The following is a 55,838-nucleotide window of genomic DNA, read 5'->3' as shown; positions in this document are numbered from 1 at the left end:
AGCCGGGCGTTGCCTACCGCGACCTGGCGTCCTTCGACCGTGCCGGTCACGCCGCGACCCATAGGGGCATCGAAACCCTCGACTGACGGCACGACGATCCCGCGCTTTTCCGCCGCCCGCACGACGGCTTCGGCGAGCGGATGCTGGCTCGGCCGTTCCAACCCCGCAGCGAGGCGTAACACCTCCTCCTCGGCCACGCCTGCTGCCGGGATCACAGCCACGACGTCCGGCCGCCCCTGGGTGAGCGTGCCGGTCTTGTCGACGACGAGCGTGTCAATCCGCTCCATGCGCTCAAGCGCCTCAGCGTTCTTGATTAGCACCCCCGCCTGCGCGCCCCGTCCCACGCCGACCATGATGGACATCGGCGTCGCCAGCCCCAGCGCACACGGGCAGGCGATGATCAGCACCGTCACCGCGGCGACCAGCGCGAAGGCGAGACGCGGCTCCGGTCCCCACACCGCCCAGACTGCGAAGGCGGCCAGCGCGATGCCCACGACTACGGGTACGAACCAGCCGCTGACCTGATCAGCCAGGCGCTGGATCGGCGCGCGGGAACGCTGCGCGCCCGCGACCATGCGCACGATCTGCGCCAGCACCGTGTCCTGGCCAACGCGATCGGCCCGCATGACGAAGCTGCCCTGGCCGTTCAGCGTACCGCCGACGACCTGATCGCCCACCGCCTTGGTGACCGGCACGGCCTCGCCCGTCACCAGGCTCTCGTCGACGTTGGAGGCGCCCTCCAGCACCGCGCCGTCGAGTGGCACCTTGTCGCCGGGACGGACGCGCAGCCGATCGCCGACCACGATGGCGGCCAGCGGCACCTCCTCGTCGGACCCGTCATCGCGCAGCCGACGCGCCTGGGCCGGCGCTAGATCGAGCAGCGCGCGGATGGCGCCGCCCGTCTGCTCCCGTGCGCGCAGTTCCAGCACCTGGCCCAACAACACCAGCACCACGATCACCGCCGCCGCCTCGAAATACACCGCCACCGAGCCATCGGCCGCGCGGAAGGCTGCGGGGAAGATACCGGGGGCGAGGGTCGCCACGACGCTGAACACCCAGGCGACACCGGTGCCGAGGGCGATGAGCGTGAACATGTTGAGGCTGCGGTTCACCAGGCTCTGCCAGCCACGGACGAAGAACGGCCAACCCGCCCAGAGCACCACGGGCGTCGCCAGCGCCAGTTGAATCCAGTTCCCGACGCGCGGCCCGCCGACGAGGTGCATCATCCCCGTCAGGTGACCACCCATTTCCAGCAGGAAAACCGGGACGGTCAGCACAAGGCCGATCCAGAAGCGCCGGGTGAAGTCCACCAGCTCCGGATTTGGTCCCGTCTCGGCCGAGGGGGTTTCAGGTTCGAGTGCCATGCCGCAGATCGGGCAACTGCCAGGGCCAGGCTGCCGGATTTGTGGGTGCATCGGGCAGGTGTAGATGGTGCCCGGCGCCACCGCCTCAGCGCGCAAAGGCGCACGCGCCTGCAGATACTTTCCCGGTTCGGCGATGAACTTGGTGCGGCAACCGGCTGAGCAGAAATGGTAGGCATGTCCCGCATGATCGGCGTGGTGAGCCGTCTTTGCCGGGTCCACCGTCATGCCGCAGACCGGATCCTTCACGGTGCCCGATGCCGCCGCAGTCCCTTCAAGCTCAGGATCGTGCTTGCCCTGGGCTGTGTGGGGGCCGTGATGTTCCATGTCCGTCTAACTCCTCAGCGCGCGAAAGGTCGCGGAGGCGGCCGCGCTGCCAGCATCGCCAGTGGCGGCAACAGCAGCCATTGGAGGAAGGGGGCGAGCCCGGTTCCCCACGGCGGAAGGCGCGGCATGGCGGCCGTGTAGGTCCAGGATTGGCGCAGATCGACATTCAGCCACTCGCTGAACACCGTGTAGCCAAGGCCAATCAGGGTCGCGATCAGCGTCACGCGGCCCCATCCCTGGCTCGGCCAGTGCCAGGATCGTGTCAGCAGGATCGCCGCCGCCAACGCGACGGCAGCGATCATCGCGTCCCCGCCAGTGCAATGAAGGACGGCGAAGGCGATCTCGCCCGGCATTCCCTCCAGCCACAGCGTGTAGAGGGGGAGCTGCGCGACTTCCCAGGCGAGGTTCAAGGCGAGCATGGCCGCGAGGTAGCGGGCCGCGGGAGCAGCCCATCCAGCCCAACCCCGCGGTAGATAGTGGATCACCTGGCGCCGTTGCCACGATCTGAGGCGGCGTCTTGCCCGCCGCCGCCATGGCCATGCCCGTGATGCATGAAAAGGTGCATCAGCGGGCAGGCGAGGAGGATGAGATAGGGAAGCGCGCCGAACGCGTGGCCCCAATGCTCCCGCAGGATGTAGAAGGCCCCGATCAGCGCGAAGCCGATCACAGCTATTCCAGTGCGAGTACGCCACCAGGAAGGCGTTCCCTGCGTGTGGACTCTGTCTATTTGATCCATGTCACGGCATCCTCATGCTGCGCAGATGTTCGGCCATAAGCTCGTCGGCGGTGCGGCGCTGCTCCTCGGACAACGCCGCATAGAGCGGTGTCGCTGCCGAGTTGACCGCGCGCATCGCTTCATGATGGGCGGAGAGCAGGGCGATCCGACGCTCCATCTGTTGTGGCGCCGTCCCGGGGCCGGTGGTGCCGCCCATCGCCTGCTGCGTGACCTGACGAAGCCTGTCGCCCTGGGCGCGGACGGCGTCGGCGAAGGCGGCCCATTGCGGGAGCTGGTCGTCGGTAATGCGCAGCTCGGCCCGGAAGAAGGCGAGCTGCCCCTCAATGCGGCGGAACGGCTGCATCGCGGCCGCGGCCATCCGGCCCTGCATCATCTGCTGCATCATGCGACCCATGTCGCCGCCCATCATGCCGCTCGGGCCGGCCAAGCCGGCTGCCGGCGCCCCAAGCGGCAATACGGGCGGCTGGGCGGCAGGCGGCGCGTCAGGGTGATGGCCCTCGTGTTCCGCACCGGCCGGGAGCGTCGTTTGTGCGAGCGCCGTGCCGGCGAGCCCAACCGCCAGGACTGCCGCTGCGGTGTAGGTGCTGAGCTTCCTCATGGTATTTTCCTTGTTCGTTGTCAGACGGCGCGGGCGCCGGTGAAACGCATGAAGGGCCGCTGCCTGCCGTCAGTGGTCCAGGCGATCACGTCGTAGGTCTCGGGCTCACGCCCTGGCATTTCCATGCCGGGCGAGCCGATTGGCATGGCAGGCACCGCAAGGCCGATCACGCCGGCGGGGCGCTCGGAGAGCGCGCGACGGATCGAAAAGGCCGGCACGTGGCCCTCCAGCGCCAGGCCAGCGACACGGCCGGCATGGCACGAGAGCAGATCGGCCGGCGTCCCCAGCATCCGGCGGAATGGCGCGACGGAGGGAACGACGCGATCTGTAACCCCGAACCCTTCTGCACGCAGATGCTCGACCCAGGCGGCGCAACAGCCGCAGTGGGGGTCACGCCAAACCTCGACATGCTCTTGCCGCTGGGCCACCGCTGGCGCCGCCAGAAGCGCCGTAGTAACGGAAAACATGCAGCGGCGCTTCATGGCGGCGTAGTGGCTCATCGCGCAGGCAGCCGGGCCACGATCGCACGCATTTGCGCGATCTCACGCTCCTGATCCTGAATGATGCTTTCGGCCAGCGCCCGTACTTCCGGGTCGCGTCCAAACTCCAGCGCGACGCGAGCCATGTCGATGGCACCTTGATGGTGCGGGATCATGCCGGCGGCGAAGTCGCGGTCGGCGTTGCCGGTAAAGGTGACCGCCATGTCACGGTGCATCTTGTCGTTCACCGCCATGAACGCCCGCGTTGACGCCGACGCATTAGCGGGCGCGGCGGCGCCATGATTGTGGCCGGCCTGCGGCTGCGCGGCACCATGGCCTGGCCCGTGATGCGGCATTTGGGCCACGGCAAAGCCGGCACCCCCAGCGAGCGCGAGGCCAAGGGCGGCAATAATCAGGGTGGAACGGCGCATGGTGGGACCTTTCAATGGATCAAAGTAGTAAGGGCAGTACGACCGCAATTGTGACGTTGCTTCTCACGCAGATGACAAATGATGTCAGGACGGTGCCGTCATCTCCTGGTCGGCAACCGGCACGGCTTGCCATCCGTCGCGGCGCAGCTTTGCCAGCACGGGCGCCGCGTCTGGGACGTCCAGGCTGGCTTCCCGGCGCTCCAGGTTGATTTCCACGGTGACACCGGGTGCGACCTCGCTCAAACTGGCGCGAACGCCCTTGGCACAGCCGCCGCAGTGCATGTTGGCAATCGTCATGTGAAGCATGATGCCAGTCCTTCTTCGCTGCAGCGCTTGAGGTGGCGCTTGCTATTGTGGGAAGGTCAAGGCCTGCCTACCGCCCGACGCCTTGTTGGCGTGGCAGTGCAATGCGCACCGCCAATCCACCCTGGTCCGCATGGCCCAGTTCGATCGTGCCGCCGCTCGCCTCAGCAAAGCGTTGCGCGATGGACAGCCCCAAGCCGCTTCCGCCGGCACCGCGCGCCATGTCGAGTTGCTGGAACGGCACAAGGGCGCGGGCTCGGTCATCAGGCGCGATCCCTGACCCGCCATCGCTTACATCCACCACCATGCCGTCGCGCTCGATCTGAACGGTCAGGCGCACCGGCGGCCCGCCGTGCCGCACGGCATTGTCCACCAGGTTGGAAAAGGCGCGCTTTGCCGCCAAGCGCCGCAGCGGCAACACGGCGCGGGCTGGTCCGTCATAAGTCACGTCATGCCCGGCATCGGATGCGTCCGAGGCCAGCGTCAGCAGGATGGCAGCGAGGTCCGTCGGCACGACCGGCTCGCCGTCGCGCCCCTCGCGGATGTAGTCTAGGGTCCGCACCACCATTGCTTCCATCTCGGCGATGTCCGCCTCCATCCGCGCACGGTCCTCGCCCTCGGGCAGGAAGCCGGCGCGCAGTCGCAAGCGTGCGAGCGGAGTTCGCAGATCATGGCTGACCGCCGCCAGTGCTTCAGTTCTGTCCTCGACCAGGCGCCGGATGCGGCTCTGCATGGCGTTGAAGGCAAGTGCCGCGTGGCGCACCTCGACCGGCCCCTCCGTCGCCAGGGGGCGCGTTGCTAGATCATGGCCGATGCCATCGGCGGCATCGGCCAGGCGCCGCAGCGGTCGCGTAATCCAGCGCACCACCAGGACCGAGACGGTGCCGATTCCCAGCGCCATCGCGACCATCGAAATGACGGCACCGCGTTCCATCGAATTGGCGGGGGCTGCGAGCCAGCTTGCGGCGAAGACGATCCAGCCCCCACCGTCCGCCAGGGGCACCGCGCCCACGACTCGATGCCCTGGCTCCGCCTTTGGGTCCCAGTACAATCTCGCACCGCTGCCCAGACGCGCCGCGGCCTCCGCCAGGGCTGCGGGCGGTGAACCCTCGGCCAGCGGCGGCACCCGGTCCCAGTGCAGCTCGATGCCTGGACGTGCCAGCGCATGGGCCGCGGCGTCTCGCGCGCCTTCCGGAAGTGCGCCAACGGCCACCACGGCGGCCGAAAGGCGCTCGGCCAAGCGTTCGATACGTGCACCGCTTTCGGCTCCGTGCAACGCCTGCTCGTGCACGACCATGCTGCCGACGTGCAGCAGGGTCAGGCCCCCCAGCATGAGAAGCGTGATCCGCCCCGCGAGTGAGCGCGGCCACGGCACCCGCAATCGAGGCATCAGGCGCGCGTCACATCGGCCACGAAGACGTAGCCCGCCCCGCGCACCGTCTTGATAAGGGAAGGGCTGGTGTCCTGTGGCTCGATCTTGCGGCGCAGCCGCCCCACTTGCACATCCACCGTGCGGTCGAAGGGGTCCACGCCGACGCGCCGCTTGGCCACCTCCAGCAGTTGCTCGCGCGAGAGGACACGCTGCGGGTGTTCGAGGAAGGCCAGGAGCAGATCATATTCGGCGCCCGAGAGGTCCACGATGGCCTCTTCGGGGGAGACGAGCTCCCGCCGTGCCATGTCCAGCACCCAGCCCGCGAAACCGAGCCGGCGCAGGCGCGGCTCCGCTTCCGCTCCCGCCGGAGTGCTGCGTCGCAACAGCGCCCGGATGCGCGCCACCAGCTCGCGCGAGGAAAAGGGCTTGGCCACGTAGTCATCGGCGCCGAGTTCCAGGCCCAGCACGCGGTCCATCTCCTCGCCGCGCGCGGTCAGCATCATGACCGGGACGCGGGAACGTTCTCGCAGGCGCCGAAGGAGATCCAGGCCTGAGACACCGGGCAGCATCACATCCAGCAGGATCAGATCCGGCTGGGCCGCGATGGCATCCAGCACCTCCCACATCTCGCGCCCGTCCCGTGCGACAGAGGCCCGGAAGCCCGCCTCACGCAGCAGGCGCGCGACGAGGTTGCGCATGTCCGAATCGTCTTCGACGACCAGGATGTGCGCCTCGGGGTCCAGCAGCCGGCGTTCGGCGGGTTCCAGCATCTTGGGATGATCCGGCACTACTCGACGGGCGTAAAGCGAGCCTGGCGCTGCGCCTGGCCCGGCAGCGTCATGGTGGCGACGACGCGCATCGCGCTCTCGGCGCGGAAATCACCACGTGCGACCAGGAAGGCGCCCCCCTCGGCTGCTTCCAGCCGAAGCGTCTGGGAGCGGCCCTGCGCGAGGACGATCAGACTGCCGGTGGTGCCGTTCGCGGAAACCGGACGATCCTGGGCATCAAGCACCCAGACGCGGATTTCACCGTCCCGTGCCAGCACCTCGACGTGTCGATCGCCGATTTCGCCGATGACGCCACCATTGCTGCCACGTGCCCCGCCATGCGCAAGGGCCGGGCCCGTGGAGACGGCCAGGAAAGCCAGGAGAAGAAAGCGGCGTGGTGTCATGATGATCCTCATCGTGTCAGAAGGTTTCGAGAGCTGGGCGCTGTATGGCCGCGGCCGATTTCCGCTCCGCGGCATCCGCGCGCAGGCGTTCCAGGGCCGGCCGCCCGAACCGGTGGAACAGGATCGGCGTCACAAAGGCATCCAGCAGCGTGGCCGACACGAGGCCGCCCAGGATGGTGACGGCGACGGGGTGAAGGATCTCCTTGCCCGGCGCATCGGCGCCGATGGCCAGCGGGATCAGCGCGAGGCCGGCGGCCAGCGCCGTCATCAGCACGGGCGTCAGTCGTTCCGCGCTGCCGCGCAGCACCAGGGCAAGACCCCAGCGCTCGCCCTCGTGCAACGCGAGGTTCAGGTAGTGGCTGACCTTGAGGATGCCGTTGCGCGTGGTGATGCCGGTGAGGGTGACGAAGCCCACCATGGTGGCGACGGACAGCGGCTGCCCGGCGATCCAGAGCGCCGCCACCGCGCCGATCAAGGCCAGCGGCACGTTGCCCATGATGATCGCCGCCAGCATGGCCGAACGGTAGCGCGAGTACAGCACCACGAAGATCAGCGAGAGCGAGATGACGGCCAGCACGCCGATGGTCTGCATCGCCTCCTCCTGCGCCTGGAAGGTGCCCTCGAGGCTCGTCGTGTAGCCTGGTGGAAGGGCCATGCGGGCGACCTCTTCGCGGATGCCGGCGACGACGGCGGCCATGTTGGTGCCCGGGGTGGTGTTGGCCAGGACGACCATCCGTCGGCGGGCGCCTTCCCGCAGGATCTGGTTGGGACCGTCGGATTCCTCCACGGTGGCCAGCATGCGCAGCGGCACGCGGCCGCCGGGCGTCTCGACCAGCGCCTCGGCTAGGCGCGCCGTCGTGCGGTCGGCATCCGAGAGGCGCATGACCACGTCGAAACGGCGCGGGCCGTCCATGATCTGGCTAATGACCGCCCCTCCGGTCAACGCTTCCAGGGTCTCGGTCAGGGAGGCGGCGGAGACGCCGTAGAGGGCGGCGCGCTCATGGTCCACCGCGATGCGCAGCTGCGGCACGCGGACCTGCCGTTCGAGCTGAAGATCGGCGAGGCCCGGCACATTGGCGGCGAGCCGCGAGCGCAGCGTCTCGGACAGCGTGCGCAGCGTGTCGAGATCATCGCCGAAGATCTTCAACGCGATCTGCGCCCGCACGCCGGAGAGCATGTGGTCGAGCCGGTGCGAGATGGGCTGGCCCAGATTGATCGCGGCGGGCAGGGCTGAGAGGCGGGTGCGGATATCGGCCAGCACCTCGGCCCGCGGGCGGCCGGTGGTGTGCAGGTCGAGGTCCAGTTCGGAGGTGTGGACTCCCTCGGCGTGCTCGTCGAGCTCGGCCCGGCCCGTCCGGCGACCCACGCCCTTGACCTCGGGCACGGCCATGACCAGGCGCTCGGCCACGGTGCCCAGGGCGTCGGACTGCGCCAGCGAAATGCCGGGCTGATAGGTCAGACCGATGACGATGGTGCCCTCGTTGAAGGCCGGCAGGAAGGCACGCGGCAGGTAGACCGCGGCCGCCCCGGCCACGGCCACGCCCACCGCCGCCACGCCCAGCACCAGGGAGCGATGGCCGAAGGCCCAGCGCAGCGCACGATCATTCCCGGCCTTCAGCTTGCGCACCAGCCAGCCATCGCCGTGCGCCATCCGCTTCATGCGCGGCAGCAGGTAGTAGCACATGACGGGCGTCACCGTGATGGACACCAGCAGCGAGCAGAGGATGGAGACGATGTAGGCGATGCCGAGCGGCGCGAAGAGCCGCCCCTCGATGCCCGAGAGCGCGAAGAGCGGCAGGAACACCAGCACGATGATCAGCGTGGCATAGACGATGCCAGAGCGGACCTCGGAACTGGCGGCCGCGATGACATGCAGCGCGGATTCCGGAACAGCTTTCTCCCGGTTCTCGCGCAGCCGGCGGAAGATGTTCTCCACGTCCACCACGGCATCGTCCACCAGCTCGCCCACGGCGATGGCGATGCCGCCCAGCGTCATCGTGTTGATGGACAGCCCGAAGGCCGCGAAAAGAATGGCGGTGAGCAGGATCGAGAGCGGAATGGCCGTCAGCGAGATGAAGGTCGTGCGGACATTCAACAGGAAGGCGAAGAGCACGATCGCGACGACGACGAAGGCCTCGGCCAGCACGGTCTGGAGGTTGGCGATGCTCTGCTCGATGAAGCCGGCCTGCCGGAATTTGATGCGGTCGGCGACCACGCCGCGCGGCATGCCGCGCTGCAGTTCGGCCAGCGCCGCCTCGACGGCGCGGGTGAGGCGGATGGTATCGGCGCCAGGCTGCTTGCCGATGCCCAGGATCACCGCCGGTGCGCCATCCACCCCGGCATCGCCGCGCTTGAAGCGGGCACCGAACTCGACCGTCGCCACCTGGCGCAGCGCGATGGGCTGGCCTTCGCGGAAGCCCACGGTCGCGTTGCGGAGATCCTCCAGCGAGGTGGTGCGGCCGATGTTGCGGATCAGGAACTCGCGCCCCGCCTGGTCGACATAGCCGCCGCCGGCATTGACGCCGAACTGGCGCAGGGCTGCCACCATCTGCTCATGCGTCAGGTCCAGCGCATGCAGCCGCTGCATGTCGGGCATGACGCGGAACTGCCGCACCTCGCCGCCGATGGGGATCACCTGGCTGATCCCGGGAATGGTCAGCAGTCGCGGCCGCATCACCCAATCGGCGATCTCGCGCAGCTGCATCGGTGTGACGCTGCCATCGGCCGGTGCCGTCAGCGCCACCAGCATGATCTCGCCCATGATCGACGAGACGGGGGCCATGGAAGGCAGCACACGCGGCGGCAGCTGTCCCTGGATCTGGTTCAGCCGCTCGCTCACCTGCTGCCGCGCCCGCCAGATGTCCGCGCCCCAGTCGAACTCCACGAAGACGATGGACAGCCCGACCGAGGACACCGACCGCACCCGGGTGACGCCCGGCAGGCCGTTCACCGCGGTCTCGATGGGGAAGGAGACGAGCTGCTCGACCTCTTCCGGGGCGAAGCCTTCGGCTTCGGTCATCAGCGTGACAGTGGGCTTGTTCAAGTCCGGGAAGACGTCCACGGGCATCCGGGACAGGGTCCACATGCCGTAGGCGGTGACGAGCAGGGCGGCCACCAGCACGAAGAGCCGGTTGCGCAGGGAGAAGCCGACGAGGGCGTTGAAGAACATGGCTCAGCGCACCTGGGCGATGAGGCCGGCGCCCTGGACGACGACGCGCCGTCCCGACTCCAACCCGGCGGTGACCACGACGCGCGTGCCGTCCAGCGGCTGCACGCGGACCTGGCGAGGCACGAAGCGCTCGGCGGTCGCGTGCTCGAACACCACCGGTGGGCCTTCGGCGGAGCGCACCACGGCATCGGCCGGCAGCACGATGCCCTGGACTTGCTGTGCGGTTCGCAGCGTCACCATCACGGAGGCGCCGATCGGCGCATCGGGCGGCGGGTTTTCTACCCGGAAGTTCACCGGCACGGCCTGCTGCCGCACCGTCAGGCCACGGCCCATGAAGGTGAGCTCTACCGTTCGTCCATCTGCCAGCGTGGCGGTGGCACCGGCGACCCGATCCAGGCCCTGCCGCTCGAAGGCCAATGCCTCTACCCAGAGGCGCGAAGGGTCCACAATGTCGAAGACGGAGACCTGGCTGTCCACCAACTGCCCGACCGCGCCGCGCACGACGGAGACGACGCCGGAGACCGGGGCGACCAGCGGCTCGCGCCCGGAGAGTGCCGGCTGAATGGCGGCGCGGCGTTGCCGGGTGCCGGCGAGCTCGGCCTGCGCTTCAGAAATCTCACGCTCGGACACGCTGCCGCGCAGGGCGACCAGGCGGCGCACCCGTGCGTCCAGGATGGTGATCTGTGCGTCCAGCTCCGCCGCATTCTGCACGAGGCCGCCGCGCTCGGCCGCGCTGTAGGTGGGCAGCACGAAGGCCAGGACCTGGCCGCGCTCCACGCGCTGACCGAGGATGGGAAAGCCGCGTTCCGTAGGCTCCAGCCGGCCCGGCTGGGAGGACTGCACACGGCCGGAGGCATTGGGGTCCGGGACGAGGGTGCCGACCATGCGGATCGACGCCGATGCATCGCCGCTCGCCGTCACCTGCGTGCGGATCGTCAGAAGCCGCTGCGATCCCTTGGGCATGAAGATGGCACCGTCCTCCAGTCGGCGCGGCGCCTCGAAGGTCGAGGTCGAACCAGGTGCCGACCCATGGCCAGGATCGGCCCAGGCGGGGGCGGCAAGCAGCGCCAGGCCAAGTCCCAGCGCCGCGACGCGACGCGCCGGCAGTTCGGCGGAGGCCGGCTTGACCGGCGCGGCTGTCGGCGGCTGCTCTTGCGTCACTTCCTCCTCGACCATCGGCGGCAGCGGCCGGCGGACAGAGCCGCGGCCCAGCAACACGCCGACCACCAGCAGTAGGGCACCCAGCGCGAGCTGGGTGGCTGTGTTGCGGAGGAAGGCCAGTGCCGAGGCGGCCGCGCCGGCAGCCACCGCGGCCTCGGGCACATCGAGCCGCGCCGTCAGCAGGTCCATCTCTGCGCCCGCGCTGACGGTGAACACCACGTCACGTGGGCCAGGTTGCGCCAGCAGCGGCGAGCGGACAACGAAGAGGCCGATGCCCTGGCGTTCTGCGGCCACCTCCTGGCCGCCAATGGTGAGCGTCACCGCGCCATCCACCGGCGCGTTGTCGGCCCAACGATCCAGGTAGATCGTCAATACGCCGCCAGGCTGGAGCACGGCGACGATCTCGAACAGGTCGCTGTGCGTCTCAGCCCGCGGCAGGGCAGAGGCGACCCCTGCGGGTTCGTCGTCATGGCCGGGATGGGCAAGGGCAGGGAGCGGGCCGCTCAGCAAAAGCGTCGCGGCCAGGAGGATGGATCGGATCATTGTGGCTCCAGGCCCAGGGTCTGGTTGATGGTGGAGGCGGCGCGGCCTTGCTCGACGCGCGCGCGGCGGCGCTGCGCATCGGCTTGGGCAATCTGTGAACGGACACGAACGACTTCGGCGAAGGGAAGCTGGCCGGCGCGATAGGCGGCCTCGCTGAGGCCGGTCTGCTCGGCCAAAGCGCGGTGGCGCTGCTCGGCGAGGCCCGCGATGGTGGCGGCATCCCCGGCCTGGGCGCGGGCGCGGGTATCGGCGCCGGCCAGGGTGCGCGCGACGGTGGCGAGCGTCGCCTCGGCCAGCGTCGCCTCGGCCCGTGCGGTGGCGATGCGTTCGTTCACCTGGGGCGCGTAGGAAAAGGGAATGCGGACACCGATCAGCAGGCGGTCGATATAGGGCTCTCCCGTGCCGTCACGTTCCCGCCGCCAGCCGCCGAACACAGTCGGGCTGGCGCGGTCGCGCACCTGTGCCAGCCGCTCCTCCGCCCGCGCCAGATCCTGCGAGGTGCGGGCAACGGCGGCAGCAGGCAGGGCGCGCAGCGCGGCCTCGCCGGTCGGTGGGGGTGCCGCGCGTTCCGGCTGGCCCTGAGTCGGGTTCGTGCCGGTTAGAGTGCGAAAGGTGATGGCGGCGTCACGCGCAAGGCCGGCGGCCGTGGTAAGGGTGGCCTCCGCGTCGCGCGCATCCGCAGCGGCCAGCAGCAGGTCGGCACGCGGGACCTGCCCGGCATTCACCTGGCGGGTCAGGTCACGCTCCAAAGCGCGCGCTGCGGTGACGCGAGCCTGGGCGGCCTCGCGCTCGGCATTGGCCGCAGCCCAGTTCCAATAGGCTTCGCGGACCAATCCAGCCAAGGTGATGCGCGCCTCGGCAATGCGGGCATCGAGCTGGGCCGTCTGCGCCTCAACGCTGCCGCGCAGCGCGCGCGATTCCCCTGGCAGCCAGACCGGCACCTCGCCGCCGATCTCGAACTCCTGGAAGCCCGTGCGCTGGGTGAAGGTGGTGGTCCGCCAGGAGGGGCTGATGGACGGCGCACCAGGCAGCAACGCCTGCGCACCCTGCCGGCGCGCCTCGATGACCGCACGCTGGGCCATGAGGCCACGAAGCTCGGCATTCAGCTCAACGGCCGCCCGAAAGCCGGACCGTATGTCTTCGGCCGTCGCGGGCACAGCCCAAGCCAAGGCTGCCGTGATCAGCAGGATTTGACGCATGTGTGGAACTCCATGTCGCTTCTTTTGCCGCATGGAGTGCGACAAGACCGCTCTGGTTCATGACAAACTGTGTCAGGCGTAGCGGAGCAACGTCTCCATGCCGCGCACCTGGTGGTAGAGGTGATGGCAATGGAATGGCCACGGCCCGGGGTTTTCCGCCGCAAAAGCGATGGTCACGCGCTGCATGGGTGGCACAAGCACGGTGTCGCGGAGGGCGCCCGCGAAGCGGCGGCCCTCGATTGCAACAACCTGGAAATGGTGGCCGTGCAGGTGCATGGGGTGCGACATCATCGTCGTATTGCGCATCTCGATCTCCAGGCGCTCGCCGCGACGCACCTGTATCGGCGCGCCATCGCCCATTCCCCACCGGTAGGTCGCCATGTCGCCCGTCAGCGGCATGACGATCGTGCGCGTGGCGCGCGCCGGGGTGGCGGGGCCGCGAAGGCGGGCTTCGAGTTCCAGGCCCACGGCCGGCACGGCATCGCCCATGCCGTCCAGGCGGGAGATGGCGGCCCCGGGCGGACGGAGAATGACCCCCGTGCGTTCCCGAGCGCCTTCGCGGCGGAACAGCACCGGCAACGCGCCGCCACCCTCCGGGATGTCCAACAGGATGTCGGCGCGTTGAGCCACGGCGATGGGGACGGTCGAGACCCGCAGCGGTTCAGTAAGGTCCTCGCCATCCACCGCGACCAGCATGCCCGTGGCGGAGCCGAGATCGAGGTGGAATCCGGTCGCCGACGCACCGTTGATGACCCGGAGCCGCACGCGGCCGCGGCGCTCGACGGCAATCACCTCGGGGTCGTCCAGCGTTCTGTCATTGGCGAGATAGGCGTCAAACTCGATATCGTTGATGTCCATGGCCATGCTGCGGCGGCCAAGGCCGACCAGGCCGCGCAGACGGTCCACGATGCCCATGCCGCCCATCGCGCCGTGAGGTGACGGCGCCGCAGCATGCGGCGCGGCGCCGCCATGCGGGGCCATTTCGGCCGGTCCGCCCACCAGGCGCGCCAGCAGCTCATCGGCCGGGGCGAAGCTGAAATCCTGGAGCAGGATCACGACCTCCTGCTCATCCGGCGCACTGGCCGGCCGCACGATCAGCGGCGCGGCCATCAGGGCTTGTTTCTGAAGGCCGAGATGGCTGTGCATCCAATGGGTTGCCGGACGATCGAGAGGGAAGCGAAACTCCTGGCTGCCGCCGGCGGGAATGGGCTCCATGGAGACGCCGGGCACGCCATCCTGGCGCCAGGGCGGCGTGGGGCCGTGCCAGTGGATGCCGGTCGGCTCGGAGGTCTCGTTGACGAGGCGAACCGCGAAGCCCTCCCCAGCGCGGCGCGACCAGCCCGGACGACCGTTGCGGTCCACCAGGCCAAAGACCTGGGCGGAGCGGCCCTTCACCTCGATCTGGCGGGTGACCGCACGGATGACGTCCGGCTCGGTTTGGGCCATGGCCGGGAGTGACATTGCCGCCATTGGCATGGCGGCGGCGCTGGCGAGGAACTGACGACGGTTCATGGGTAGTATCCAATAAGGAGTGCGGTTGGTGTTGGGCGGGCTTGCACCCGCCCAACCGGTTCAGCGGCTGCCGGCCGGCCGGTGCCCGTGTTCGATCACCGGCCGCCCGTCCTCGTTGTCCACGACGCGACCGGGGGCCGGCGTGCCGACCGTACCACGGCCAGGGCCGCTTCGGACCACAGTGCGCTCGGCGTCACCGGCGGGCATGCTGGCGACACCCCCGGACGTGCCCACATGCGACGAAGCATCCGGGCGATGGATCTCGGGCCTGCCAGCCTCGGCGGAGCCGGTCACGTGGGGCGCGAAGTTGCCGGTCTCGGGCCGCCCTGACGGGTCGTGCGCCAGCGCGGCCGTGGCAAACATGGCGAAGGTGGCAGCGAGAATGAGGGAGGAGCGCATTGATCGATTCCTTGTGTGAGCGGCGGACCATCCCGTGCTCGTGGAACCGTTATGGCGGCTGAATGATGACGTTGCTTCTCCGCGGCGTGACAAAAGATGTCCGATCAGGGCCTTATCCGAATCGGGATCCCGCGGCGGCGCAGCCTGGCGAAGACGGAAATCGTGCGGGCCAGCGAAACCCAGCGCCCCACAACGATTGCCTTCCGGGGCGCGCCACGGTTGGTGAATCTGCAAGCGTGATCAAGAAGTTCAGATGGAGCCTCCTACTCCAGCGGTTCATGACGCGTGCGATGACATGCGGGCGTGCGCACGGTATGTCTTCGCGAATGAATTCGTTGGGCGCATCGGCGCGCGGGCCTGCGACCCGCGCGCCTGTTCGCTTCAGCGGGAGGCTGTTTGCGGCCGCGTGATCTCATTGGCGACCCAGTTCACCAGCGATGGCGCCTGGATGAAGTTCCGGTGATCGACGAGAGCCCTGACGGGCACGTTCGTCGCGCGATCGAACCAGACAGATTCGGTGAACTGGAATGCCGAGCCCTGGACAACGAAGTAACGGTCAACGCGGACCGTGTTGAAGGTGCCGGCGGGTGTGGTCACCGAGCCACCGGCCTCGGCTGTCCAACGTTCCTGCAGGACGATGCTGTCCCCAGTGAGGCCGGTTCCGAAATACGAGAACTCCAGAGGCCTCGCGGTCGCGAGGTTGACCCCGTTGGCGAATGCCCCGGCCAGACGTGGACCCGCCGCACGGTAGAAGCCTTCACTCACCCGCCAGTAGCCCATAAAACGGGGTTGGTTGCCCGACATCATGCAACTGCCGGGTTGGCTGGTATCCTCGCCCCGAAAACGGAGCGCCGCCCCGTTCGATGGTTCGACGACCGTGCCGGCGGCGGGGCAACGAAACTGCCAGTTCGCATCCGAGGCGCCGGACTGGGCCTGGGCCTGTGGTCCGGTGCCCAAGGCCGCGAGGGCGATGGCGGCCACCAGAATGTTTCTGATCATGGAACTCTCCCTTATGTGTGGATTCGCAGCGTTGAGTGGGATCAGGACTGGCTGCGGCAGCCTTGACCGAGCCACGACAGGGTTGGGCCCGTCATGGAAGGCAGTTCCTTCATCGGATGATGACCGGACGGCCGTCTTCGTTGCCGACAACGACGGCCGGGCGGTTACCACCCATGGTGCCGCGACCCGGCCCGCTGCGGCTCACGCTGGTATCATCAGCGCCGCCTTCCAAGCGGCCCAGACCGGCACTGACGGCGCGGGAATTCGGGATTTCGGGACGGTGGATCACCGGCTTGCCGTCTTCGTCCACATCGACCACGCGGGCGGACGCAACACCCTCCACCCCGCCTGGAAGCGAGCGTATGTCGCGCGGCAGGGGCGCAATGGTGCACCCCGAGAGGAAGATGAACGTGAGGAGCAGTCCTCGGGCCATTGTCTGCGATCCATGAGCGGTCCAGCGCTTTGCTGTGGGCCGAATATGGTCGAGATGAATTGTCACATGGCGACAGCAGCATATCAGACTATGACAAATTAAATACACTATCTAAGGCATGAGGATCTGACATTTATTTTTACATAAAGACAAAATGTAAATATAAAAGGATTATTACTCGGACGACGATGGGTTTTTGAGTTTAAAATGGTTGTTCAATTTATCTTGGTTGGTATGGCGTCTGGAAATTGGTATGGCCCGGCTAACTGAGGGGATTGTCGCCATTGGTGCCGAGCCAGGCGATGAACGGTGCGTCCAGCAGGCCAAGCATCGTCATCGCGGCCAGGAGGCGAGATTGTTGCCGACGGTCTGCGTAGCACGACAAATGCGGTCAGCAGATCCCTACGTAAGTCTCGGCAATCGGCGTCCCCAGAGAAGGTTGGAATCCGGTTCCCACCGCTACGCCAGTTTCAACTCCCCTAACCCCTCTCCCCCGTAGCGGCCGTCGCCCTGTGGCGCAGGTTTTCCGCCATTTTTGTGCGATGGCTGGCGGTTGCTGAGTCGCACCGACACCCGAAAATCGCTCTCTCCTGCGCGGTATTCTCCAAAGCTGGCGACTTGGGCGATTTACCAGCCAGGCTGAAAGCCAAGAAAAATCTCAAGTTTTTTCGGTCATGATGTAGCGGAGTTCGCCGTTGCGGGTGGGGGAGCGGAAGGAGCTGCTACCGAATCGCCTATTGCCAGCCGCCACGCCAGCGCCACAATCAGGCCGCCCAAGCCGCTGACAGCGCCTCGGCCTACTGCAGAACCGTCTGGACGGCCGCGTCCTGGAGGTCCGGCGGATACCCTCACCGGCGAGATCCGCTTCCATCGTGGCGATGAAGCACCCTTCACCGCCCGTCGCTCGTAGCTTTTCAGAGGCCTGCTAGAGAAGCGCCTCGCGCCCTATGTTTCCGGTTCTGCCTTGGGCGCGTAGCAGCCGGGCGTGGCCATGACGGGAGTTCCCCCGTCCAGCCAGTCGTGCAGCGCCCTCTCATAGGCCGGGAAGGAAGGCAGCGCCTTCGCCTGCGGCATGTAGCGCAGGTCGTCGGCGCGCACCCTGATCCGCACAGCCAGGTCGCCAAGCTCTTGGTTATAGATGCGCTTCGCGTCGTTCATGGCTTCCCAAAGCGGATGACGAATACTCATGCGGCCATGGCCTCCTCGATGTGCGGGGCCTGGAAGTCGGCCAGATAGGCGCTGACCTTCTCCGCGGCGCGCGCTGCGGTCCACAACCTCATCGGATCCTCCTTCAGCTTCCTGAGCCACGCGGCGAGATAGGTGGCGTGATCCTCGCGCGGCTCCTTTGACAGGCCCAGGTCCGCGCATAGCAGAGCGGATGCCATCTCCGCGATCAGTTACTCGCGGGCATAGCCGGTGCTGGCGAACTCGCTGGTAAGGTTGCGGTTCAACCGGCTCCGCTCGGCGGTCCAGTGCGCCAGCTCGTGCAGCTACGGTCGCGTAGAAGGCCTCCTCGCTGGTGAAGCTGCGCCGGTCGGGCATGTGGATGGTGTCGGTGCTGGGCCGGTAGAACGGCCCACCCACGCCCTCGATGCGCCTGGCTCCGGTGTTGGCGATGAACTGCTCCGCCATTTCTCATACGAGCCATGCCCTCCGCCTGACCGAGCGCCGCGCTGTATGGCGAGTTTCCTGGGGTTTTCAGTACAGACCTGTTGACTGGCCGGACGCGGAGGCAGGACAAGCCGGTCTTCGTGCATAGACTGGTCACGCTGCAGAGCATCGAGGAGAAGATGGAAGTCCTGAAGGAACGAAAGCGCGCGCTCGTAGCGACAGTGCTGGGCGGCGAGGAAGGCGGCGCGCTGAAGCTGACTGACGCGGATGTGGAGGAGCTCTTTGCGCCCATGTGAGTCTGGCTCGTAGGTTGCTGACAAATGGTCAGCGAGCACCGAGCGTAGGACACTGCTCCGTCCATGCGGAGGCTTCGCCATCCAGGAGGCGCTGCAGAAGCGGTGCAGCCTTACCGTCCAAAATGGCCTCTACCAGATCCGGCGCCAGCAGCGTCAGATTGAGCGCCCGCCCAATATAGGCGCGGTCGACTCCCTCCGCCTTCGCCAGTTCCCGGACCGAGGCGTAGCGGCCGCCCTCCAGCATCCGGCGCCACCGAAACGCCCGCGCCAGCGCCTTCACCAGTGCCGGATCGCCCCGTGTGACTGCCACCCCTTCCGCCTCGCCCGCCCGAACCGGCGCCCCATCCGGCCCGATGATCTGCTTGCGCCCACCGCGGCGCCGAATGGTCAGCGGCACCATCACCGTCACACTGCTCATGCTGCCAGCGCTCCCTGCTTCGCCGTCATGTCGCGCGCCAGCCCGGCGATCCCCTCCAGGTTCAGCTTGATCTCCGCCCCGACGTCACTGACCGTCACGCGCTCCACCAGCTGCCGCACGATCCGCTCCTGCTCCGCGGGGAACAACTCCTCCCACAGCGGATCAAGCCGGCCCAGCGCCTCGCGGCATTCGTCCTCGGTCACGTCCGGCGCTTGGGCCTGCGCGGCGCGCCAGGTGCCCACCACCACCTCCGGCTGGCGCAGCAGCGCGCGCACCTGCTCCATCACCACCGCCTCGATCTCCCCAGCCGGGAGGCGCCGGTAGGTCGCGTCATTCGCGCCACCCTGCAGCACGGCCTGGCTGACATAATAGCGGTAGAGCCGCCCCTTCTTCCGGGTGTGTGTGGGCGATAGCGCCCGCCCGTCGGCCCCGAACAGCAGCCCGCGGAGCAGCGACGCTGCCTTACCGCGCGACCGGCCTGCCCGAACGCGTGGGCTCTCTTGCAGGATGGCATGCACCCGGTCCCACAGTTCCTGCGAGACAATGCCGGCATGCTCGCCAGGATAGGATGTGCCTTTATGCACGGCCTCGCCGAGATAGACCCGGTTGACCAGCAGCTTGTAGAGCGCGCTCTTATCAAAGGGTTTGCCCGTTTTGGTGACGAGGCCCTCGGCGCGGAGGATCACCAGCAGCTTCGTGCCGGAGCCGATTTCCGCAAAGCCCTCGAACACGCGGTTGACAGTGGCGGCACCCACTTCGTCCACCAGCAGCTTCCGGTTCTCGACGCGATAGCCGAGCGGCACCGGGCCACCCATCCACATGCCGCGCGCGCGGGACGCCGCGACCTTGTCCCTCACCCGCTCGCCGATTAATTCACGCTCATACTGTGCAAAGCTGAGCAGGATGTTCAGCGTCAGCCGGCCCATGCTGGTGGTGGTATTAAAGCTCTGAGTGACCGACACAAACGTGACGTCGTGCTCGTCGAAGGTCTGCACCAGCCTGGCGAAGTCCATCAGCGAGCGGGAGAGGCGGTCAATCTTATAACAGACGATGACATCAACGAGGCCCGCTTCGATGTCGGCCAGCAGCCGCTTCAATGCGGGACGCTCCAGCGTGCCGCCACTGACCCCGCCATCATCATAGCGATCGTGCACCAGCACCCAGCCCTCGGATCGTTGCGAGGCAATATAGGCCTCACAGGATTCCCGCTGGGCGTCGAGCGAGTTGAATTCCTTTTCCAGGCCCTCGTCGGTAGATTTGCGCGTGTAGACGGCGCAGCGCCGCTTGCGCAGCTTCGCCGGCATGGCGGCGGGATCATCGCGGCGGCTCATGCGCTGGCCTTCCGCAGGCCAAAGAATAACCAGCCATTCCAGCGCGTGCCGGTGATGGCGCGAGCGATAGCAGAGAGCGACTGATAGGGCCTGCCCTGCCAATCGAAGCCGTCGCGCGTCACGGTCACGACGTACTCGACGCCCTGATATTCGCGGATCAGCCGCGTGCCAGTGATGGGGCGCTGATCCTGGCGAATGCGCCGCAGGGTAATGTTGCGGCCGTCGATCTGCTCGCCCAGGGCCGCGAGCCGCTGGAGCGTCTCGGGCTTCAGGCCGCCATAGGCCAATTCCTGGACGCGATATGAAAGCCGGCTTTCCAAGAAGCGCCGATTGTACGGGGGTGGTTCGGCCCCAAAAAGCTCCCGCCACATCTGCTTGAGGTCCGGCGTCGTGGCAGTTTTGAGAGCCGCCAGCCGGCCCGGCACGTCCGGCTTGGGAATGGCGGGGATGATGAGCGCCGGCGTGCTGCCGGGCTTGAGCTTAGATGCGCGTGTCATGCAGATCTCCGGTTGGTCCGGGTTGCATGGAGGCGCTGGGGGGCCGGAAAGTGTAGCAACCTCTCTCCCCGATCCGCCACCTCACGCGCAGCTTCCTCGACGGTGCGGCTGCGCAGCCGCACCAGCCCCGCGGCCAGGATGCTGCACACCTCTCGGAGGTGCGGCGGCAAATGCTGGTTAATGGTCGAGGGATGGGACCTGGCGCTCATACCAAGTCCTACCCGCGGGCTCTGCCCGGTGTCTCACGCGGCCGGGCGGGCGAGAGCCTCCGCGTGCCGGCGCCACAGCAGCGTCACCTTGCGCTTCACCGTGCTCGGGTCCGGGAACTGGCCGCGCTTCGCGAACCAGGCCTCCATGCGCCGGATGACAGCCGCCTGCGTCTCCGGCATGCCCTCGACCTGCAGCATCACCGCCAACTCGCACCAGAACGCGTCCCAATCGTAGCGCGCGGGCGCGCCACGCTGGCCGAGCTGTGGAACAGCCGGCGGGGGCGCGGGTTCATAGGCAGCCGCCGCTTGTGCGGCTTCGAACCGCTCGAGCTCCGCATGCCGCACCACCAACCGGTCGCGCGGTACGATGAACTCCGCCGTCTCTTCGTTCGGCGCCCACACTGAGCGGTACCGGCCCGCGTCGGCCTGGAATGCTGTTACGGTCTGCGCCCCCTGCATCACCGCGGTCCAGGCATCCTGCGGCCACAGGTCCAAAGTGCCACTGAACCAGTACCGACGGTGCGGGATGTCGACGAACTGACCATCATCCACCTCGTCGACCTCCCCCTCTTCCAGCGGCAGTCGCGCCACCACGACCGAGAGGGTGATCTCTTCGCCGAGGGCGAAGTTCGCCAGATCCGCCTCGGTCACACCCCATCGTGTGCAGAGCTCGGCCAAGGCGTAGCAGGGCTTTCGGAGGACGCGTGGCGCCATGGCTAGCCTCGCCCCACAGCCCGCAGTCGCCGATAGGCCTGCACCACCTTCGCCATATCCTTGCGCATGTCGGGGGGCAGCCGCTCAGCCTCGACAAACAGATCGTCCAGCCGCACGCCAAGGATCGCCGCCGCCTTCTCGATCAGATCGTCGCGCGGCGGCTTTTCCTGGTCGCGCTCGATCCGTGACCAATAGGCGGGCGACACCCCAAGCCGCTCCGAGAAGTCATTGAGGCTGATCGCCAGCGCCTGCCGCTTCTCGCGCACCACCGAACCAAAGCTCACGAGTCCAGCCCTTCCTGCACCAGCCGGTAGCGGTTCAGCCGCACCCGAATGAACCCCTCTGAGACGCCGAAGTCGCCGGCAAGTGCGGCCACCACGCCCTCCACCGCCTCACTGGGATTGCCCCGCGCCAAGATGCGCGAGCCCTGCCGGCCGTAATGCGGGGCGTGTGCGGTGCGCAGCCCCTCGGCACGGGCGTGTACAAGCATCTGGAGATGCAGCGGCACCGGGGGCACCAGCAGCGCGCCCATAAATTCGTTGGCACGCCGCTCGGACAGCACGGCGCGCCGGTCCAGCAGCGCCTCGGGCAGCGCGGTGATGGCGCGGAACCGCCGCCCCGCCTCTCCGAGCGCCGCCGGCACGTCGAACAGCGCATGCCCCAGTTCGTGCGCTGCCGTGCTCAGCGCCAGCTCCGGCCGCCCTTCCACCATCGGACCGTTGACCGATACCAGCGCCGTGCCCGGCATGTCGGGGTCCGTCTCGCACACGCCCAGCACGGCCAGACCGGCATCGTCATGCACCGCCTGCGCCAGTTCCCATGCAACGCGCACCGGGCGGTCGTTCACCACCAACTCGGACGAGCGTCCGACGAGCCGGCACATATCAACGGCCGGGGACTCGCCCGGCGCGCGCAACTGCCGTCGCACCTGCGCAGCGACGGCCCATAGCGCCTCGCGGGACAGAGGATGCGGGGCGGCGGAGCCGGCGGAGTGCGGGTAGCTGACGACGAGAGGCATGGGCTGAGGTTGCCGATGATTTGACCTTTTGGTCAATGTCTATGTTCTCTTCTTGTTCGCATATCCCCGCTATCCACAGCCGCGCGCCCGCAATGTGTAGGGCAGAAATCGGGGCAGGTCGTCAGAGGGATCGGACGTCAAGGTCATAGAAAACATCGACTTTGCCGTGGTGCAGAAATGCCGCCGGGCATTTGCGCCCCATTCCGCCCCTTTCCGCCTCCACCCTCCATGACGGCATCTGTTTGCATCTCTGGGTCATCCAGATCCCGGTGCCGCCATGCCCACCAGCCTGACCCTCACCGCCCTCCATCGGCTCCGTCCGATCCTGCGCCGCGAGTCGCGCCGCACCCTCCGCTTGGCCCGCCTCCCGGGGCATGACCGTGAGGATGTCGAGCAGGAGATGGTGCTGGACCTATTGGCACGGCTCAGCTCCTTCGACCCTGAGCGCGGCAGCTTGGAGGCCTTCGCGACCGTCTGCTTTCGGCACCGCGGCTACCGCCTCGCCCAGCAGGCTCAGCGTGACCGGCAGCGTCAGCATCTCACGGCCTTCGACGAAGTGGACGCCGGCAGCAGTGATGCCGGCGGTGATGAGACGCTTACACTGGCCGAGATCCTGCCCGAGGCCGCGGGACTGGGCGCGTGGTGGGGCCAACCCACCGACGCGGTCGCAGCCCTCGAGCGCCGCATCGATCTCGATCGCGCGGCCCCAGTCATCGACCCGCGAGACCGCTCCCTCTGTGCCGAACTCTCCGCGATCGCGCCGTCCGCCGCGATCGCGGCCGCGGGCACCTCCCGCGCCACCGCCTATCGCCGCATCGCCGAAATGCGACTGCGCCTCTTTGCCGCCGGCATCGCCACCGCGGCGTGAGACGGATCCCGCTCCCCCTGCGTAGGACCTGGTATGAGCAACATCGCATCCCTGGCGCCCGCCGCGGCGTCGCCGTCCTGGAGCCCCGCTCCGCCCCTCACCGAGGCAGCGCTCTGCCGCTGGCTCGGCGCCGCCGCACCGGGTGACACCATCACCTATTTCCGCGGCACGCTGGCCCGCAGCCTCTGCCCGCAGCTCGCCCTGCTGGACAAAGCAGAGCGAGTGGCCCTGACCCAGCTCGCCAGCCGCGCCTGGATGCTCTGCGAGCAGGGCCTGGCGCATCTCGTGCAGCGCCGCCGCGGCGTGGAGGACTTCGAGTACCTCCTCATCGCTCGCCGCCGTCCTCGTCGCTCCGGCACCTCCCTGCTGCCGCAGATCCTGGTGGAGGCCGCCTGATGAACGCGCCCTCCAACCGTCCCACGCTCGACGCCCTGCGGCACATGCCCGTGGCTGACCTCATCGCGCTCCCCGCCGAGCATCTCGCCTTGCTGCAGACCGACAGCGCCGACGCGCTGGAGGCCGCGCGTCAACTCCATGACTGGCTGAACGCTGCCATCGCGCTGCGCTACGAGCAGCGCGCCATCGCCGCACGCGGTGTCGCCGGCAAGGACACCGGCATCGTCCGTTTCAAGGACGGCAGCGTCGAAGTCGCCGTCGACCTCCCCAAGCGCGTCGAATGGGACCAACGTCGCCTTGCCGCGCTGTCCGAGCAGATCCGCGCTGGCGGCGAGGACCCGGGCGACTATGTCGAGCTGACCTTCAAGGTCTGTGAGCGCGCCTATACCGCCTGGCCAGAGCGCATCCGGCAGGCTTTCGAGCCGGCCCGTACCGTGCGCACCGGCCGGCTCACCTATCGCCTCTCCATCCTGTCCGAGACGGCGCTGCGCGACAGGCTGCACGGCGCCGACTTCCTCCCGCTGCAGGGAGGCCGCTGATGAACCTGCGAATTATCACCGCCGACGAGCGCCAGGCCGAGCAGCGTGGCATCAAGGCTTGCATCTTCGGTGGAAGCGGCCAGGGCAAGACCAGCCTGCTTTGGACCCTGCTCGCCAGCACCACGCTCTTCATGGACCTGGAGGCAGGCGATCTTGCGGTCGAGGGCTGGGGTGGCGACACCATCCGCCCGCGCACCTGGCAGGAATGCCGCGACTTCGCCGCCTTCATCGGCGGGCCGAACCCTTCGCTGCGTGACGACCAGCCTTATTCCCCGGCGCATTACGCCGCCGTCTGTCAGCAGTTCGGTGATCCGGCTTTGCTCGCCCGCTATGAGACGCTGTTCATCGACAGCATCAGCGTTGCTGGCCGGCTCTGCTTCCAGTGGTGTCGCGGCCAACCCGAGGCGTTCTCTGAAAAGACCGGCAAGGCTGACATCCGCGGCGCCTATGGCTTGCATGGGCGCGAGATGATCGCCTGGCTCACGCATCTGCAGCACACACGCGGCAAGAACATCATCTTCGTGGGAATCCTCGACGAGAAGCTCGACGACTTCAACCGCAAGGTCTTCGTGCCGCAGATCGATGGCAGCAAAACGGGCCTCGAGTTGCCCGGTATCGTCGATGAGGTACTCACGCTGGCCGCGATCAAGGACGAGGCGGGCCAGCTTCGCCGCGCTCTCATCTGCCAGACGCTGAATCCCTGGGGCTATCCCGCGAAGGATCGCAGCGGCCGGCTCGATGTGATTGAGGAACCGCATCTCGGCCGCCTCTTCGAGAAGATCCACGGCCCCGCCCGTCCCGTCGCCGAGCGTCTCGCGCTGCTGCCGCCGCCGCTCGCGCTAGCCGCCCCCTCCGACCTCCCCCCCCCCTGATCCGAGGAGAAGCATCATGGCTTCCTGGAACGATTACAACGACGCCCAGTCAAACACCAACCTGATCCCCAAGGGAACGCTGGTGAAGGTCCGCCTCACCATCCGCCCCGGCGGCTTCGACGATCCGAGCCAAGGCTGGACGGGTGGCTATGCCACGCGCAGCAGCGCCGGCGCGGTCTACCTCAACGGTGAATTCACCGTGCTGGAGGGGCCCTACGCCAAGCGGAAGATCTTCACGCTGATCGGCCTCTACAGCCCGAAGGGGCCGGAATGGGCGGGAATGGGCCGCAGCTTCCTGCGCGGCATGCTGAACTCCGCGCGCGGCATCTCCGACAAGGATGTCTCGCCCCATGCCCAGGCGGCGCGCCGCATCGGCGGCTTCGCGGATCTCGAAGGGTTGGAGTTCCTGGCCAAGATCGACCACGGCACCGACGTCGGTGGCGAGGCCAAGAGCGAAATCCGCATGGCGGTGACCCCGGATCATCGGGATTACGCTCAGGCGATGGGGCAGCAGACGGCACAGGCTGGGTACGCGCCGCCGGCACCCGCTTATGCACCGCCCGCCATGCCGGTCATGCAGCAGGGCGCCTTCCCGGCTCCGACGCCGCAGCCCGCCGCGGATGCGGACCCGCGTCCTGCCTGGGCGCGCTGAGGGAGGGCCGCACCAGCATGATGCTCCGCCCCCGCCAGAAGCTTTTCGTCGAGCGCAGCCTCCGTGCGCTCGACACCCATGGCAACACTCTCGGCGTCGCTAGCACGGGTTGCGGCAAGACGATCATGCTGTCGGCCGTGGTGGGCAAACACATCGGTGGGGGCGGCGCCAAAACCGCCGTCCTCGCGCATCGGGATGAGCTCACCGCACAGAATTTGGCGAAGTTCCGTCGCGTGAACCCGGGCATTGCCACCTCGATCGTGGACGCCAGCCAGAAATCCTGGGGCGGCCAGGTCACCTTCGCCATGGTGCCGACGCTGACGCGCGCGGCCAATCTGGACGCCATGCCGGCGCTGGACCTGCTGGTGATCGACGAGGCGCATCACGCCGTCGCAGACAGCTACCTCCGCATCATTGATCGCGCACGCCAGCGTAATCCGGCCTGCCGTATCTACGGTGTCACCGCCACCCCGAACCGTGGCGACAAGATCGGGCTGCGCCAGGTCTTCTCCAACGTCGCCGACCAGATCCGGCTTGGCGAACTGATCGCCTCCGGCCACCTGGTGCCGCCCCGCACCTTCATCATCGATGTCGGCGTCCAGGATGAGCTCCGCGCCGTCCGCCGCAGCGGCGAAGATTTCGACATGGGCGAGGTCGCCCGCGTGATGGATACGGTGCCGGTCACCGACGCAGTGGTGAAGCATTGGCAAGAGAAGGCTGGCGGCCGCCAGTCCGTGGCCTTTTGCTCCACCATCGCCCATGCCGAACACGTGGCCGCGGCCTTCAATGCGGCCGGCGTCCCCACCGTCATGGTAACCGGCGACATGCCGGAGGGGGAGCGGCGCTCCGTCCTGGCCGCCTATGCCCGGGGCGAGGCGCGCATCGTCGTGAATGTCGCGGTGCTGACCGAAGGATGGGACCACCCGCCCACCTCCTGCGTCATCCTGCTGCGGCCCAGTTCCTTCAAATGCACCATGATCCAGATGGTCGGTCGCGGCCTGCGCACCGTGGACCCCATGGAGCATCCCGGCATCGTCAAGCGCGACTGCATCGTGCTCGATTTCGGCACCTCCTCGCAGATGCATGGCTGCCTGGAACAGGATGTCGATCTCGACAGCGAACCCGGCAAGGGTGAGCCGCCCACCAAGACCTGCCCCTCCTGCGATGCTGAGGTGCCCATCGCGGTGATGGAGTGCCCGATCTGCGGTCACGCCTTCGAGCCCCGCGGGCGCGAGGTGGCTCCCCTTTCCGATTTCATCATGACGGAGATCGATCTGCTCCGCCGCTCCCCCTTCCAGTGGTGCGACCTATTCAGCGACGACGCGGCGCTGCTGGCCAATGGGTTCAACGGCTGGGCGGGCATCTTCTTCTTGAATGGCGCCTGGCACGCGGTCGGCGGCGCGAAGGAGGAGCGGCCGCGCCTGCTGTCCATCGGCGAGCGGCTGGTGGCGCTGGCCGCGGCAGATGACTGGCTGAACGCGCACGAGACCGATGAGAGCGCCCATAAGAGCAAACGCTGGCACCGCGAGCCGCCGACTGAACGGCAGCTCATCCACCTCCCGCCCGAGGCTCGCGCTGATCTCGGCATGACCCGCTACCAGGCCTCGGCGCTGCTGACCTTCAAGTTCAACCGCCAGGTCATCCGCAGGCTGGTGCGCAACGCCCAGCCCGCGACGCTGGGCCAGGCCGCATGACCGGCCATGCGCAATCCCGTCCCGCCCTGCGCCATCTGTCACCACTCCGCGCGCGGCTTTGGCTGGTTCGATCCAACACGGCGGCGGCCGCCACGCCCCACCGCCTTCTTCTGCAGCATGCCCTGCCAGGCGCTGTGGACCACCCTTGCCGCCAGGAGCTCCCCCGCCGTGGTTGACCTTAATGAACAGGAACAGGCCGCCATCCGCGCCACCATGCGCCCGCTGGGCGAATGCCTGGGCGAGATCGGTTGGCAGACGCGCCTCATCGATCTGACCGCGCCCCAGGTCCTGACGCTGATCGAGGTCGCCGTGGGCGGCTTCCAGGACACGATGCAGGCCACCGCACAGCAGGCGAACGCCCCGCACCGCCCCCTCAGCGCCGCGGATGCGCCCTTCTGATGCTGGATCTCAACAGCCGCAGCCAGACGTCAGAGCACGTCAATGCCGCCATCGATGCCGCGCTGGTCGCGGGCAACGCGGCATCGCCGCCGCGCAGCTACCTGGGCGGCTCCCGCCTCGGCCATGCCTGCGAGCGGGCGCTGCAATTCGAATTCGTGAAGGCCCCGAAGGATGAGGGGGCCGACTTCGACGGTCGGCTTCTGCGCATCTTTGGGATTGGGCACGCGCTGGAGGATGTCGCCGTCGCGTGGCTCCGCGGCGCCGGCTTCGAGCTGTTCACCCGCCGTGGCGGTGGCGACCATGGCGCGCAATTCGGCTTCTCCGTCGCCGGCGGTCGCATCCGCGGCCATGTCGATGGCGTCCTGGCCGGCGGCCCCGCCATCCCCGGCATGGCGTTTCCCGCGCTGTGGGAATGCAAAACCATGAACGCGAAGTCCTGGCGCGAGACGGCCGGCAAGGGCGTTGCAGCCAGCAAGCCGATCTACGCGGCGCAGATCGCTGTCTACCAGGCGTACATGGACGCCAGCGTCCCAGGCGTGGCGGACAATCCGGCGCTGTTTACCGCCATCAACAAGGACACCGCCGAGCTCCATCACGAGCTGGTGCCGTTTAATGCGGAGCTGGCGCAGCGCATGTCGGACCGCGGTGTCCGCATCCTGGCCGCCACCGACGCTGGCGATCTGCTGCCACGTATCGCCGCCAAGCCAGACCATTTCGAATGCCGCTTCTGCCCCTGGGACAAGCGCTGCTGGAGGCTGCAGGCATGAGTGCATGGAACGACTTTAACGACGCAGCGAGCCTCCCCTGGGACGAGGCCGGAGCGACGCTGAACCACGGTGCCATGGCCATCTTCCTGGAGGTGGTGTTCGGCTATTGCGACGGGCTGATCCCGGTGCGCGGCTTTGTGGACCAAGGCCAAGGCCTCGACACCAAGCCCCACAACATCTGGATCCCAGCCGATCGCCACGCTGCGGAGAGCCTTGCGGCCTACGCCACCTGGGCCGCGCGCGAAGGCAGCGCCGTCTATGTCATCCCCGGCACCGTCGCAGAGCACGGCCAGGCACGCGCCGAGCATGTCCAGCAGATGCAGACACTGGTGGTCGATCTCGACGCTGGCGACATCGAGGCCAAGCTGGCGCACCTCGTCCAACACCTGGGCGCGCCGACCCTGCTGGTGGAAAGCGGCGGCCGCACGGCCGAGGGCGCCGCCAAGCTGCATGTATGGTGGCGGCTCACCGAGCCGGCCGAGGGCACGGAGCTGGCTCGCCTCTGCGCTCTGCGCGGCGAGATCGCCGATAAGGTGGGCGGCGACACGCATTTCCGATCTGCGCACCAGCCCATCCGCGTCCCAGGGACGGTCTATCGCAAGCACGGCGTCGAGCGGATCGTTTCCATCCGCAGCCACGATCCACGCCGCGAGCTGGACCTCGCCGAATTCACGGAGGCCGTCGCCGGCATGCCTTTCCTGCCGGGCCAGGAGCGCAGCCAGGCGGCCCCACAGGGCGACCGGCCAGGCCTCGACGCCATCCTCACCACCCCGGTTCGCGAGGGCGCCCAGGACGCCTGGACGCGCTTCCAGGGGGCGAGCGCCGCCATCGGCCACTTCATCCGCATGGTCCATGAGGGCCGCATCACCGGTGACGAGGGGTGGGAGGCCATCTGCCAGTACAACGCCGCCTGCCTGCGCCCCACCTGGCCATTGGAGCGGCTCAAGGCCGAGGCCGATGCGCTCTGGGCCCTGCACGTCGGACGCAACGGGCCGGCGCTTCTCCGCGCCAGTGACGCACCACCCGCCGCTGTCCCAGCCCACACCCTGGGCGACCTGCTCGACGACACCTCGCCGATGCCCGACGATCTGATCGGGCCGCGCCTGCTGACCCCGGGCGGGATGCTGGTGCTCGGCGGCGCGCCGAAGGTGGGCAAATCCGATTTCCTGATCAGCCTGCTGGTACACGCTGCAGCCGGCGCACCGTTCCTGCGCTTCAAGGCTCCGCGCCCGCTCCGGGTGTTCTATCTCCAGGCGGAAATCCAGTACCACTACCTGCGCGAGCGTCTGCAGCAGCTGAGCCTGGATCCCGGCGTAGTCGCACGCGCCCGTGACACCCTCGTCGTCACCCCCAAGCTCCGCATGCTGCTCGATGACCAAGGCGTGTCCCTCGTCGCCGCCGCCATCCGCGCGGCATTCCCCGACGCGCTGCCGGACATCATTTGCATCGATCCCATCCGCAACCTGTTCGATGGCGGGCCCGCGGGCGAAGGTGAGAACGACAACGGGGCGATGATGTTCTTCCTGCAGAGCCGCGTCGAAGCTCTGCGCGACCTGGTTGCCCCCGAGGCGGGCATCATCCTGGCCCACCACACCAAGAAGCTCAGCAAGCTGCAGGTGAAGGACGATCCGTTCCTGGCGCTATCCGGCGCCAGCGCGCTGCGCAGCTTCTACACCTCCGGCATGATCCTGTTCCGCCCCGACGAGGAACAGACCCAGCGCGAGTTGCATGTCGAGCTGCGCAACGGCCCCGGCCTCGAGCCGATGCTGGTCGATAAGCGCGGCGGCGCATGGGTGGAACTCGATCGCCAGGGTGAGCGCCTGGTCAGGAAGGACATCGGCCGCAAGCTCGATGCCGAGCGTCTGCGCAAGCACGATGTGATCCTCGGTATCCTTCTCGATGAGGCCGCGGCTGGCCGCCTCTACGCCCTGATGCTGTTTGCGGAGACCTTCGAGAACAAGGTCGGGCTGGGCAGCAAACACACGATCCGCGAGCGGTTGAGCGTGCTCGCCACGAAGGGCTTTGTGAAGTTCCGCCGCGACGGAACGGAGTTTGGGCATGAAGTCGTTCGGTCGCGCTTCGGGTATCTCTGCGTCGAGGGCATGACCTTCGGCCCCGATGTCGAAACCGTGGATCCGGACACCGGCGAGGTGACCACCAGGGTCCGCCGCGTCCTGCCCAGCCACTTCAAATGCCCCCTGTCCGGCACCTGCATGGAGGTCGAAAATCCGGAGGTCTGGGTCTACCCGGATGGCGTTTTGGAAGGCCTCACTCCTGAGGAGTTAGGCCTAACTCCTCACTCCTCCCGGAAAACAAAGTCATGAAAACAATGACTTGTGAGGACAGAGGAGTTAGGTCCCTCACTCCTCCAATTTCACACCTAACTCCTCTTTTCGTGTTGTTTTTCAATGCACTAAACATGATGGAGGAGTTAGGTGTTGTACCCGCCCCCCTACGGGGGGTGTGCGTGCGCGTCCCAAAGACGCGCGCACACCACATCCGGGGGCGCCTGGTTCGGGTCCGCGGACCACCACCCACCAGGGTCAATCCACCCAAAGCCGGGCAGCGACGACGAGCTCCGCCAAGAACCGCGCCGTCGCCGCCCTCACCAGGATCATCCCCTCTCGGAGACCACCATGGATTTCCCGACTCTCACCACGCCCGCCTCGCATGCAAGCACCACCTTGCCCGATCCCAGTCTGTACCGGCCGCGTAAGCCGGGCATCCTCGCCCTCGATCTCGGCACCACCACCGGCTGGGCCCTGCGCTTCGGCGACGGCGGCACGACCTCCGGCACCATGACCTTCAAGCCCGGTCGCTTCGAGGGCGGCGGCATGCGCTATCTCCGCTTCACCGACTGGCTCGTCGAAATCGCCATGCATGCGCACGGCCTCCGGCGCGTGGTGTTCGAGGAGGTGCGCCGGCACGCCGGAACGGACGCCAGCCACGTTTACGGCGGCTTTCTCGCCACGCTGACCTCGTGGTGCGAGGAGCACGAGGTGCCCTACGAGGGCGTTCCGGTCGGCACGATCAAGCGCTACGCCACTGGCAAGGGCAGCGCCAACAAGGCAGCGATGATGGAGGCCATGCGGGCACGCGGCTATCTACCGGCCGATGACAACGAGGCGGACGCCATCGCCTTGCTCCTCTGGGCCACCGATCCCACCGGAGGCCGCGCGTGACCATGCATGGCGCACCCCAACCGCCCCGGTCCTGCCTCGACCGCGGCACACGCAGCCCGATCAACGACACCGAGGTGAACGCCATGCGCGCCGCCGCCTGGCATCGCCACGGCGTGGCCGCGATCCCGGTCGAGGACATCATCGATCCCTGGTTACGCCAGGCCATCACCAACGAAGCAAACCGACGCTGGGGGCGTCGCAACCTGGAGAACCGTCATGGCCGGTAAGCGCAAGGCAAAGCAGGTAATCGAGGATCTATCGAAGCCCTCGAAGTGGCGGCTGCAACATGGCGGCTTCTCGGAACCGATCCGCGCATCAGATCCAGAGACGGGGTCGCCCGTGCAGCATCGCCGTGCGGTGGACACACTGGGCATGATGCTGGCCAGTGGCAGCATCACGCCCCAGATGCACGAAGCGGGCGAGGTCTTCCGCGGGCTGTTCCGCGCCGCCTGCTTCGACAGCATGTCGACGTCGCAGCTCCTGCGCATCCCTGGCTCCCGTGTCGACACGCTCTCCACCATGCAGATCGAGGCCCGGCGCCGTGTGGCCGCGGCACTGGATTTACTCGGTGGGCACGAAAGCCCCTGCGGCTCTTGCGCATGGTTCGTCGTTGGCCTGGAGTTTTCGGTCCGTGAGTGGTCGATGCGCCAGGGCTGGGCAGGACGGACGGTGCATGGCCCTGTCGGGCAGGGCATCCTGGTCGGCACGCTGGGTACGCTGGCCATGCACTTTGGCCTCACGCCGCGGGCGAAGGCAGCGTGATGCAGCGTGGCCGGGGCGAGCTGCATTCGCCCCGGTCATGCTGTTACAATTCACCCTCTGGCGGCACCGAAATCGATAAGTCTAAAGTCAAGACACGTAGAGAAGGTGCGTCGAGCGCCAGCGCTGCTTTCCATCTCCAGGGTCCTTCCTGGCCTCGCTGTATGCGGGGAGCAGCAGCGCGCGGCATTCCTAGCGCGAGGCTATTTTTCCAGGTTGCCACGGCGCCACGTTGCCAGCCCCGTCAGGCGGCACCTTTCACCACCACCATCGATTTCAGCAGGTGCGCATGCCCCAGGCTCCATGGTCTGCGAGCGCCGTTGAGGCGCGCGCGGTCGTCGCATTGCTGCCCTATGCCGGCAACGCGCGCACGCATTCGGCCGAGCAGGTGGCGCAGATCGCGGCCAGCATTCTCGAGTTCGGCTTCGTGGCGCCGGTGCTGGTCGACGAGCGTGGCCAGGTCATTGCCGGCCACGGCCGCCTGCAAGCAGCCAAATCCCTGGGCCTGGAGACGGTCCCTACCATCACCCGCTCCGGCCTGACCGATGCGCAGAAGGCCGCTTACCGCCTGGCGGACAACCGCATCGCCCTGAACGCCGGATGGGACGAGGCACTGCTCGCCGCCGAGGTGGCGAAGCTGCAGGAGATGGGCGGTCTCGATCTGGCGCTGACTGGCTTCGATGCTGGTGAGCTCGATCGGCTGCTGGCCGGCATGGAGCCGGTGGCAACGGACCCTGGCAACGGCGCCCTTGCCAGCCCGACCGTTGCCAGCAGCGATGCCCCTGGCAACCACGCGACGACGGACGACCCTGCGGACGCCGAACCGGAGCCACCGCGCCAAGCCGTCACGCGGCCGGGCGACCTTTGGCTGCTGGGCGAGCACCGCCTGCTCTGCGGCGACAGCACCGACGCCGCCAGCGTGGCGCGTGTCATGGGCGCGGACCATGCGGCGCTGCTGTTCACCTCCCCGCCCTATGGAAACCAGCGGGACTACACGACCGGCGGCGGCACCGATTGGGACGCCCTGATGCAGGGCGTGTTCCAGCATCTTGACGCGGCCATGGGGCCGGACGGCCAGGTGCTGGTGAACCTTGGCATGATCCACCGCGACAGCGAGTGGATCCCGTATTGGGCCGGGTGGCTCGACTGGATGCGCGCCCGCAGCTGGCGCCGGTTCGGGCTTTACACCTGGGACCAGGGGCCCGGCCTACCTGGCGATTGGAATGGCCGCCTCGCACCCGCCTTTGAGTTCGTCTTCCACTTCAATCGTCAGGCCCGGCAGGCGAACAAAATCGTCCCCTGCAAATGGGCCGGCACGCCCAACAAGGGCAGCGGGCTGCGCGCGGCCGACGGCACCATCTCGGAATACCAACATGCCGGGCTGCCGGTGCAGGATTTCCGGATCCCGGACAATGTGCTGCGCCTCACGCGCCATAAGGGCCGCGGCATCGAGACGGAGCACCCTGCGGTGTTCCCGGTGGTGCTGCCGGAATTCCTGATGCGCACCTACACCGACAAGGGCGAGGTCGTGTTCGAGCCCTTCGGCGGCTCAGGCACCACCATCCTGGCAGGCCAACGCACCGGCCGCCGCGTGCGGGCGATCGAACTGGCGCCTGCCTATGTCGACCTGGCAGTGGCGCGCTGGCGCATGCTGCATCACGACCGGCCCGTGACGCTGGCCGATGATAGCCGCGATTATGATGTCGTCGCCGCGGCCCGGATGGAGGTCACTGCCGATGCGGCCTGACCTTCAGATGGAGATGATGCCGGTGGCATCGCTCGCGCCCTATGCCGCCAATGCCCGCATGCACCCCACCGAGCAGGTGGCGCAGCTGGCGGCGTCCATCGCCGAGTTCGGCTTCAACGTGCCGGTGCTGGTGGATGATGCAGGTATGTTGATAGCTGGCCACGGCCGCGTGCTCGCCGCGAAAGCCCTCGGGCTGGCGGAGATTCCGGCCATCCGGCTCGGCCATCTGACCGAGGCGCAGGCGCGGGCCTTCCGGCTGGCGGATAACCAGCTGGCGCTGAATTCAACCTGGGACGAGAGCCTCCTCGCCGCCGAGCTGCGGGAACTGCGCGCTGACGAATTCGACCTCGGCCTCATCGGGTTCGACCAGGCGGCGCTGGATCGGCTGCTGGCTGACGCCTCCGGCGACGAGACGGGCGGCGGCAGCGGCGATCCCGATGCGCCGGCGCCCGAGCCACCGGTGGTGGCGGTCACCCGTCCAGGCGATCTGTGGCAGCTCGGACCACATCGCCTCCTGTGCGGCGATGCCACCAGCGCGGCGGACGTGGACCGCCTGCTGGATGGTGCGACCCCGCATCTGATGATCACCGACCCGCCCTATGGCGTGAACTACGATCCGGAATGGCGCAACGAGGCCGGCGTCTCGGCCACCATGCGCACCGGCAAGGTGGCAAATGACGATCGCGCCGACTGGCGCCAGGCCTGGGCGCTGTTCCCCGGCGACGTCGCCTATGTCTGGCACGCTGGCGTGCACAGCCGCACGGTGATCGAGAGCCTCGAGGCGACCGGCTTGGTGATCCGCAGCCAGATCATCTGGGCCAAGTCGCGCTTCGTGCTGGGGCGCGGCGACTACCACTGGCAGCACGAGCCCTGCCTCTATGCGGTCCGCAAGGGTGCCATCGGACACTGGCAGGGCGCGCGGGACCAGGCCACGCTCTGTGCCATCAGCAATGGTGGCGACGAGGACGCGGCCACGGTGCATGGCACGCAGAAGCCGGTGGAGTGCATGCGCCGTCCCATCATCAACAACAGCGCCGCCGGCGATGCAATCTATGATCCGTTCCTCGGCAGCGGCACGACGCTGATCGCAGCGGAGACCGCGGGCCGCGCCTGCTACGCGGTGGATATCGATCCGCGCTATGTCGATGTGGCAATCCAGCGCTGGCAGAACCTCACCGGCAAGGTCGCGGTGCTGGCGGGTGACGGGCGCATCTTCGAGGACCTTGCTGCTGTACGAAGCGGTCCCTAACGGAGGCAGCCATCAACGATTGTTTGTCCCGGACGCGCTCCAAGCGCATCTCTTGAATTGGCCAGGGAGAACTGTTGGCGCCAGCCGATCTCCGGAATCTCAGCAACGAACGTACGGGAATTGCTCCTGACTAGGGCATGTGCTGCGTTGACGACCGCCGCCTCTGCCGACCGCCCTCGTCCGAGCGAGAAGCCGTCATTCAAACCGAGTGGGTAATTACGGCCATCAACAACGATCTGAAGCGTTGTCTGACCGCCAGGGGTTCGGCCTCTCACCTGGACCGAAACAGACGGAGCCGGATCCATCTGACCGCCAGGGCACGCAAAGGCGACGTATGAATAGTCCGCTGTACGGATTATGGCCTCGACGGTTCCTTGAGCGAAACCGCTCGCCCATCTGAATTGCACCGGGCCTTGTTGCGCGAGGGCAGACGTTGCTGCTGTTGCTGCAACCAGAAGGCCGATGAACAGCGCCCTATCGATGGGAACGAAGCGGGAGCCTGGTACCGGCTCCCGCCGAGTCTTGCCCGATCCTGTCATTAAGTTCCTCCGCTGGTGACCGAAGTAGGCTGCTTGACGCAGCAGCCTACCGCAACCACTGGGCCAACCAATTAGCTCCCAGTTCGATACACGCTGTAGGAGCCCCGTGCGCCTTCCGTGTTCGGGCCGACCTGACGCACCCGCTCCATCACCTCGAGCGCGTGGCCCTTCTTCTTCAGTCCCGCCAGGAAGCCGCAGACCGTGTTGTTGTTCCAGCCTGTGCCCGCGGCGATCTGCGCGACCGTCGCGCCCGCGGGGCGGCGCAGCATGGCTAGCACCTGCTCCTGCTTCGCGCCTTCGCGCGCCTTGCGCGGCGCACCCGGCTCGCCAGCAGACCTACGTTCACCGGCTGGGCCTCGCGGGCGTAGCCGAACCGGCAGGGCCTTGCGGACCAGCAGGGCCGGCGGGGCCTCGTGGACCGGCTGGGCCAACGGGCCCAACCGCACCGGCCACGCCTTCCGGACCAGCTGGCCCCGCTGGTCCCTGTGGTCCCGGCCCGCGCATGCCGCCCACGGCGATACTCGTGAGCAGAGCTGTCACAAAAGCTACGGCGATGGTCCCACCGAGGGGGTTGGCGGCCATCCACTGCTTGAACTTATCCATGTCTCTCCCGGCAAATCAGATCGGCAGTCAGCACCGCGCCATCAAACCTTTTGGCTACGCAGCAAAAACCTTTAGCCCGGTTTATGCTCGTGGCCCACTGCGCCCCGCCCCGCCGTAACGCGCGGAAGTGGACGGATTAGTCTGCAAGCCGGGGATCTGGATGATCCCCGGCGCTTCCGATCATGTTCAGTGGCGTGGCTGAGATGCTTCACCCCGCCAGGGCATAAATTGTAAAGGAACCCTTGGCTCCGGTCTTGTTAGGGCCAACCATCCGCTCCCGCGATTTCACCTCGACCGCGTGGCCCTTCTTCTTAAGCCCAGCCAGAAAACCGCGAACCGTGTTGCCATTCCAGCCAGTGGCCTCGGCGATATGGGCGACGGTCGCGCCCTCGGGCCGGCGCAGCATGGCGAGCACCTGCTCCTGCTTGGTGCCCTCCCGCGGCTTACGCGGTGCGCCGCCCGCCCGCGACGTGCGCATGGCGTTGCCGGCGAGGGCTGCACGGAGGGCCTCAATGGCGCGGCTTATCGGGTTGTCAGTCGCGTCCTGCGCCGGGCTTGCGTCCCTGGCGGCCAGCACTGCCGCGGCGGCGTTGCGCAGGCTGGCGCGTGGCGTCGCGGCACGTTCGGCGAGGACCTGGTCGAGCATGGCGATCTCCTCCGTCAGGCGCGCGGCCTGGGCGGCTTCGTCGGCGGGCTCGGTGCTTCCCCCCGGCGTGGCGTCCGGCGCCACCATTGGCACCGTGTCGGCCACCGCGTCGCCCTCATTCGGGTCGATGCCGATGGCGCGCAGACCCTCGTCGGTGATGCGCGCCACGATCCAGGTGCCGTCATCGTCCTGGCGCCAGCCCAGCCCGACATGCTCCCGCGGCGCATTGATCTCGGTGAGCAGGTTGTTCTTGATCAGGCTGCGGAACACCCCGTTGCGGGCCGCGGCCGGCAGGGTCTTCGGTGCGCGGGCGAGGCCCATCTCATGCTGCGCGGCGGCGCTGAGGATCACGCGCTGTGTGTCAGAAAGCTGGTTCATCGTGATGGTCTCCGGTTCCGGGTGCCGGTCATCGGCCCCTACTGCCGGGAGCCCCGCCGGCGCTGCCGGTCGGGGCCGTGCGGGAGTGGCCCGCGTCAGGCTTCGTATTCGCCGCGGCGGAAATGCTGGTCCGCGATGTCCTTCAGCTTCGCCGTGGCATCCGAAAGCCAGGCGGCCTCGCCCCATAGGACCGTCTCGGGGTCCGCGCCGAAGTGGTCTTCGCTGGCCTGGGTGAGTTCGGCGAGCAGGGCGTCGAATTCGGCCTTCTTCGCCAGGAAGGCGGCCAGGCTGTTTTCCTGGTTGCGGGCGGCGCGGGCGGTGCGGTCGGTCATGCTGGTCTCCGTCGTGGTGCAGGGCGTGATGCTCTGCGTGTGACGGACCATTCGCGCTGTGCCGCGCCCGAGCCAAGCGCATCTCGCGCGCATCGAATTGCTAAGATCGGAGGGGTTCGATCACATCATGATCGCAGCCGCTTCCGATGCGCTGGTGCCCTCGCAGCGCGAGGTGGCGCGCCGGCTGGGCATCTCGCACACCGCCCTGCAGAAGGCCGCCCAGTCGGGCCGCATCGCGCAGGAGCCGGGCGGCGGTTGGGATGTCGAGAAGGTGCGCGCGCGGCTGGCCGCGAGCAGCGATCCGGCGCGAAAGACGGCGGCCATAGTGGCGCCGGTACCGGTAAAGCCTTCGCCCTCGCCACCGCCACCGCCGGCGCGGCCGGCATTCGTCACCCCGCCCATCCCGGAGCCGCTGCCCACGCCCTCCGCCGGCGGCAGCAGCTTCCACAATGCCCGCACCGCGAACGAGATGCTCAAAGCCCAGGAGCGCAAGCTCCGGCTCGATGAGCGTCGCGGCCAGCTGGTCGAGAAGGCCCGCGCGCTCATGCTGGTGCACCGGCTTGCCAAGGAGGAGCGCGATGCCATCCTCGCCTGGCCGGCCCGGATCGCCGCAGAGCTGGCGGCCGAACTCGGTGTCGATGCCCATCGGCTGCAGACGCTGATGGACGCTCGGCTGCGGCAGCACCTGGCCGAACGCAACGACGTCCGCGTGGCCGTCGCATGACGACCGGCGAGCAGATCATCGCCGAGCTCGGTAACTTCGACGGCGCAGCCGAGATCCTGCAGGCGTGGCGGGACGGCATGGCGCCGGAGCCGGCGCTGCTGGTCTCGGACTGGGCCGACAAGCACCGCATGCTCGGCTCCCGCGGCAGCGCGGAGCCAGGGCCCTGGCGCACCGCGCGCACGCCCTATCTGCGCGACGTGATGGATGCGCTCTCGCCGGCCCATCCGGCACGGCGGGTCGTGTTCATGAAAGGAGCGCAGGTCGGCGGGCCGCTTGCGCTCGACACCGCCATCCCAACTGCCGAGGGCTGGGCCACCATGGGCGGCCTGCTGGTCGGCGACACGCTGTTCGACGAGGCAGGGCGGCCGTGCCGTGTCACGGGGGTCTCGCCCGTGATGATTGGGCGGGAATGCTTTGGCATCACGTTCGACGATGGCACCTACATCGTGACAGATGCGGACCATCGCTGGCCGGTCCGGGACTTCACCAATACCGAGCAGCCAGCGCAACGCACGCTGCGCACCGCGGAGATGATCGGGCGTACCAAGATCGGCGTCAGCAAGCGCTATCGGTACGCGGTCGATTGCTGCGAGCCTGTCGTGCTTCCAGACCAGGATCTGCTGATCCACCCCTATGTCCTCGGCGTCTGGCTCGGCGACGGCTCTGCCACCATGAACCACATCAGCGTCGACGAAGACGATGCAGAGATCGCCAAACATCTGCGGGTATGCGGCGTCGACGCAGTTTTTCGCCTGCCGGCATGGCGGAAAGGGCGATGTGCAAACATCGTCATTGACCCCACCTTCCGGCTGATCGACGACGGCGCGACGCCGGCCCGGCTTCAGCATCGCTCGCGCTTCACCACGCATCTGCGCATGCTCGATGTGCTGGAGAATAAGCACATTCCTGCCGCCTATCTGCGGGCCAGTCGCGAGCAGCGGCTCGACCTAATCCGCGGCATGATGGACTCCGACGGCAGCATCACGCCGAACGGGAAACGCTGCGAATTCAGCAACACCGATCCCGGCCTGATCGAGGGCATCGTGGAGCTGCTCCGCAGCCTGGGCTACAAGCCGACGATCTACCAGGTCGCGTCGCGACGGCAGGTCATCAACGGGATTGATCGAGACTGCCTGAGCTACTCGCGCGTCTCGTGGACGGCATACGCCGAGGAGCCGATGTTTCGGCTCTCGCGCAAGCTGGCACGGATGCGCTCAATCGAGCGCGGCCGGCCGCTCAAGAGCCGCCGTAGACGCATTGTCAGTATTGAGCCGGTGGAAAGCGTCCCAGTGCGCTGCATCGAGGTGGATTCGCCCAGCCATCTGTATCTGTGCGGCGAGGGCTGGATCCCAACGCACAACACGGAGTGCGGCAATAATTGGATTGGCTACGTCATCCATCATGCGCCCGGCCCCATGCTGGCGGTGCAGCCGACGACGGAACTGGCCAAGCGCTTCTCCGACCAGCGGATTGATCCGCTGATCGAGGAGACGCCGGCCATCCGGCAGCGCGTGTCCCCGGCGCGCTCCAGGGACAGCGGAAATCGCCAGCTCAGCAAGGAGTTCCCCGGCGGCCAGCTGGTGATGACCGGCGCCAACAGCGCGGTCGGGCTGCGCTCCATGTCGGCGCGCTTCCTGTTCCTGGACGAGGTCGACGCCTATCCCGGCGACGTCGAGGGCGAGGGCGATCCCGTCGCGTTGGCCGAGGCCCGCGCCCGCACCTTCGGCTGGCGCCGCAAAACGCTGCTGGTTTCGACGCCCACCATCTCCGGCCTGTCGCGCATCGAGCGGGAATACCTCGCCTCCGACCAGCGGCGGTTCTTCCTGCCCTGCCCGCACTGCGCCGCGATGCAGTGGCTGCGGTTCGAGCGGCTGGTCTGGGAGAAGGGTGAACCGGACAGCGCCCGCTATCTCTGCGAAGCCTGCGACGGGGCGATCGGCGAGCAGCACAAAACGGCGATGCTGGCCGGCGGAGAGTGGCGTCCCACCGCCATCCCGCAGGATCCGCACGCCATCGGCTTCCACATCTCGGCGCTCTACTCGCCGGTCGGCTGGTTCTCCTGGTCGCAGACGGTGCGGGATTGGGAGGCGGCGCAGGGCGACGACCGCGCCATCAAGACGTTTCGGAACACCGTCCTGGGCGAGACCTGGCAGGAAAGCGGGGAGGCCCCGGACTGGCAACGGCTCTATGACCGCCGCGAGGAATGGCCCCCCGGCACAGTCGCAGCCGAGGGGCTGCTGCTGACCGCCGGCGTCGACGTCCAGCGCGACCGCCTGGAGGCCAGCATCTGGGCCTGGGCGCAGGATCGCCAGTCCTGGCTGGTCGAGCATCGCATCCTGGTGGGCAATCCCTTCGAGGCAGCAGTATGGGACGAGCTTCGGGCCCTGCTCGGCGAGACCTGGCGGCACATCTCCGGCCATCGGCTCGGCCTCGCCATGACGGCGATCGACAGCGGCGACGGCATGACGACCGCCGAAGTCTATGCCTTCGTGCGGCGGGCAGGCGCCGGCCGTGCCATCGCTGTGAAGGGCCAGGACGGACTGCGGGCGGCGATCGGCCAACCTTCGGCCACCGAGGTGCGGCGGAATGGCCGCAAGCTCGGCGGGCTGAAGGTCTGGCCCGTGGGCTCCTCTTTCCTCAAGGGCGAGACCTATGGCTGGCTGAAACTGGAGCGGCCGACCGCGGAGAGCGGCGATCCGTTCCCGCCCGGCTTCGTGCACCTGCCGCTGCACGCGGCCGGTGAGGAATTCTGCCGCCAACTCACCGCCGAACAGTTCGTCGCCCGCGCCGGCCGCAACGGCTTTCGCCGGCTGGAATGGGTCAAGACGCGCGAGCGCAACGAGGCGCTGGACTGCCGGGTTTATGCCCGCGCCGCTGCGGCGGCCCTCGGCATGGACAGCTGGGGCGACGGGCGCTGGGCGCGGATGGCGAATGCCTTGTCGCTCCCCGCCGCGGAACCCGCCGCACCGATCCATACCGACGGTGCTGCGCCGAACAGCACCACCACCACACGCCCGCGTGGCTGGCTCGCGCCGCGCAGCGGCTGGCTTCGCTGAGAGGAGGACGAATATGGACCCGACCGTCCTCGCCTGGGCACTCGCCCAGCCCGCCACCAGCCGCGCCGCCGTGCTGGCTGCCGCCTTCACCGGCGGCACCACGCGCGTAACCTTCGACGGCCGCACCGTGGAATACCGCTCGCTGGACGAACTGGGCCGCGCGTTGTCGGTGCTGCACGCGGCGGAGAACGCCGCCGCGCGCCGCCCCAGCGTCACCTTCGCCAGCTTCTCACGCGAGAGAAGCTGGTGATGGGGCGCCTTCGTGATGCCTGGCAGGTGCTGCGCGGCTATGCCGCCGCACAGGACAGCCGCGCCTCAAGCTGGGCCGCGTCTGGCGGCAGCGCCACGGCCGAGGTGGGCGCTGCCGCCCCCACTGTCGCGCGCCGTGCCCGCGACGCTGTCCGCAACGATCCCTACGCCGCCCGCATCGTCGATCTCTGGACGGGCAATGCCGTCGGCGCCGGCATCACCACGCGCTGGCCAGACAAAGCCCACGCCGAGGCCTGGCGCCGCTGGTCCGACAGCACAGCCTGTGACGCCGAGGGGCGGCTCGACCTCTATGGTCTCCAGGCCCTGGTCATGCGCGCGGTCGTCGAGAGCGGCGAATGCTTCGTCCGCCTCTTGCCGGCTGACATCACGCCGGCCAATCCGATCGGCCTGCGGCTGCAGGTGCTGGAGAGCGACCACCTCGACACGGCCCGCCAGGGCGTCATCGATGGTGTCCCCACGCTGCAGGGCATCGGCCTCGGCGAGGCCGGCGAGCCGGTCAGCTACTGGCTGCACCGCGTCCATCCGGGCGCGTCCTGGGTTCTGCCAGGGGGCGCCACTTGGTTGAGCAGCGAGCGCGTCCCGGCCCGCGATGTCCTGCACATCTATCGCAAGCGTCGGCCGGGCCAGCTGCGTGACGTCTCCTGGCTCGCCCCGGTCCTGACGCGGCTGCGCGACCTTGGCGACTACGAGGCCGCTCTCCTCATGAAGGCCAAGATCGAGGCCTGCCTGGCCGCGGTCGTCTCCGAGGATGGCGACGAGGCCATGACCGGGCCGGCGTCGGGCTTGCTACGCGATGCCCAGGGCCGAACGGTCGAGAGCTTCGAGCCGGGGATGATCCTCTATCGCCGCGGCATGGGATCCGTGGAGGTGGTGAACCCCTCCGGCGGTGGATCGCACGCCGCCTTCGCGCGCCGGGCGCTCGAGGCCTCCGCCGTCGGCACCGGCCTGACCTATGACCAGGTCGCGGGCGACCTGACCCAGGCGAACTACTCCTCGCTGCGCGCGGGAAAAATCGAGTTCCGCCGGCTCTGCGAGCAGGTGCAATACGGCATGCTGATCCCGATGCTGGTGCGGCCGATCGCGGATCGCTTCCACGCCCAGGGCGCGCTGCTCGGCCTGTGGGGCACGGATGTGCCGGACGGCCTCTCCCACGTCCCGCCCGCGCACGAGATGATCGACCCGCTCAAGGACACCACGGCGCTGATCGCGCAGGTACGCGCCGGCTTCGTGCCGCAGCCCGAGGCGGTCGGCGCCTTCGGCTACGACTTCCGCCAGGTGGTCGAGATGATCCGCGAGGCGAATGCCCTGCTGGATGATGCCGGGCTATCGCTCGACACCGATCCGCGCCGCGTCGCCAAATCGGGCGCCGCCCAGGACGCGGCCCAGCTCGCCGCCATCGAAATCGCCGCCACCGGCGCCGCATCGCCAGCTCGCACCACCGAGCCCTGACCCCTAACATCCCAGGAGCCCACCATGTCCCTGCATGTCGAATGCAGCACGGCGCCGCGCGACCATTTCGGCCGGCTGCTCTCCCCGTTGGAATCCGCCGAGGGGCTGATCTGGTCGGAGACCCTGGCCGCCGGTCAGACCAGCGAACCGCTGCCCTCGGGCGCCGGCCTCATCCTCACCCTGACGCCCATGGTGGATCTCTGGCTCGCGATGGGGGCCGAGCCGGATCCCACCAAGGCCCCGCGCCGCTGGTTGCGCGCCGGCGTCGCCCGAACCTTCGAGGCGAGTGGCGGAATGCGGATCGCCTGGTGCAGCGTCGAGCCCGATGGCCCATCCGTGTCGCGCCGCAGGGCCAAGCCGGTTGCCTCGGAGCCGGCGGCATGACGGAGCCGATTCAGGCGAGCGGCGGCTCTCCGACGCCGGAGGCTGCGCCGGCGCCAGATCGAATGCCCACCACTGGGCAGTCGATCACCGCCTGCCGTGCGTTGGCGGCGCCCGTCACGGTCGATCGTGCCGCCCGCACCGTCGAGGTGATCTGGTCCACCGGCGCCCGCGCTCGCAACTTCGTCCCCTCCCTCGGCCTGATCACCGAGGAACTCGACATGGCGCCCGACGCGGTCCGCATGGACGGACTGCGCTCCGGCCGCGCCCCAGTGCTCAACACCCATCGCCGGGGCGATGCGCGTGACGTGCTGGGCCGCGTCACCACTGCCCGCCTCGAGGGCGGCCGCGGGCATGCCACCCTGCAATTCTCGGCCGCTGCCGATGTCGAACCCGTCTGGCAGCGCATCGCGGACGGCACCCTTCGCGCGGTGAGCGTCGGCTACCGCGTGCATCGCTACGACCAGGCGCCCGACGCCGCCACCGGCCAAACCATCCACCGCGCGGTGGATTGGGAGCCCTTCGAAATCTCCATCGTGCCCATCCCCGTGGATGCGGCCGCTATTGTGCGGGGCGAGGAGCCACAGGGCGCCGACGGCTCGATGCCGGCCTGTGCGAGACGCTCGGTGTAGTGGATGGAAACGTACTGGGTGGATTCACGTGGTCGTCGCAACACCGTGGCGGAGGATGGTGCGATGGCGGGTCGGCGGCGTTCGGATCGTGCCTTGCGAGAGAAGCTGCGGTCTCCGGGTCGGCCGCCTGTCGCGAGGCAGGAGCATCGGCGGCGGTTCTGGGCGTTGATTGCCAAAGGGCATTCAAGCGAGGAAGCGGCGATGGAGGTTGGAGTATCGGCACCGGTCGGGTTCCGGTGGTTCCGGGCGGCGGGCGGGGTGGCGCCGTCGCACTTGTCGTGCGCGTTGAAGCCGCCATTGATGGGGCACCTCAGTTTCGCGGAGCGCGAGGAGATCGCGCTCTTGCAGGCCGGGGGCCTGGGCGTTCGGGAGGTTGCGCGTCGGCTGGGGCGCGCGCCGTCCACGGTCTCGCGGGAATTGCGGCGGAACGCGGCGACGCGGAGCGGCGCCCTGGACTACCTTGCGACAACGGCGCAGTGGCATGCGGAGCGTGCGGCGCGCCGACCAAAGCAAGCGAAACTCGCGACGAACCTGGCGCTACGATCCTATGTGCAGGAGCGGCTTGCCGGGTCCGTCGTCGCGCCTGGCGGGACTGCGGTTCCTGGTCCCTCAGTGCCGTGGAAGGGTCGGCGGCACGGGCCACGTCAGAGCCGTCGCTGGGGCAAGGCATGGAGCCCGCAGCAGATCGCGCAGCGACTGCGGCTGGACTATCCGGAAGACAGCACGATGCGGATCAGCCACGAGGCGATTTATCAGGCGCTCCACGTCCAGGGCCGGGGAGCCTTGAAGCGCGAACTGACGCAGTGCCTGCGAACCGGGCGTGCGCTGCGGGTGCCGCGCGCACGGAGCCGTCGACGCGGGAAGTCGTTCATCACCCCCGAAATCCTGATCAGCGCGCGTCCGGCCGAGGTGGAGGATCGCGCGGTGCCGGGCCACTGGGAAGGAGATTTGATCATTGGCCTCAACTGCTCGGCGATCGGCACGCTTGTGGAGCGGACGACGCGGTTCACGATGCTGCTGCACCTGCCGCCAATGGACGGGCATGGGACGGAGGCGCGCGAGAAGAACGGGCCAGCGCTGGCCGGCCACGGCGCCGAGGCCGTGCGCGACGCGATCACCGGCACGATTACCACCTTGCCTGAGCAGTTGCGGCGTTCGCTGACCTGGGACCAAGGTGCGGAAATGGCACGGCACGCGCGCCTGCGGATCGACACGGGCCTGGAGGTGTATTTCTGCGATCCACACAGCCCGTGGCAACGCGGGACGAACGAGAACACGAATGGTCTGCTGCGACAGTATTTCCCGAAAGGGACGGACCTGAGCGTGCACGGCGCTGATGATCTTGCGGCGGTGGCCGCCGCCCTCAACGCGAGGCCCCGCAAGACGCTGGGCTGGAAGACGCCTGCCGAGGCTCTCGACGCCGCGCTGCAAGCCGCTCAAGATGGTGTTGCGATGGCCGGTTGAACCGAAGCTGGCTGCCCCTGTCGCTGTGATGCACGAGGCCGCCGCGATGCAACGGGCGCCGCTCGTGCAGGGCCTGTTCCAGCGCATCCAGCACGAAGCCCGTATGTGCCGTCCGAGACACGCGCCAGACGACGATCCGCCGCGCATAGGCGTCGATGATGAAGGCGACGTAGACGAACCCTGACCAGGTCGCGACATAGGTGAAGTCGGAGACCCACAGGGCGTTCGGGCGCGGTGCCTTGAAGTGCCGGTTGACGTGGTCCAGCGGGCAAGCTGCCGCCTTGTCGCTGATCGTGGTCCTGACCGGCTTGCCGCGGATCACACCCTGCAGGCCCATGCCGCGCATCAGCCGCGCCACGGTGCACCGCGCCAAGTGATGCCCTTCACGTTTCAACTGGTGCCAGACCTTGCGCACGCCGTAGACGCGGAAGTTCTCCTCGAAAACGCGCTCAATCTCGGGCATCAGCGCGGCATCACGCTTCGCCCGAGCCGGCAGCTTCGCCGGATCACGCCGCCGGGCCGCCTGTGCGCGATAGGTCGACAGGGCGATCGGCAGGACCTTGCAGATCGGCTCGACCCCGTGCGCCCCACGATGATCATCGATGAACGCGATCATGGCTTGAACCGGCGGTCGAGCTCCGCCTGGGCAAAATACGCCGATGCTTTGCGCAGGATCTCATTCGCCTGACGCAACTCCCGGTTCTCCCGTTCCAGGGCCTTGAGGCGGGCCGCCATCTCCGTGGTCGGACCCGGCCGGCGGCCAGTGTCGCGCTCCGCCTGTTTCACCCATTCGTTCAGCGTCTGGCCCGTGCAGCCGATCTTGGCCGCGATCGACAGGATCGTCGCCCAGCGGGACGGGTGCTGCGCCTCATGCTCCAGCACCATCCGCACCGCCCGCTCGCGAACCTCAGGCGAGAACTTGTTCGTCGTCTCGCTCGTCATCGCTCCAGCCTCTCAGGAGTTGGAGCCTCCGACAAACCCGGAGCGGTTCAACCACACCGACCCCCGAGGGCGACAAAACGGCCAATGCGCGCCGTCAGATCAGCCGCAAAACGCGGTTTCCGGAGGCGTCCACCTCGTTCAGCATCCGAACCACGACATCGAATTAGAGATCGACGCGGCAAATCAACTCATCCGCGCAGAGGTTTCACCATCCATCGTTCCAGAGGAATTTTCGTGCGAATATATATATTTAAAAAAAAGGGGGGGGGGACGTCATCGGTTAGTCAGCGCTCGGCTTGAAACACTAAGACCGGCGTAATCCCAAGTGGAAAGGATGCGATGAGGGTAAACCAAGCGTCTCGGAAGCCCGCATCCCGCGCCCGATCGATAATGTCCCAGCCCGGCACTTGGAAGACCAGCGAGCCCCCGTTAGGATCGATAGGATTGCCGTGATACTCGGGTGTTGTCAGGTAACGAACTCGGCCTCCCTCAAGAACTGCCTTGACAGTAGTTTGCTGTCGGAATGTGAAGGGAAACGTGCCTATAAGGCGTCCATGCGGCTTAAGAATCCGGCAGGTATCGCGCAACGCGGCGTCTAGGTCCGGCACATGCTCTAGAACCTCGTTCGATAGCACCACATCAAAGGTGTTTGCGGGCAATCCGGAAGCTGTAATGTCAACACATGGAATGGGGTAAAGGCTTGCTGCGGTAGCAGCATCCGAAGCGTATTCCGATCCAAGAAATTTAGGATAAAGGCCGCGGAACAATAACGAGAATGCGGTCACCGCCTCGTGGGCGTAGATTCGCAGGTCCATCCTACTTTGGCTACCGGCGTGAGAGGTGAACATCTCCATTACAGCGCGCAAGCGCGGGTTAAAACCTGCGGCGTTCAGGCATTCACGCAAGTTTGGACCGCTGACCAGGACTCGTTCCGGCGTCACGCGACCGAGCATCGCGCTCTCCACACCTTCTGCGCATGCATGCTGGGCTATGGCCTCGGCGTAGGACATCTCAAAAATATAAGAGTAATCCCTGTAGAAGGCGCTAAAGTCAGCTTCAGATCGCAAAATCGTTTCAAAGTTCGAGTATGTCGCCATCACGCGTTTCGTACCTGTTGTCATTGGCCCTCTACCTAAGCCGCTGTCAGAATACTACACAAGATCGGGACCCGATCACGTCCGGCAGCGTAGTGGAAATTGCTGTAGATTTTGAGATAGCAACGGCTCATGACCTTTTGAGAATGGCTTGGCCCGACGCGGCCGGGGGTGATTCAAGCTCAGGATGTGGACCCGAGAAACCCGAGGCCGGATGGCCGAATGAACCGCGCTGGTCTCTCGGGCAAAACAAGCTGCGACATTTTAAAATCTTTAGTACCCCAAAATCTGTTAAATCCGACAAAAAAAACCTTGCGCAATCTACGTCTTTAGAAATATTTCTCTTTCATAAGAGTATGTTTGCGAGTATTTTTTGAGATACATATTTCAACTTTCCATCGAAATCATTGAATAAAGGGCATTTGACCGGTAATTTTCGTACACGCATTCATTTTCAATCACTCGCACAGCATTCCCTTTATACGTTCTTTTTTATTTATACTATTATGTTAAAAATGAACGCATGCTCTGCCGTATACCGCCAAGATTTAGGCGCTCACATCAATATTGCAGCAAGATTCCTAGGATTGCGTAGGTTTTAATGATGCTTTTTGTGCATTTTTTAGTTTCGATGCGATAGCCGTATGCGCGCATGTGCAGGAGGCAGGTCGGCTTAGGGCCTATCTTAGATCATCGCTCCATCAGAAATTTCATTTTTTACTATCTTGGGTCTTCCTTTTTCAAACCGGAGATATTTGCCGGCGCCAGAGAGATCGGCGATCGAGCATGCTGCGGATATCTTCGTCACTTAAAATATTCATGAAATATTATCAAATATTCACTAAATTATTTAGTCATTTATAGTGAAAATATTGATGTCATATTTTTGGAAAGCGCTCATGAAGAAGCAATCAGGCAACATCCAGGCTAGACCAGACCGCAACACCGGAGATGATATTGCACGAATCGTGACTTCCAAACGAAAATATGCACGTTCCGCTCAATCAGACAACCCATTTAGTAATATTGGAGTTATTTGTGGCGTCAAAAATGGCCAAGCCATACTTTTACTTGATAAATCTTCCTCTATAGAAGATGTAGAAGTGCGCGTTGGCGGCCACACATTTCTCGCGGTCGAAAGTGATCTGATTTCAGATGATCCGCTCCTAAATCAAAATCATATAATCGATAGCGACTTCTCTACTGGAACTTCTCGCTGGCAGCCATTAGTTGCGCCGGACGGTTGGAGTGTAGGCCTTGATCATCCGGATTTGCGGATACATGACTGGCGCGTTGCTTTCATCCACCAATACCAATCGCCCTCTACAGCGCCAGTAGAACTAGCATATAGATCAGATCAAGAAAATGGACTTATCCCGTTGCGCCCAGGGGCCAACTATCAGTTCTCAGGCATTTTCGTAACGCGTAGATGCCAAGCTTATCTAGTGGTTCGTGTGCTTGATTCTAATGGTATTTTGTTGGGTGAGGCAACTAAGCCCACCTCGTCACCAGCGAAGGGGCATCCGGATTCGTACAACCATAGCACATTGAACTTCACGGTTCCTCCAACTGCATGCTCGGCGCAACTGATTTTACGCAAAGACTCAACGGCTGCCGGCGAGAAGGATAGTTGGTTCTTTTTCTCACGTACATGCTTCAGCCGCGTGACTGAGCCGGCGACCCTGACGTTCAGCCTGCCACGATATGCTCCCCGTGAACTCGCCCTCTTGCAGAGGCTAGACGTTACTGGTGTTCAAGCGCATAATATACAGCTGCCGAGGAAGGATTCGCTGTCGGCGCGCCTACAGGTCGATGCGGTTGAGCGCGCTAGTGGCCGTCCGCTTATTGGCTCGCCCCTTGTGGTGTTAGCGCCCCAAATCTCAGGCGCCATTACAGCAATTGAGGGCACTACCGTAATCGGGTGGGCCAAGGTTGATGCTTGGCCTTTTGTGCCTGTCGAAGTCAGTCTTTTCGTAGATGGCCGCGCCGCGGGGACCGTGATGGCCGATGAGCCCCATGGCGAAGGGGCATGCGGTTTCCGCCTGCCGCTCCCCTCCAATGCGCTCGACGACCAGCCGCACAGGATCAGTGTTCGCCTGCTCACCAACGATGCCTTGGTCAGCGAAGTGGCGGAGGTTCTCCCGGCCGCTTCGACACCCTGGTCTGCGCTCGTCAAGCATGGCGGCGTGCAACTGCCGGCAAAGCTCTCCATTGCGGCGTCTTACCGCTATGAGGCTCTACGAGCTCACGTGCAGGCGCTCGGTACGGAGAAGTCGTTTGGCAAGGTAAGCGCGCTGCCCGCGCGGCGACTGATTTTTTCGCAACTAGGCCAGGCGCATGAGCGCGTGGTTGTCGGGCTCGACCGGAACCCGCCACTCGCGCCACTTGCTTTTCCTAAGTTTGACACTCCTAGGGTATCTATCATTATACCTGTACACAACAAATTTCCCGTTACCCACAACTGTCTGGCTGCGCTGCTTCTTGCCTATAACGACACAACCTTTGAAGTGATAGTCGTGGACGATGGCTCCTCTGACGCGACACGACAAATCGAGCATCTCATCTCAGGAATCACCTATTGTCGAAATGAAACTGCTGAAGGCTTCGTGTCTGCGTGTAACCTCGGCGCATCCAAGGCGCGAGGAGATTTCATTGTCCTACTTAACAATGATACAGAGCCGACCGTTCGCTGGCTCGATGAATTACTATACATATTCGACAACTTTGATGATGTCGGCCTAGCGGGATCTAAGCTCATCTACCCTGATGGCCGACTTCAGGAGGCTGGCGGCATTGTTTGGGGAAACGGAGCGCCCTGGAATTACGGACGGCTCGGCAATCCTGCGGAACCCAAATACTGCTACACGCGGCAGGCAGACTATCTTTCCGGCGCTGCGATCATGATGCCGCGTAAACTATGGCAACAACTGGATGGGCTAAGCGAGGAGTTTCGCCCCGCATACTACGAAGACACAGACTTAGCCTTCAAGGTTCGTGAGGCCGGTTACCGAACCGTTTACGCCGCGAGCTCTGTTGTTATCCATTTCGAAGGGATTAGCAGCGGCACCAGTACAGCGTCAGGCATGAAGCGGTTCCAGGAAGTTAACAGGCCGCAGTTCCTGCGTAAGTGGCGTAAGGCGTACCGGCACTTCGGCACTGACACCACGATGGCTGACCTCGAGAAGGATCGCGGCGTAGGTTTACGTGCGCTTTTTATCGATGCTCAGACGCCACGTCCAGACAACGACGCTGGCAGCCACGCAGCCGTGCAGGAGATGAGGGCCATGCAGGCCCTGGGCGCCAAGGTCACATTCCTGCCAGAGAATTTGGCCTATCTTGGCACCTACACCACGGACTTGCAGCGAGCAGGCATCGAGACCGTCTACGCGCCCTTCGTTTTGTCGGTCGAGGAGTTCCTGCGCACCCGTGGCGCCGAGTTCGATGTCATCTACATAACGCGCTACATGGTGGCTAGCCGTCACCTCGAGGCAGTTCGGCGCCACGCCCCGCAGGCCAAGGTCCTGTTTTGCAATGCAGACCTCCACTTTCTGCGCGAGCTTCGCGAAGCTATCCTTGCCGACAGTCCCGACAAGCTTCAGGCGTCGCTGGTAACCCGCGATGCCGAGCTCAGCGTCATGCGCAACGTAGAAGTCGTCCTATCCTACAATCCAGTGGAGCACGCAGTGATCGTGTCACACAATCTCAACTCAACGAGGATCGTGACTGCCCCCTGGATTGTCGATGTCGCCAACAATGTGCCGGCCTTTGATGCGCGAGCTGATGTCGCGTTCCTGGGCGGCTTCGGGCACCCACCGAATGCAGAGGCGGTGCGCTACTTCGTCCGGGAAGTCATGCCGCTGCTCCGCCGGCGAGTGGCCGGAATAAACTTTCTGATCTACGGAAGCGGTATGCCGCCGGAAATCGAGGCGCTAGGTGCAGTAGATGTGATCATTAAAGGCTACGTCGAGAATCTGGCCGACATCTATGAATCCTGCCGGGTCTTCGTGGCTCCCCTGCTTACTGGCGCCGGCGTAAAAGGCAAAGTGGTGGATGCGCTAAGCTTCGGGGTCCCCTGTGTCCTTTCACCTATCGCTGCGGAGGGAATCGGACTCGGCGAAGGGAGCGACGCGCTGATTGCTCGCAGTCCGGAGGAGTGGGCAGATGCAATAGAAACTCTTTACCATGACGCTACGCGATGGAGCGCTATCTCGGATCGTGCGCTTGCCTTCACACGCCGGAATTTCTCTTTCGAACGAGGGGTCGAGCAGATGCGTGTGGCCGTCGAGGCAGCCGGACTGGTCCCGGACAAGGGGATGGCGTTGAGGCGTGCGCGGTTAGGGATTTGATGCCTATATCCGCGGCATGAAGTTCTGAAGCGCCCCGGTTCTGTCAGAGGCCTCGAATCTTGAGAGGCTCTACCCATGACAAGCCCCAGGCAGCGGCGGTTTTCGCCGGAAGTTCGAGAGCGAGTGGTCCGGCTGGTGCCGCGGCATCAGGGTGATCACGCGTCACAACGGGCTACGATCAGCTCGGGCGTGCTAAAAGACACTGCGCAGCTGGACACCTCCGGAAACGTTCTGGCGTCTTTGTGCTGGAGGTGATTCGCTTCGCTGTGGGCGAGACGGGGAGCGACGCGGATGTCATCAGGCCAACCCGGCTTCTGGGATGTGCAGGACCGGCTGCGTGAGCTCTCTGCCCAGGGCGACCCGCTGGAGAAGCTCAGCGCGACGGTGGATTTCGAGTTGTTCCGCCCCGAACGGACCTCGGCGCTGGGCACGCGAGACATGCGCAAGGGGGGGGCGCCCTGCCTTCGACGCAGTGCTGACGTTCCGCATGCTGGTGCTGCAGGCCCTGCACGGTCTGTCGCTGGCGCAGACGGAATCTGGAGCGGCCCCCAATTCGACCGGACATGCGGCGCAACCGTGAGGGCCTAGGTGGAAGCCTAGGCGTGCGCCTATGTCGAAGCCCATCGAGCGCGTCGAAATCATCACCGGCATCCAGCGCCGCCGACGCTACAGTGCCGAGGAGAAGGTCCGACTGGTCGAGGAGACGATGCAGCCCGGCATGACGGTCTCCGCCGTCGCCCGGCTCAATGGCGTGTCCCCCAGCCTTCTCTTCGGGTGGAGGCGACGCATGACCGAGGGTGGCTTGGAGGCGGTCAGGGCCGACGAGGACGTGGTGGCCGCGAGCCGTGTCCGCGAGCTCGAGGCGAAGGTGCGGTAAGCGTCCTTCCTCGACTGCCTTGCGGCGTGGGGTGCTGATCGGCTGACCTGCGGGGCTGCTGGGCGGCTCGGATGTCGGTTACCGCCCTTACGCGTAGGGGTATGGGCGTTGCCGGACGGTCAGCTGGGCGAAGTGATCAGCGTGGTGCAGCGGCGACGTCGCTGGACGACGGAACAGAAGCTGGCGTTAGAGCTTAATCCTACCAGTCTGGATCATATCCTGCTGCTGCGAACATGTTCTGGCACTCTCGCGGCGTGACGATGTCGATGATGCGCCCGATGGCAGCCCACAGCGTGTCGATGGTGCGCGTGGCTTCCTTTCGGAGCACGTCACTGTGCCTCGAGCAGTTTCAGGGGGTCACGTCATCGACAAAATTCACGTGGCCAAGCCGCTATTACTCGATTATGGCCCATGGCATGCAATTGGGGGATGGGGCTGAATGCCGGAAGCTTCAGCAATGGCGCCGTCAGTCGCGAGGTGCCGCGCGATGGCAGAGGCTGCCCGCCGACTTGGAGCCGATCTAGGGGCTGCTCTAACCGCCCCCTCTCTGGAAACCAGTCCGGCCGCGCTCGCGGAAATTGCTCAAGAGGGCGGGCTGCGGGCCAAGAGCCTCAGCCTGAGTTGGCGTGATTTGGTACGCTTGGCAGTTCCTGCCGCCGCCGCCTCAACGGTCGTGATACTATTGCTACGCGATGGTGGCGCGGCACTCCTGGAAGGCGCAACGCCCGACGGCAAAATCCTGCTTCTCAGCAACCCCCTGGAAAGCGTGGTCACGCCCGCGCCCATGGATGCAGTGCGCCTCACCACATACTGGGACGGCGCGACCGTCGTTTTGACACGTACGCGGCGCGAAGGGAGTGAGGAGGCAGCCTTCACCCTGCTCGGCATCGCACGGGAGGTGTTGCGCGAACGCCGGCTGCTTCGCGACATCGGGATCGCCTCGATCGTGCTGAGTGCACTCGTACTGGTACCTCCCATTATCTGGATGACCGTTGTAGACCGAGTGCTGGTTTACCAGAGCATCCCAACGCTTGGGCTGCTTGCAGGCGGCGTCGCTATTGCGATTTTTTACGAAACTGCCATCTCTCACAGCCAGCGGCATTTGACGCTGCTCGCCGCCGCAAGGATCGATGGCCGCCTTCAGCTGAGGATCTTTCGACGATTGGTAGGCCTTCCGGTCGATTATTTCGAGCATCACCCGGCTGGCGAAACCGCCTACCGAATAGGAGAGGTTTGGCGCATCCGAGAGTTTCTAACAGGCCGACTGTTCCGGACTGGGCTTGACCTGGTGACGGTCGCCATCCTCGTCCCGGTCTTATTTTTCCTAAGCCCCTCGCTCACATGGCTTGTCCTGGCCTGCGCCGTAGCCATGGCGTTGATCGTCGCTGCCTTTATGCCGGCTATTGGACGGGCCACAGCACGCCTTATTGAGGCGGAAACCAAGAAGTCGTCTGTCATGGTAGAAACCATTTCAGGAATGCGCACGGTGAAAGCTCTGGCGCTGGAGGGCCACCAGCAGCAGATCTGGGACGAGCGGGTCGCTGCTGCGACGGAAGCCCGGCTCACGCTCGGTCAAACAGCGAACTGGCCCCAAACGCTGGTCGCGCCCCTCGAGAGGTTCATCTATGCTGGTGTCCTGCTTACGGGCGCTTATCTGGCCCTCTCCGGCGACAGCACGCTCACGATTGGAGCCCTTATGGCTTTTGCCATGATCTCGGGCCGCGTGGCGTCACCGTTGGCCAGCGTGGCGCAGCTCCTTCAAGAATATCAAGAAGTTCGGGGGGCGATCGGGAATGTGGGCTACGTCCTAAATCGCCAGCCAGAGCGTCCGCCTGGGGTTGTGGGAGCGCGACCGCCGATTGAGGGACGAGTTAGCTTCCGGGACGTCACTTTCCGCTATCCCGGCGGTCAGATGCCCGTCCTCAAAGATTTGAATTTCGACTTGGAGGCGGGCGCGACAATTGGGATCGTCGGTAAGAGCGGCTCAGGAAAGAGCACAATTACCCGCCTTCTGCAGGGTATAAACACGGGCTACTCCGGACTCATCAAGATCGATGGCATCGAGGTACGCGAGATAGACCTTGCCCATCTTCGCCGAAACCTTGGCGTTGTGATGCAGGATAACTTCCTGTTTCGTGGCACAATTCGCGACAATATCATCGCGGGGCGCCCCGGAATCGGATTCGAGGATTTGATACGCGCTGCGCGCCTCGCTGGCGCCGAAGAATTCATTGAGCGTCTTCCCGGCGGCTACGACACGTACATTGAAGAAGGCTCGCCAAATCTTTCCGGCGGGCAGCGGCAGCGAATCGCGATCGCTCGCGCGCTAGTCACCAACCCGCGTGTTTTCATTTTGGACGAAGCGACCAGCGCGCTTGATCCCGAAAGCGAGGCGGTGGTGAACGCCAACCTCAAGCGGATTGCCCGCGGGCGAACAATGTTCATCGTCTCCCACCGGCTCTCCTCGCTGGTGGATTGCGACCAAATCATGGTGCTTGATCGGGGACAGCTCCTCGACAATGCCCCGCATGCCACATTGCTTGATCGCTGCACCATCTACCGTCAGCTCTGGCTCCAGCAAAACCACGCGATCGATTCACGGATCCCATCCCATGCTCAGCCAGTTGTCGTCCCGCCGCCCCTTTACTGAAGGCGGCGCTTCGTTGGAGGCGCTGTCTTTCGTATCGCCGACCG

The 55,838-nt window shown here is 66.3% G+C and carries 53 protein-coding genes, 4 pseudogenes and 1 other annotated feature (2 of these 58 running past the window's edge); of the genes and pseudogenes, 26 read left to right on the top strand and 31 right to left on the bottom strand.

Features of this window, described 5'->3' with window-relative positions:
- The 20 genes and pseudogenes from ACQ860_RS14440 to ACQ860_RS14345 form a co-directional block, all read right to left on the bottom strand.
- On the bottom strand, positions 1 to 1,688 hold the 5' portion of the coding sequence (locus ACQ860_RS14440) for a heavy metal translocating P-type ATPase (RefSeq protein WP_431304034.1). The gene continues 682 nt to the left of window position 1, outside the view; only the first 1,688 of its 2,370 coding nucleotides appear in the window; the start codon lies at positions 1,686 to 1,688; the stop codon falls past the left edge of the window.
- A gap of 14 nt (positions 1,689 to 1,702) precedes the next feature.
- Positions 1,703 to 2,107, bottom strand: coding sequence for a hypothetical protein (locus ACQ860_RS14435; RefSeq protein ID WP_431304033.1), 405 nt, complete (start codon positions 2,105 to 2,107; stop codon positions 1,703 to 1,705).
- A gap of 62 nt (positions 2,108 to 2,169) precedes the next feature.
- Positions 2,170 to 2,355, bottom strand: a complete 186-nt coding sequence (locus ACQ860_RS14430) for a DUF2933 domain-containing protein (protein ID WP_431304032.1) — start codon at positions 2,353 to 2,355, stop codon at positions 2,170 to 2,172.
- A gap of 70 nt (positions 2,356 to 2,425) precedes the next feature.
- A complete protein-coding gene (locus tag ACQ860_RS14425; RefSeq protein WP_431304031.1) occupies positions 2,426 to 3,022 on the bottom strand; it encodes a Spy/CpxP family protein refolding chaperone in 597 nt (198 codons plus the stop codon).
- Between the two features lie 20 nt (positions 3,023 to 3,042).
- Entirely contained in the window at positions 3,043 to 3,522 is a 480-nt protein-coding gene (locus ACQ860_RS14420; protein WP_431304030.1) for a DUF411 domain-containing protein, read from the bottom strand.
- Positions 3,519 to 3,932: a CopM family metallochaperone gene (gene copM, locus ACQ860_RS14415; RefSeq protein WP_431304029.1), complete on the bottom strand. Its 414-nt coding sequence runs from the start codon at positions 3,930 to 3,932 to the stop codon at positions 3,519 to 3,521. The genes ACQ860_RS14420 and copM overlap by 4 nt, the downstream gene beginning before the upstream one ends.
- An 84-nt stretch (positions 3,933 to 4,016) precedes the next feature.
- Positions 4,017 to 4,229 carry a heavy-metal-associated domain-containing protein gene (locus ACQ860_RS14410; RefSeq protein ID WP_431304028.1) on the bottom strand — a complete coding sequence of 71 codons (213 nt, stop codon included), beginning with the start codon at positions 4,227 to 4,229 and terminating at the stop codon, positions 4,017 to 4,019.
- A 76-nt stretch (positions 4,230 to 4,305) separates the two neighbouring features.
- Positions 4,306 to 5,568, bottom strand: coding sequence for an ATP-binding protein (locus ACQ860_RS14405; RefSeq protein ID WP_431304027.1), 1,263 nt, complete (start codon positions 5,566 to 5,568; stop codon positions 4,306 to 4,308).
- Positions 5,569 to 5,624: 56 nt separating this feature from the next.
- Positions 5,625 to 6,377 carry a response regulator transcription factor gene (locus tag ACQ860_RS14400; protein ID WP_431304026.1) on the bottom strand — a complete coding sequence of 251 codons (753 nt, stop codon included), beginning with the start codon at positions 6,375 to 6,377 and terminating at the stop codon, positions 5,625 to 5,627.
- A gap of 17 nt (positions 6,378 to 6,394) precedes the next feature.
- Positions 6,395 to 6,790 carry a hypothetical protein gene (locus ACQ860_RS14395; RefSeq protein WP_431304025.1) on the bottom strand — a complete coding sequence of 132 codons (396 nt, stop codon included), beginning with the start codon at positions 6,788 to 6,790 and terminating at the stop codon, positions 6,395 to 6,397.
- A 4-nt stretch (positions 6,791 to 6,794) separates the two neighbouring features.
- Entirely contained in the window at positions 6,795 to 9,947 is a 3,153-nt protein-coding gene (locus tag ACQ860_RS14390; RefSeq protein ID WP_431304024.1) for an efflux RND transporter permease subunit, read from the bottom strand.
- A 3-nt stretch (positions 9,948 to 9,950) separates the two neighbouring features.
- A complete protein-coding gene (locus tag ACQ860_RS14385) occupies positions 9,951 to 11,651 on the bottom strand; it encodes an efflux RND transporter periplasmic adaptor subunit (protein WP_431304023.1) in 1,701 nt (566 codons plus the stop codon).
- Positions 11,648 to 12,733, bottom strand: a complete 1,086-nt coding sequence (locus ACQ860_RS14380; protein WP_431304022.1) for a TolC family protein — start codon at positions 12,731 to 12,733, stop codon at positions 11,648 to 11,650. Before ACQ860_RS14380 ends, ACQ860_RS14385 begins: the two co-directional genes overlap by 4 nt.
- Positions 12,734 to 12,922: 189 nt before the next feature.
- Positions 12,923 to 14,362 (bottom strand): multicopper oxidase family protein, encoded by a 1,440-nt coding sequence (locus ACQ860_RS14375; protein ID WP_431304021.1) that lies wholly within the window; start codon positions 14,360 to 14,362, stop codon positions 12,923 to 12,925.
- Positions 14,363 to 14,422: 60 nt separating this feature from the next.
- Positions 14,423 to 14,761, bottom strand: coding sequence for a hypothetical protein (locus ACQ860_RS14370; protein WP_431304020.1), 339 nt, complete (start codon positions 14,759 to 14,761; stop codon positions 14,423 to 14,425).
- 381 nt (positions 14,762 to 15,142) lie between these two features.
- Entirely contained in the window at positions 15,143 to 15,760 is a 618-nt protein-coding gene (locus ACQ860_RS14365; protein ID WP_431304019.1) for a hypothetical protein, read from the bottom strand.
- Positions 15,761 to 15,869: 109 nt separating this feature from the next.
- Positions 15,870 to 16,193 carry a hypothetical protein gene (locus ACQ860_RS14360; protein WP_431304018.1) on the bottom strand — a complete coding sequence of 108 codons (324 nt, stop codon included), beginning with the start codon at positions 16,191 to 16,193 and terminating at the stop codon, positions 15,870 to 15,872.
- A 945-nt stretch (positions 16,194 to 17,138) separates the two neighbouring features.
- Positions 17,139 to 17,381: a hypothetical protein gene (locus ACQ860_RS14355; protein ID WP_431305812.1), complete on the bottom strand. Its 243-nt coding sequence runs from the start codon at positions 17,379 to 17,381 to the stop codon at positions 17,139 to 17,141.
- Positions 17,378 to 17,674, bottom strand: a pseudogene (locus ACQ860_RS14350) (zincin-like metallopeptidase domain-containing protein). Before ACQ860_RS14350 ends, ACQ860_RS14355 begins: the two are co-directional and overlap by 4 nt.
- Before the next feature lie 22 nt (positions 17,675 to 17,696).
- Positions 17,697 to 17,825 (bottom strand): annotated as a pseudogene (locus tag ACQ860_RS14345) (zincin-like metallopeptidase domain-containing protein); the annotation flags it as partial.
- 119 nt (positions 17,826 to 17,944) lie between these two features.
- On the opposite strand from ACQ860_RS14345, the gene ACQ860_RS14340 reads away from it, so the two are divergent.
- The gene (locus tag ACQ860_RS14340) at positions 17,945 to 18,100 is read left to right on the top strand and encodes a hypothetical protein (RefSeq protein ID WP_431304017.1); all 156 of its coding nucleotides are present in this window, start codon (positions 17,945 to 17,947) and stop codon (positions 18,098 to 18,100) included.
- A 28-nt stretch (positions 18,101 to 18,128) separates the two neighbouring features.
- Here the strand turns inward: ACQ860_RS14340 and ACQ860_RS14335 are convergent, their stop codons facing one another.
- The 6 genes from ACQ860_RS14335 to ACQ860_RS14310 form a co-directional block, all read right to left on the bottom strand.
- A complete protein-coding gene (locus tag ACQ860_RS14335) occupies positions 18,129 to 18,518 on the bottom strand; it encodes a hypothetical protein (RefSeq protein ID WP_431304016.1) in 390 nt (129 codons plus the stop codon).
- Positions 18,515 to 19,849, bottom strand: a complete 1,335-nt coding sequence (locus tag ACQ860_RS14330; RefSeq protein ID WP_431304015.1) for a recombinase family protein — start codon at positions 19,847 to 19,849, stop codon at positions 18,515 to 18,517. The genes ACQ860_RS14335 and ACQ860_RS14330 overlap by 4 nt, the downstream gene beginning before the upstream one ends.
- Positions 19,846 to 20,346, bottom strand: coding sequence for a DUF2924 domain-containing protein (locus ACQ860_RS14325; RefSeq protein WP_431304014.1), 501 nt, complete (start codon positions 20,344 to 20,346; stop codon positions 19,846 to 19,848). Before ACQ860_RS14325 ends, ACQ860_RS14330 begins: the two co-directional genes overlap by 4 nt.
- A 242-nt stretch (positions 20,347 to 20,588) precedes the next feature.
- Entirely contained in the window at positions 20,589 to 21,206 is a 618-nt protein-coding gene (locus ACQ860_RS14320; RefSeq protein WP_431304013.1) for a hypothetical protein, read from the bottom strand.
- 65 nt (positions 21,207 to 21,271) lie between these two features.
- Positions 21,272 to 21,553, bottom strand: coding sequence for a helix-turn-helix domain-containing protein (locus ACQ860_RS14315; protein ID WP_407023755.1), 282 nt, complete (start codon positions 21,551 to 21,553; stop codon positions 21,272 to 21,274).
- Complete coding sequence (locus ACQ860_RS14310; protein WP_431304012.1) at positions 21,550 to 22,287, bottom strand: ImmA/IrrE family metallo-endopeptidase; 738 nt, start codon at positions 22,285 to 22,287, stop codon at positions 21,550 to 21,552. The genes ACQ860_RS14315 and ACQ860_RS14310 overlap by 4 nt, the downstream gene beginning before the upstream one ends.
- A gap of 277 nt (positions 22,288 to 22,564) precedes the next feature.
- On the opposite strand from ACQ860_RS14310, the gene ACQ860_RS14305 reads away from it, so the two are divergent.
- From ACQ860_RS14305 to ACQ860_RS14240, 14 genes are all read left to right on the top strand, one after another.
- On the top strand, positions 22,565 to 23,155 hold the full coding sequence (locus tag ACQ860_RS14305; protein WP_431304011.1) for a sigma factor: 591 nt from the start codon (positions 22,565 to 22,567) through the stop codon (positions 23,153 to 23,155).
- A 33-nt stretch (positions 23,156 to 23,188) separates the two neighbouring features.
- On the top strand, positions 23,189 to 23,551 hold the full coding sequence (locus tag ACQ860_RS14300; RefSeq protein ID WP_431304010.1) for a hypothetical protein: 363 nt from the start codon (positions 23,189 to 23,191) through the stop codon (positions 23,549 to 23,551).
- Complete coding sequence (locus tag ACQ860_RS14295; RefSeq protein ID WP_431304009.1) at positions 23,551 to 24,090, top strand: hypothetical protein; 540 nt, start codon at positions 23,551 to 23,553, stop codon at positions 24,088 to 24,090. Before ACQ860_RS14300 ends, ACQ860_RS14295 begins: the two co-directional genes overlap by 1 nt.
- Positions 24,090 to 24,962, top strand: coding sequence for an ATP-binding protein (locus ACQ860_RS14290; RefSeq protein ID WP_431304008.1), 873 nt, complete (start codon positions 24,090 to 24,092; stop codon positions 24,960 to 24,962). The genes ACQ860_RS14295 and ACQ860_RS14290 overlap by 1 nt, the downstream gene beginning before the upstream one ends.
- Positions 24,963 to 24,978: 16 nt before the next feature.
- The gene (locus tag ACQ860_RS14285; protein WP_431304007.1) at positions 24,979 to 25,614 is read left to right on the top strand and encodes a hypothetical protein; all 636 of its coding nucleotides are present in this window, start codon (positions 24,979 to 24,981) and stop codon (positions 25,612 to 25,614) included.
- 17 nt (positions 25,615 to 25,631) lie between these two features.
- A complete protein-coding gene (locus ACQ860_RS14280) occupies positions 25,632 to 27,308 on the top strand; it encodes a DEAD/DEAH box helicase (RefSeq protein WP_431304006.1) in 1,677 nt (558 codons plus the stop codon).
- A 168-nt stretch (positions 27,309 to 27,476) separates the two neighbouring features.
- A complete protein-coding gene (locus ACQ860_RS14275) occupies positions 27,477 to 27,707 on the top strand; it encodes a DUF6511 domain-containing protein (RefSeq protein WP_431304005.1) in 231 nt (76 codons plus the stop codon).
- Positions 27,707 to 28,474: a hypothetical protein gene (locus tag ACQ860_RS14270; protein ID WP_431304004.1), complete on the top strand. Its 768-nt coding sequence runs from the start codon at positions 27,707 to 27,709 to the stop codon at positions 28,472 to 28,474. The genes ACQ860_RS14275 and ACQ860_RS14270 overlap by 1 nt, the downstream gene beginning before the upstream one ends.
- Positions 28,471 to 30,798: an AAA family ATPase gene (locus tag ACQ860_RS14265; RefSeq protein WP_431304003.1), complete on the top strand. Its 2,328-nt coding sequence runs from the start codon at positions 28,471 to 28,473 to the stop codon at positions 30,796 to 30,798. Before ACQ860_RS14270 ends, ACQ860_RS14265 begins: the two co-directional genes overlap by 4 nt.
- A gap of 312 nt (positions 30,799 to 31,110) precedes the next feature.
- Entirely contained in the window at positions 31,111 to 31,656 is a 546-nt protein-coding gene (locus ACQ860_RS14260) for a crossover junction endodeoxyribonuclease RuvC (RefSeq protein ID WP_431304002.1), read from the top strand.
- Between the two features lie 2 nt (positions 31,657 to 31,658).
- Positions 31,659 to 31,883 (top strand): hypothetical protein, encoded by a 225-nt coding sequence (locus tag ACQ860_RS14255; RefSeq protein WP_431305762.1) that lies wholly within the window; start codon positions 31,659 to 31,661, stop codon positions 31,881 to 31,883.
- Entirely contained in the window at positions 31,873 to 32,418 is a 546-nt protein-coding gene (locus tag ACQ860_RS14250; protein WP_431304001.1) for a hypothetical protein, read from the top strand. The genes ACQ860_RS14255 and ACQ860_RS14250 overlap by 11 nt, the downstream gene beginning before the upstream one ends.
- Before the next feature lie 286 nt (positions 32,419 to 32,704).
- Positions 32,705 to 34,162, top strand: a complete 1,458-nt coding sequence (locus tag ACQ860_RS14245; RefSeq protein WP_431304000.1) for a site-specific DNA-methyltransferase — start codon at positions 32,705 to 32,707, stop codon at positions 34,160 to 34,162.
- Entirely contained in the window at positions 34,152 to 35,411 is a 1,260-nt protein-coding gene (locus ACQ860_RS14240) for a site-specific DNA-methyltransferase (RefSeq protein WP_431303999.1), read from the top strand. The genes ACQ860_RS14245 and ACQ860_RS14240 overlap by 11 nt, the downstream gene beginning before the upstream one ends.
- Positions 35,412 to 36,021: 610 nt before the next feature.
- Here the strand turns inward: ACQ860_RS14240 and ACQ860_RS14235 are convergent.
- The 3 genes from ACQ860_RS14235 to ACQ860_RS14225 all read right to left on the bottom strand — a co-directional run bounded on the left by ACQ860_RS14235 (position 36,022) and on the right by ACQ860_RS14225 (position 37,909).
- Complete coding sequence (locus ACQ860_RS14235) at positions 36,022 to 36,396, bottom strand: DUF3489 domain-containing protein (protein WP_431303998.1); 375 nt, start codon at positions 36,394 to 36,396, stop codon at positions 36,022 to 36,024.
- Between the two features lie 365 nt (positions 36,397 to 36,761).
- Positions 36,762 to 37,577, bottom strand: coding sequence for a DUF3489 domain-containing protein (locus ACQ860_RS14230; RefSeq protein WP_431303997.1), 816 nt, complete (start codon positions 37,575 to 37,577; stop codon positions 36,762 to 36,764).
- A 95-nt stretch (positions 37,578 to 37,672) separates the two neighbouring features.
- Positions 37,673 to 37,909, bottom strand: a complete 237-nt coding sequence (locus ACQ860_RS14225) for a hypothetical protein (protein WP_431303996.1) — start codon at positions 37,907 to 37,909, stop codon at positions 37,673 to 37,675.
- 127 nt (positions 37,910 to 38,036) lie between these two features.
- Between ACQ860_RS14225 and ACQ860_RS14220 the strand changes: the two genes are divergently transcribed.
- The 7 genes from ACQ860_RS14220 to ACQ860_RS14190 all read left to right on the top strand — a co-directional run bounded on the left by ACQ860_RS14220 (position 38,037) and on the right by ACQ860_RS14190 (position 45,885).
- The gene (locus ACQ860_RS14220; protein ID WP_431303995.1) at positions 38,037 to 38,633 is read left to right on the top strand and encodes a hypothetical protein; all 597 of its coding nucleotides are present in this window, start codon (positions 38,037 to 38,039) and stop codon (positions 38,631 to 38,633) included.
- Positions 38,630 to 41,689, top strand: coding sequence for a terminase gpA endonuclease subunit (locus tag ACQ860_RS14215; RefSeq protein ID WP_431303994.1), 3,060 nt, complete (start codon positions 38,630 to 38,632; stop codon positions 41,687 to 41,689). The genes ACQ860_RS14220 and ACQ860_RS14215 overlap by 4 nt, the downstream gene beginning before the upstream one ends.
- A 13-nt stretch (positions 41,690 to 41,702) precedes the next feature.
- Positions 41,703 to 41,939, top strand: coding sequence for a phage head-tail joining protein (locus ACQ860_RS14210; protein ID WP_431303993.1), 237 nt, complete (start codon positions 41,703 to 41,705; stop codon positions 41,937 to 41,939).
- The gene (locus ACQ860_RS14205) at positions 41,939 to 43,408 is read left to right on the top strand and encodes a phage portal protein (RefSeq protein ID WP_431303992.1); all 1,470 of its coding nucleotides are present in this window, start codon (positions 41,939 to 41,941) and stop codon (positions 43,406 to 43,408) included. Before ACQ860_RS14210 ends, ACQ860_RS14205 begins: the two co-directional genes overlap by 1 nt.
- A gap of 24 nt (positions 43,409 to 43,432) precedes the next feature.
- On the top strand, positions 43,433 to 43,792 hold the full coding sequence (locus ACQ860_RS14200; RefSeq protein ID WP_431303991.1) for a hypothetical protein: 360 nt from the start codon (positions 43,433 to 43,435) through the stop codon (positions 43,790 to 43,792).
- 62 nt (positions 43,793 to 43,854) lie between these two features.
- Entirely contained in the window at positions 43,855 to 44,421 is a 567-nt protein-coding gene (locus ACQ860_RS14195) for an HK97 family phage prohead protease (RefSeq protein ID WP_431303990.1), read from the top strand.
- 63 nt (positions 44,422 to 44,484) lie between these two features.
- Positions 44,485 to 45,885 (top strand): IS30 family transposase, encoded by a 1,401-nt coding sequence (locus tag ACQ860_RS14190; RefSeq protein ID WP_431305761.1) that lies wholly within the window; start codon positions 44,485 to 44,487, stop codon positions 45,883 to 45,885.
- On the opposite strand, the pseudogene ACQ860_RS14185 reads toward ACQ860_RS14190, so the two are convergent.
- Together ACQ860_RS14185 and ACQ860_RS14180 are read right to left on the bottom strand one after the other, a co-directional pair.
- Positions 45,818 to 46,827 (bottom strand): annotated as a pseudogene (locus ACQ860_RS14185) (IS3 family transposase); the annotation flags it as partial. The gene ACQ860_RS14190 and the pseudogene ACQ860_RS14185 overlap by 68 nt on opposite strands.
- Positions 46,427 to 46,543: a sequence feature (AL1L pseudoknot), on the bottom strand. It overlaps the preceding pseudogene by 117 nt.
- Before the next feature lie 284 nt (positions 46,828 to 47,111).
- Positions 47,112 to 47,924, bottom strand: a complete 813-nt coding sequence (locus ACQ860_RS14180) for a class I SAM-dependent methyltransferase (RefSeq protein WP_431305760.1) — start codon at positions 47,922 to 47,924, stop codon at positions 47,112 to 47,114.
- An 896-nt stretch (positions 47,925 to 48,820) separates the two neighbouring features.
- On the opposite strand from ACQ860_RS14180, the gene ACQ860_RS14175 reads away from it, so the two are divergent.
- The 4 genes and pseudogenes from ACQ860_RS14175 to ACQ860_RS14160 form a co-directional block, all read left to right on the top strand.
- Positions 48,821 to 52,267 carry a glycosyltransferase gene (locus ACQ860_RS14175; protein WP_431303989.1) on the top strand — a complete coding sequence of 1,149 codons (3,447 nt, stop codon included), beginning with the start codon at positions 48,821 to 48,823 and terminating at the stop codon, positions 52,265 to 52,267.
- Positions 52,268 to 52,877: 610 nt separating this feature from the next.
- Positions 52,878 to 53,141 (top strand): annotated as a pseudogene (locus ACQ860_RS14170) (transposase); the annotation flags it as partial.
- A 490-nt stretch (positions 53,142 to 53,631) separates the two neighbouring features.
- Positions 53,632 to 55,794: a peptidase domain-containing ABC transporter gene (locus tag ACQ860_RS14165; protein ID WP_431303988.1), complete on the top strand. Its 2,163-nt coding sequence runs from the start codon at positions 53,632 to 53,634 to the stop codon at positions 55,792 to 55,794.
- A protein-coding gene (locus tag ACQ860_RS14160; protein WP_431303987.1) for an HlyD family type I secretion periplasmic adaptor subunit crosses the window boundary here: on the top strand, positions 55,757 to 55,838 show its 5' portion. 1,295 nt of this gene lie beyond the right edge of the window; only the first 82 of its 1,377 coding nucleotides appear in the window; the start codon lies at positions 55,757 to 55,759; its stop codon lies beyond the right edge, outside the window. The genes ACQ860_RS14165 and ACQ860_RS14160 overlap by 38 nt, the downstream gene beginning before the upstream one ends.

This window comes from Sediminicoccus sp. BL-A-41-H5, from assembly GCF_050632405.1.
Lineage (GTDB): Bacteria > Pseudomonadota > Alphaproteobacteria > Acetobacterales > Acetobacteraceae > Roseococcus.
This window is presented reverse-complemented; position numbering and strand designations above follow the sequence as displayed.

What these genes read in the sequence shown, in the direction of transcription:
- ACQ860_RS14435 (WP_431304033.1), bottom strand. Translation starts at nt 2,107, where the DNA reads ATGCTCGCCTTGAACCTCGCCTGGGAAGTCGCGCAGCTCCCCCTCTAC.
- ACQ860_RS14425 (WP_431304031.1), bottom strand. Translation starts at nt 3,022, where the DNA reads ATGAGGAAGCTCAGCACCTACACCGCAGCGGCAGTCCTGGCGGTTGGG.
- ACQ860_RS14420 (WP_431304030.1), bottom strand. Translation starts at nt 3,522, where the DNA reads ATGAGCCACTACGCCGCCATGAAGCGCCGCTGCATGTTTTCCGTTACT.
- copM (WP_431304029.1), bottom strand. Translation starts at nt 3,932, where the DNA reads ATGCGCCGTTCCACCCTGATTATTGCCGCCCTTGGCCTCGCGCTCGCT.
- ACQ860_RS14410 (WP_431304028.1), bottom strand. Translation starts at nt 4,229, where the DNA reads ATGACGATTGCCAACATGCACTGCGGCGGCTGTGCCAAGGGCGTTCGC.
- ACQ860_RS14405 (WP_431304027.1), bottom strand. Translation starts at nt 5,568, where the DNA reads ATGCTGGGGGGCCTGACCCTGCTGCACGTCGGCAGCATGGTCGTGCAC.
- ACQ860_RS14400 (WP_431304026.1), bottom strand. Translation starts at nt 6,377, where the DNA reads ATGCTGGAACCCGCCGAACGCCGGCTGCTGGACCCCGAGGCGCACATC.
- ACQ860_RS14395 (WP_431304025.1), bottom strand. Translation starts at nt 6,790, where the DNA reads ATGAGGATCATCATGACACCACGCCGCTTTCTTCTCCTGGCTTTCCTG.
- ACQ860_RS14390 (WP_431304024.1), bottom strand. Translation starts at nt 9,947, where the DNA reads ATGTTCTTCAACGCCCTCGTCGGCTTCTCCCTGCGCAACCGGCTCTTC.
- ACQ860_RS14385 (WP_431304023.1), bottom strand. Translation starts at nt 11,651, where the DNA reads ATGATCCGATCCATCCTCCTGGCCGCGACGCTTTTGCTGAGCGGCCCG.
- ACQ860_RS14380 (WP_431304022.1), bottom strand. Translation starts at nt 12,733, where the DNA reads ATGGCCCAGCGTGCGGTCATCGAGGCGCGCCGGCAGGGTGCGCAGGCG.
- ACQ860_RS14375 (WP_431304021.1), bottom strand. Translation starts at nt 14,362, where the DNA reads ATGAACCGTCGTCAGTTCCTCGCCAGCGCCGCCGCCATGCCAATGGCG.
- ACQ860_RS14370 (WP_431304020.1), bottom strand. Translation starts at nt 14,761, where the DNA reads ATGCGCTCCTCCCTCATTCTCGCTGCCACCTTCGCCATGTTTGCCACG.
- ACQ860_RS14365 (WP_431304019.1), bottom strand. Translation starts at nt 15,760, where the DNA reads ATGATCAGAAACATTCTGGTGGCCGCCATCGCCCTCGCGGCCTTGGGC.
- ACQ860_RS14360 (WP_431304018.1), bottom strand. Translation starts at nt 16,193, where the DNA reads ATGGCCCGAGGACTGCTCCTCACGTTCATCTTCCTCTCGGGGTGCACC.
- ACQ860_RS14355 (WP_431305812.1), bottom strand. Translation starts at nt 17,381, where the DNA reads ATGAGTATTCGTCATCCGCTTTGGGAAGCCATGAACGACGCGAAGCGC.
- ACQ860_RS14335 (WP_431304016.1), bottom strand. Translation starts at nt 18,518, where the DNA reads ATGAGCAGTGTGACGGTGATGGTGCCGCTGACCATTCGGCGCCGCGGT.
- ACQ860_RS14330 (WP_431304015.1), bottom strand. Translation starts at nt 19,849, where the DNA reads ATGAGCCGCCGCGATGATCCCGCCGCCATGCCGGCGAAGCTGCGCAAG.
- ACQ860_RS14325 (WP_431304014.1), bottom strand. Translation starts at nt 20,346, where the DNA reads ATGACACGCGCATCTAAGCTCAAGCCCGGCAGCACGCCGGCGCTCATC.
- ACQ860_RS14310 (WP_431304012.1), bottom strand. Translation starts at nt 22,287, where the DNA reads ATGCCTCTCGTCGTCAGCTACCCGCACTCCGCCGGCTCCGCCGCCCCG.
- ACQ860_RS14305 (WP_431304011.1), top strand. Translation starts at nt 22,565, where the DNA reads ATGCCCACCAGCCTGACCCTCACCGCCCTCCATCGGCTCCGTCCGATC.
- ACQ860_RS14300 (WP_431304010.1), top strand. Translation starts at nt 23,189, where the DNA reads ATGAGCAACATCGCATCCCTGGCGCCCGCCGCGGCGTCGCCGTCCTGG.
- ACQ860_RS14295 (WP_431304009.1), top strand. Translation starts at nt 23,551, where the DNA reads ATGAACGCGCCCTCCAACCGTCCCACGCTCGACGCCCTGCGGCACATG.
- ACQ860_RS14290 (WP_431304008.1), top strand. Translation starts at nt 24,090, where the DNA reads ATGAACCTGCGAATTATCACCGCCGACGAGCGCCAGGCCGAGCAGCGT.
- ACQ860_RS14285 (WP_431304007.1), top strand. Translation starts at nt 24,979, where the DNA reads ATGGCTTCCTGGAACGATTACAACGACGCCCAGTCAAACACCAACCTG.
- ACQ860_RS14280 (WP_431304006.1), top strand. Translation starts at nt 25,632, where the DNA reads ATGATGCTCCGCCCCCGCCAGAAGCTTTTCGTCGAGCGCAGCCTCCGT.
- ACQ860_RS14270 (WP_431304004.1), top strand. Translation starts at nt 27,707, where the DNA reads ATGCTGGATCTCAACAGCCGCAGCCAGACGTCAGAGCACGTCAATGCC.
- ACQ860_RS14265 (WP_431304003.1), top strand. Translation starts at nt 28,471, where the DNA reads ATGAGTGCATGGAACGACTTTAACGACGCAGCGAGCCTCCCCTGGGAC.
- ACQ860_RS14260 (WP_431304002.1), top strand. Translation starts at nt 31,111, where the DNA reads ATGGATTTCCCGACTCTCACCACGCCCGCCTCGCATGCAAGCACCACC.
- ACQ860_RS14255 (WP_431305762.1), top strand. Translation starts at nt 31,659, where the DNA reads ATGCATGGCGCACCCCAACCGCCCCGGTCCTGCCTCGACCGCGGCACA.
- ACQ860_RS14250 (WP_431304001.1), top strand. Translation starts at nt 31,873, where the DNA reads ATGGCCGGTAAGCGCAAGGCAAAGCAGGTAATCGAGGATCTATCGAAG.
- ACQ860_RS14245 (WP_431304000.1), top strand. Translation starts at nt 32,705, where the DNA reads ATGCCCCAGGCTCCATGGTCTGCGAGCGCCGTTGAGGCGCGCGCGGTC.
- ACQ860_RS14240 (WP_431303999.1), top strand. Translation starts at nt 34,152, where the DNA reads ATGCGGCCTGACCTTCAGATGGAGATGATGCCGGTGGCATCGCTCGCG.
- ACQ860_RS14230 (WP_431303997.1), bottom strand. Translation starts at nt 37,577, where the DNA reads ATGAACCAGCTTTCTGACACACAGCGCGTGATCCTCAGCGCCGCCGCG.
- ACQ860_RS14225 (WP_431303996.1), bottom strand. Translation starts at nt 37,909, where the DNA reads ATGACCGACCGCACCGCCCGCGCCGCCCGCAACCAGGAAAACAGCCTG.
- ACQ860_RS14220 (WP_431303995.1), top strand. Translation starts at nt 38,037, where the DNA reads ATGATCGCAGCCGCTTCCGATGCGCTGGTGCCCTCGCAGCGCGAGGTG.
- ACQ860_RS14215 (WP_431303994.1), top strand. Translation starts at nt 38,630, where the DNA reads ATGACGACCGGCGAGCAGATCATCGCCGAGCTCGGTAACTTCGACGGC.
- ACQ860_RS14210 (WP_431303993.1), top strand. Translation starts at nt 41,703, where the DNA reads ATGGACCCGACCGTCCTCGCCTGGGCACTCGCCCAGCCCGCCACCAGC.
- ACQ860_RS14205 (WP_431303992.1), top strand. Translation starts at nt 41,939, where the DNA reads ATGGGGCGCCTTCGTGATGCCTGGCAGGTGCTGCGCGGCTATGCCGCC.
- ACQ860_RS14200 (WP_431303991.1), top strand. Translation starts at nt 43,433, where the DNA reads ATGTCCCTGCATGTCGAATGCAGCACGGCGCCGCGCGACCATTTCGGC.
- ACQ860_RS14195 (WP_431303990.1), top strand. Translation starts at nt 43,855, where the DNA reads ATGCCCACCACTGGGCAGTCGATCACCGCCTGCCGTGCGTTGGCGGCG.
- ACQ860_RS14190 (WP_431305761.1), top strand. Translation starts at nt 44,485, where the DNA reads ATGGCGGGTCGGCGGCGTTCGGATCGTGCCTTGCGAGAGAAGCTGCGG.
- ACQ860_RS14180 (WP_431305760.1), bottom strand. Translation starts at nt 47,924, where the DNA reads ATGGCGACATACTCGAACTTTGAAACGATTTTGCGATCTGAAGCTGAC.
- ACQ860_RS14175 (WP_431303989.1), top strand. Translation starts at nt 48,821, where the DNA reads ATGAAGAAGCAATCAGGCAACATCCAGGCTAGACCAGACCGCAACACC.
- ACQ860_RS14165 (WP_431303988.1), top strand. Translation starts at nt 53,632, where the DNA reads ATGGCAGAGGCTGCCCGCCGACTTGGAGCCGATCTAGGGGCTGCTCTA.